The 57,671-nt window shown below is 61.0% G+C and carries 51 protein-coding genes (1 of these 51 only partly in view); 3 read left to right on the forward strand and 48 right to left on the reverse strand.

Going from position 1 to position 57,671, the window contains the following annotated elements; genetic code table 11:
* The 30 genes from AAAX35_RS04155 to pyrR all read right to left on the reverse strand — a co-directional run.
* Positions 1–571: the 5' end (the start) of a RodZ domain-containing protein gene (locus tag AAAX35_RS04155; RefSeq protein ID WP_349116844.1), read on the reverse strand. 941 nt of this gene lie to the left of the window's left edge; only the first 571 of its 1,512 coding nucleotides appear in the window; the start codon lies at positions 569–571; its stop codon lies beyond the left edge, outside the window.
* The gene (locus AAAX35_RS04160; RefSeq protein WP_349116845.1) at positions 571–3,351 is read right to left on the reverse strand and encodes a DNA translocase FtsK 4TM domain-containing protein; all 2,781 of its coding nucleotides are present in this window, start codon (positions 3,349–3,351) and stop codon (positions 571–573) included. The genes AAAX35_RS04155 and AAAX35_RS04160 overlap by 1 nt, the downstream gene beginning before the upstream one ends.
* A 1-nt stretch (position 3,352) precedes the next feature.
* Positions 3,353–5,023 carry a ribonuclease J gene (locus tag AAAX35_RS04165; RefSeq protein WP_006235967.1) on the reverse strand — a complete coding sequence of 557 codons (1,671 nt, stop codon included), beginning with the start codon at positions 5,021–5,023 and terminating at the stop codon, positions 3,353–3,355.
* A gap of 640 nt (positions 5,024–5,663) precedes the next feature.
* Complete coding sequence (locus AAAX35_RS04170; RefSeq protein ID WP_349116846.1) at positions 5,664–7,910, reverse strand: polyribonucleotide nucleotidyltransferase; 2,247 nt, start codon at positions 7,908–7,910, stop codon at positions 5,664–5,666.
* A gap of 149 nt (positions 7,911–8,059) precedes the next feature.
* Positions 8,060–8,338, reverse strand: coding sequence for a 30S ribosomal protein S15 (rpsO, locus tag AAAX35_RS04175; RefSeq protein WP_035138510.1), 279 nt, complete (start codon positions 8,336–8,338; stop codon positions 8,060–8,062).
* Between the two features lie 138 nt (positions 8,339–8,476).
* On the reverse strand, positions 8,477–9,226 hold the full coding sequence (gene recO, locus AAAX35_RS04180) for a DNA repair protein RecO (RefSeq protein ID WP_349116847.1): 750 nt from the start codon (positions 9,224–9,226) through the stop codon (positions 8,477–8,479).
* Between the two features lie 15 nt (positions 9,227–9,241).
* On the reverse strand, positions 9,242–10,309 hold the full coding sequence (era, locus tag AAAX35_RS04185) for a GTPase Era (RefSeq protein WP_349116848.1): 1,068 nt from the start codon (positions 10,307–10,309) through the stop codon (positions 9,242–9,244).
* Between the two features lie 12 nt (positions 10,310–10,321).
* Complete coding sequence (locus AAAX35_RS04190) at positions 10,322–10,699, reverse strand: diacylglycerol kinase family protein (RefSeq protein WP_035138512.1); 378 nt, start codon at positions 10,697–10,699, stop codon at positions 10,322–10,324.
* Positions 10,700–10,708: 9 nt separating this feature from the next.
* On the reverse strand, positions 10,709–11,218 hold the full coding sequence (ybeY, locus tag AAAX35_RS04195) for an rRNA maturation RNase YbeY (protein ID WP_035138513.1): 510 nt from the start codon (positions 11,216–11,218) through the stop codon (positions 10,709–10,711).
* A complete protein-coding gene (locus tag AAAX35_RS04200) occupies positions 11,215–12,201 on the reverse strand; it encodes a PhoH family protein (protein WP_035138514.1) in 987 nt (328 codons plus the stop codon). Before AAAX35_RS04200 ends, ybeY begins: the two co-directional genes overlap by 4 nt.
* Complete coding sequence (locus tag AAAX35_RS04205) at positions 12,182–13,474, reverse strand: MiaB/RimO family radical SAM methylthiotransferase (RefSeq protein WP_349116849.1); 1,293 nt, start codon at positions 13,472–13,474, stop codon at positions 12,182–12,184. Before AAAX35_RS04205 ends, AAAX35_RS04200 begins: the two co-directional genes overlap by 20 nt.
* 9 nt (positions 13,475–13,483) lie before the next feature.
* Positions 13,484–14,632, reverse strand: coding sequence for a molecular chaperone DnaJ (gene dnaJ, locus AAAX35_RS04210; protein WP_138374184.1), 1,149 nt, complete (start codon positions 14,630–14,632; stop codon positions 13,484–13,486).
* 81 nt (positions 14,633–14,713) lie between these two features.
* Entirely contained in the window at positions 14,714–15,817 is a 1,104-nt protein-coding gene (locus AAAX35_RS04215) for a DnaJ domain-containing protein (protein ID WP_171021457.1), read from the reverse strand.
* 58 nt (positions 15,818–15,875) lie between these two features.
* Entirely contained in the window at positions 15,876–17,108 is a 1,233-nt protein-coding gene (gene hemW / locus AAAX35_RS04220; RefSeq protein ID WP_195211969.1) for a radical SAM family heme chaperone HemW, read from the reverse strand.
* Between the two features lie 2 nt (positions 17,109–17,110).
* The gene (gene dusB / locus AAAX35_RS04225; protein WP_138374182.1) at positions 17,111–18,154 is read right to left on the reverse strand and encodes a tRNA dihydrouridine synthase DusB; all 1,044 of its coding nucleotides are present in this window, start codon (positions 18,152–18,154) and stop codon (positions 17,111–17,113) included.
* A gap of 4 nt (positions 18,155–18,158) precedes the next feature.
* On the reverse strand, positions 18,159–19,970 hold the full coding sequence (lepA, locus tag AAAX35_RS04230; protein WP_117770326.1) for a translation elongation factor 4: 1,812 nt from the start codon (positions 19,968–19,970) through the stop codon (positions 18,159–18,161).
* Between the two features lie 96 nt (positions 19,971–20,066).
* Entirely contained in the window at positions 20,067–20,333 is a 267-nt protein-coding gene (gene rpsT / locus AAAX35_RS04235) for a 30S ribosomal protein S20 (protein WP_022094714.1), read from the reverse strand.
* A gap of 133 nt (positions 20,334–20,466) precedes the next feature.
* Positions 20,467–21,429 (reverse strand): DNA polymerase III subunit delta, encoded by a 963-nt coding sequence (gene holA, locus AAAX35_RS04240; protein WP_349116850.1) that lies wholly within the window; start codon positions 21,427–21,429, stop codon positions 20,467–20,469.
* 78 nt (positions 21,430–21,507) lie between these two features.
* A complete protein-coding gene (locus AAAX35_RS04245; protein WP_349116851.1) occupies positions 21,508–23,811 on the reverse strand; it encodes a DNA internalization-related competence protein ComEC/Rec2 in 2,304 nt (767 codons plus the stop codon).
* Positions 23,808–24,521 carry a ComEA family DNA-binding protein gene (locus AAAX35_RS04250; RefSeq protein WP_349116852.1) on the reverse strand — a complete coding sequence of 238 codons (714 nt, stop codon included), beginning with the start codon at positions 24,519–24,521 and terminating at the stop codon, positions 23,808–23,810. Before AAAX35_RS04250 ends, AAAX35_RS04245 begins: the two co-directional genes overlap by 4 nt.
* Before the next feature lie 213 nt (positions 24,522–24,734).
* Positions 24,735–25,979, reverse strand: a complete 1,245-nt coding sequence (gene thiI, locus AAAX35_RS04255; protein WP_349116853.1) for a tRNA uracil 4-sulfurtransferase ThiI — start codon at positions 25,977–25,979, stop codon at positions 24,735–24,737.
* Positions 25,980–26,261, reverse strand: a complete 282-nt coding sequence (locus AAAX35_RS04260) for a DNA-directed RNA polymerase subunit omega (protein WP_035138532.1) — start codon at positions 26,259–26,261, stop codon at positions 25,980–25,982.
* A gap of 5 nt (positions 26,262–26,266) precedes the next feature.
* The gene (gene gmk, locus AAAX35_RS04265) at positions 26,267–26,836 is read right to left on the reverse strand and encodes a guanylate kinase (RefSeq protein WP_006236131.1); all 570 of its coding nucleotides are present in this window, start codon (positions 26,834–26,836) and stop codon (positions 26,267–26,269) included.
* Positions 26,837–27,145, reverse strand: a complete 309-nt coding sequence (mihF, locus tag AAAX35_RS04270; RefSeq protein WP_006236130.1) for an integration host factor, actinobacterial type — start codon at positions 27,143–27,145, stop codon at positions 26,837–26,839.
* A gap of 239 nt (positions 27,146–27,384) precedes the next feature.
* Positions 27,385–28,101: an orotidine-5'-phosphate decarboxylase gene (gene pyrF / locus AAAX35_RS04275; RefSeq protein WP_035138533.1), complete on the reverse strand. Its 717-nt coding sequence runs from the start codon at positions 28,099–28,101 to the stop codon at positions 27,385–27,387.
* Positions 28,095–29,018 carry a dihydroorotate dehydrogenase gene (locus tag AAAX35_RS04280; protein WP_022094721.1) on the reverse strand — a complete coding sequence of 308 codons (924 nt, stop codon included), beginning with the start codon at positions 29,016–29,018 and terminating at the stop codon, positions 28,095–28,097. The genes pyrF and AAAX35_RS04280 overlap by 7 nt, the downstream gene beginning before the upstream one ends.
* A complete protein-coding gene (locus AAAX35_RS04285) occupies positions 29,018–29,785 on the reverse strand; it encodes a dihydroorotate dehydrogenase electron transfer subunit (protein WP_349116923.1) in 768 nt (255 codons plus the stop codon). Before AAAX35_RS04285 ends, AAAX35_RS04280 begins: the two co-directional genes overlap by 1 nt.
* Positions 29,786–29,901: 116 nt before the next feature.
* The gene (locus AAAX35_RS04290) at positions 29,902–31,191 is read right to left on the reverse strand and encodes a dihydroorotase (RefSeq protein ID WP_349116854.1); all 1,290 of its coding nucleotides are present in this window, start codon (positions 31,189–31,191) and stop codon (positions 29,902–29,904) included.
* Positions 31,175–32,119, reverse strand: a complete 945-nt coding sequence (locus AAAX35_RS04295; protein WP_055285144.1) for an aspartate carbamoyltransferase catalytic subunit — start codon at positions 32,117–32,119, stop codon at positions 31,175–31,177. Before AAAX35_RS04295 ends, AAAX35_RS04290 begins: the two co-directional genes overlap by 17 nt.
* A 4-nt stretch (positions 32,120–32,123) precedes the next feature.
* Positions 32,124–32,708, reverse strand: a complete 585-nt coding sequence (pyrR, locus tag AAAX35_RS04300) for a bifunctional pyr operon transcriptional regulator/uracil phosphoribosyltransferase PyrR (protein ID WP_117770320.1) — start codon at positions 32,706–32,708, stop codon at positions 32,124–32,126.
* A gap of 451 nt (positions 32,709–33,159) precedes the next feature.
* Between pyrR and rpmB the strand changes: the two genes are divergently transcribed.
* The 3 genes from rpmB (at position 33,160) to AAAX35_RS04315 (ending at position 37,352) form a co-directional block, all read left to right on the forward strand.
* On the forward strand, positions 33,160–33,348 hold the full coding sequence (gene rpmB, locus AAAX35_RS04305; protein ID WP_022094725.1) for a 50S ribosomal protein L28: 189 nt from the start codon (positions 33,160–33,162) through the stop codon (positions 33,346–33,348).
* 502 nt (positions 33,349–33,850) lie between these two features.
* Positions 33,851–36,499 carry a bifunctional acetaldehyde-CoA/alcohol dehydrogenase gene (gene adhE, locus AAAX35_RS04310; RefSeq protein ID WP_349116855.1) on the forward strand — a complete coding sequence of 883 codons (2,649 nt, stop codon included), beginning with the start codon at positions 33,851–33,853 and terminating at the stop codon, positions 36,497–36,499.
* A gap of 88 nt (positions 36,500–36,587) precedes the next feature.
* Entirely contained in the window at positions 36,588–37,352 is a 765-nt protein-coding gene (locus tag AAAX35_RS04315) for an aminoglycoside phosphotransferase family protein (protein ID WP_035138543.1), read from the forward strand.
* 178 nt (positions 37,353–37,530) lie between these two features.
* Here the strand turns inward: AAAX35_RS04315 and AAAX35_RS04320 are convergent, their stop codons facing one another.
* The 18 genes from AAAX35_RS04320 to ppdK all read right to left on the reverse strand — a co-directional run bounded on the left by AAAX35_RS04320 (position 37,531) and on the right by ppdK (position 57,446).
* Complete coding sequence (locus AAAX35_RS04320; RefSeq protein WP_349116856.1) at positions 37,531–39,252, reverse strand: proline--tRNA ligase; 1,722 nt, start codon at positions 39,250–39,252, stop codon at positions 37,531–37,533.
* A complete protein-coding gene (gene ispG / locus AAAX35_RS04325; RefSeq protein ID WP_349116858.1) occupies positions 39,253–40,335 on the reverse strand; it encodes a flavodoxin-dependent (E)-4-hydroxy-3-methylbut-2-enyl-diphosphate synthase in 1,083 nt (360 codons plus the stop codon).
* A 13-nt stretch (positions 40,336–40,348) separates the two neighbouring features.
* The gene (locus tag AAAX35_RS04330; RefSeq protein ID WP_349116859.1) at positions 40,349–41,710 is read right to left on the reverse strand and encodes a M50 family metallopeptidase; all 1,362 of its coding nucleotides are present in this window, start codon (positions 41,708–41,710) and stop codon (positions 40,349–40,351) included.
* Between the two features lie 25 nt (positions 41,711–41,735).
* Positions 41,736–42,923 carry a 1-deoxy-D-xylulose-5-phosphate reductoisomerase gene (gene dxr, locus AAAX35_RS04335; protein WP_349116860.1) on the reverse strand — a complete coding sequence of 396 codons (1,188 nt, stop codon included), beginning with the start codon at positions 42,921–42,923 and terminating at the stop codon, positions 41,736–41,738.
* A complete protein-coding gene (locus tag AAAX35_RS04340) occupies positions 42,923–43,822 on the reverse strand; it encodes a phosphatidate cytidylyltransferase (protein ID WP_233504656.1) in 900 nt (299 codons plus the stop codon). Before AAAX35_RS04340 ends, dxr begins: the two co-directional genes overlap by 1 nt.
* A gap of 2 nt (positions 43,823–43,824) precedes the next feature.
* The gene (locus AAAX35_RS04345) at positions 43,825–44,619 is read right to left on the reverse strand and encodes an isoprenyl transferase (RefSeq protein WP_349116861.1); all 795 of its coding nucleotides are present in this window, start codon (positions 44,617–44,619) and stop codon (positions 43,825–43,827) included.
* 1 nt (position 44,620) lies between these two features.
* Complete coding sequence (frr, locus tag AAAX35_RS04350; RefSeq protein ID WP_006236112.1) at positions 44,621–45,157, reverse strand: ribosome recycling factor; 537 nt, start codon at positions 45,155–45,157, stop codon at positions 44,621–44,623.
* Positions 45,158–45,159: 2 nt separating this feature from the next.
* On the reverse strand, positions 45,160–45,882 hold the full coding sequence (pyrH, locus tag AAAX35_RS04355) for a UMP kinase (protein WP_349104543.1): 723 nt from the start codon (positions 45,880–45,882) through the stop codon (positions 45,160–45,162).
* 117 nt (positions 45,883–45,999) lie between these two features.
* Positions 46,000–46,869 (reverse strand): translation elongation factor Ts, encoded by an 870-nt coding sequence (gene tsf, locus AAAX35_RS04360; RefSeq protein WP_022094736.1) that lies wholly within the window; start codon positions 46,867–46,869, stop codon positions 46,000–46,002.
* A gap of 45 nt (positions 46,870–46,914) precedes the next feature.
* Positions 46,915–47,643, reverse strand: coding sequence for a 30S ribosomal protein S2 (gene rpsB, locus AAAX35_RS04365; protein WP_006236109.1), 729 nt, complete (start codon positions 47,641–47,643; stop codon positions 46,915–46,917).
* Positions 47,644–47,862: 219 nt separating this feature from the next.
* Entirely contained in the window at positions 47,863–48,783 is a 921-nt protein-coding gene (locus AAAX35_RS04370; protein WP_349116924.1) for a tyrosine recombinase, read from the reverse strand.
* Complete coding sequence (trmFO, locus tag AAAX35_RS04375; protein ID WP_260698842.1) at positions 48,780–50,117, reverse strand: methylenetetrahydrofolate--tRNA-(uracil(54)-C(5))-methyltransferase (FADH(2)-oxidizing) TrmFO; 1,338 nt, start codon at positions 50,115–50,117, stop codon at positions 48,780–48,782. The genes AAAX35_RS04370 and trmFO overlap by 4 nt, the downstream gene beginning before the upstream one ends.
* A gap of 14 nt (positions 50,118–50,131) precedes the next feature.
* Positions 50,132–51,064: a DNA-processing protein DprA gene (locus AAAX35_RS04380; protein WP_148331238.1), complete on the reverse strand. Its 933-nt coding sequence runs from the start codon at positions 51,062–51,064 to the stop codon at positions 50,132–50,134.
* A complete protein-coding gene (locus tag AAAX35_RS04385; RefSeq protein WP_035138568.1) occupies positions 51,064–52,587 on the reverse strand; it encodes a YifB family Mg chelatase-like AAA ATPase in 1,524 nt (507 codons plus the stop codon). Before AAAX35_RS04385 ends, AAAX35_RS04380 begins: the two co-directional genes overlap by 1 nt.
* Positions 52,587–53,072 carry a YraN family protein gene (locus AAAX35_RS04390; RefSeq protein ID WP_349116863.1) on the reverse strand — a complete coding sequence of 162 codons (486 nt, stop codon included), beginning with the start codon at positions 53,070–53,072 and terminating at the stop codon, positions 52,587–52,589. The genes AAAX35_RS04385 and AAAX35_RS04390 overlap by 1 nt, the downstream gene beginning before the upstream one ends.
* A gap of 189 nt (positions 53,073–53,261) precedes the next feature.
* On the reverse strand, positions 53,262–54,050 hold the full coding sequence (locus tag AAAX35_RS04395; RefSeq protein ID WP_055250018.1) for a ribonuclease HII: 789 nt from the start codon (positions 54,048–54,050) through the stop codon (positions 53,262–53,264).
* A 93-nt stretch (positions 54,051–54,143) separates the two neighbouring features.
* Positions 54,144–54,485 carry a 50S ribosomal protein L19 gene (rplS, locus tag AAAX35_RS04400; protein ID WP_006236098.1) on the reverse strand — a complete coding sequence of 114 codons (342 nt, stop codon included), beginning with the start codon at positions 54,483–54,485 and terminating at the stop codon, positions 54,144–54,146.
* Between the two features lie 210 nt (positions 54,486–54,695).
* Positions 54,696–57,446: a pyruvate, phosphate dikinase gene (ppdK, locus tag AAAX35_RS04405; RefSeq protein ID WP_349116864.1), complete on the reverse strand. Its 2,751-nt coding sequence runs from the start codon at positions 57,444–57,446 to the stop codon at positions 54,696–54,698.
* Positions 57,447–57,671: the final 225 nt, after the last annotated feature.

Here is a 57,671-nt window from a genome sequence, read left to right on the forward strand (position 1 = left end):
CGCGAGAGCGTCCCGTAGAGGCACCACGGTAACCGCGATCGGAATAGCCACCGTCGCCGTAGCCGGCACGAGGGTCACGCGCCACGCCGCGGGCAGCGGGAAGCGCACGGTCCTCGGGCATCGGCGTACTGCGGAACCGGTCACGCTGTGAACGAATCTCCTCGCCTGAACCCGTCTCGGTAATATAACCGGCCTGCTGAGGACGCTGTCCATAGCGGGTCGAACGACCGCCCTGAACCATCAGGAAGCGCCCGTTGTCGACCGAGGAAAGCGAATTGACGTAGCCCGCGGCGTCCTGAAAACGACCGCCCTGCTGGGACGTCTCGCGTTCGTATGCCATCAGGTCGTCAAAGTAGGCATTGACGACCTCGCGCGGATTGAGGCCCAAAAAGCGTGCATAGCTCGAAATCATGCCCTGCGCATAGCCGCGCGGCGGCATCGAAGCAAAGTTACCGGTCTCGAAAAACTCGATGATCTGCGGCCTGATTTTGATGGTGTTGGCGACCTGCTGAATGGAAAGGCCCATCCGGCGACGCTGCTCGAGCAGCATGTCACCAAAGCGTGCAGCCATCAGAATCCTCCAAACTCACGATCTTCACGTGCCATCTCGGCGTCGACAGATTCCAGCGCGGCAAGCCCCTCCTCGTCCAACAGGACCTCACGCGGCTTGGAACCGTCGGGCGGTCCGACGACACCCTTTTCTTCCAGCATGTCCATAATACGCCCGGCACGCGCATAGCCAACCTTCAGACGACGTTGCAGGCCAGATGTGGAGCCAAGCTGCGATTCCACCACAATATGGGCGGCTTCCCAAATGAGCGGATCATCGTCTTGCGGCTCGGCGACTCCGGTGCGGACAATGCCGCCGCCACCCGCCATGGACATGGAAGCGGGCGCCACGGCAGACAGGATCTCCTCGTGGTAATCGGGCTCGCTCTGCGACTTGACGAACTCGACAATCTCATTGATTTCATCATCCGAGACAAAGCAGCCCTGGATACGGCGGGGCTTGCCCCAGTCGACCTTGGAGAACAGCATGTCGCCCAAACCGGTGAGCTTTTCGGCACCCATCTGGTCGATGATGACGCGCGAGTCGATGCCCGTGGCGACGTTAAAGGCGATGCGGTTGGTGATGTTGGCCTTGATGAGGCCCGTCACCACGTTGGAGCTCGGGCGCTGCGTGGCCACGATAAGGTGGATACCGGCGGCACGGCCCAGCTGAGCAATACGCACGATCGAGGCCTCGACATCCTTACCGGCGACCATCATCAGGTCCGAGAGCTCGTCAATGATGATGACCAAGTAGGGCATCTTTAGCGGCGGGTTGTCGTAATGCTCAAACTCGCCGGCGGCCTGCTTTTCGTTATAGGTCGAAATCTTACGAACGTTAAGGCGCTCGAAGACCTTCAGGCGACGCTCCATCTCGGACACGGCCCATTGCAGAGCGCTCGCGGCCTGCTTGGGCTCGGTCACCACGGGGACATAGAGATGCGGGAGACCGTTATAGCCCGCAAGCTCGACGCGCTTGGGGTCGACCATGATCAGGCGAACGTCCTCGGGAAGGGCGCGCATGAGCAGGGTCGTGATGATGGAATTGATCATCACCGACTTACCAGAACCGGTCGTACCGGCAATAAGCAGGTGGGGCATCTTGGCGAGGTCAGCTACAACCGGCGTGCCCTCGGCATCGCGACCAATGGCCAGCTCGAGCGGACCGCCCTTAACATAGGGCAGCACGTCGCCCAGATTGACGTTTTGGCGCTTGCGATTGGGAATCTCGATGCCCACGAGCGAGGTGCCGGGGATCGGGGCAAAGATACGTACCGACTGGGCAGCGAGCGAAAGCGCGATATCGTCCTCGAGGCTCGAAATCTTGCTCACGCGCTCGCCCTCACCAGGCTGCAGCTTAAAGGTCGTCACCGTGGGGCCGGCGATCCAGCCGACCACGCGGGCACTGCGGCCAAACTCAAGCAAGGTGGATTGCAGTGACTCAGCGGTCTGCTCCAGCTCCTTGTCCGAAGACGCGGCGGAAGCCGACTGCGGGTTGGCATGCAGGATTTCGAGCGGCGGGAGCTTGAGGCCGTCCTCTTCTTCGCCCTCGTTATCTGCGGCGCCACCGTCCGCTCCCCCATCGCTAGCCGCAGCCGATTCGACAGCACTCGAGGCAGGCGCATCGGCAACCTTGGGATGCTTCAAGAAGTCGGGAATCTGAGGTGCTGCCGAGACAGGATTCACGGCAAACGGCGGCTCGGACTCGTCGATCTTATCAGGGTCGTCTTCCATCGAAAGCTGACCGGTTACCTGGTCGCGCTTGGCATGACGACGCGGCAGCAAAGTTGTCTTTGCGGTCTCAATCGGAGCCTCGTCGTCCTCGTCATCACCCTCAGTGAGCTCAATCTCGCTATCGGACCAAGACGGGTCGGGCTCGCTCGTGTTGAGTTTGGGCGTGGCCTTGCCCTTCTTAACATGACGACGCGGCAGCAGCGTCGTCTTAGCGCGCTCGGCCTCCACGGCATCGGACACGTCGACAAACGGATCCTCGTCCTCGTCGTCATCGTCCAAAACCGGGTCCACATCGTTGCCCATGACCGTGGTCACGGCAGCATCGGAGCCCTTTTGACGAAGAATGCTCAGGTGCGGACGGGCAACGCCGGGCACCGACAGGGCTTCGTCGTCACCCCACGGGCTCGCGTTGACATAGGCACGACGGCGCTCGGCAAAATCGGCCGCACGGTCGCGAGCAGAGCGCAGCACGCCACCCACCGAAAAGCCGATGATGACCAAGCCCACGACGACAAGGCCCAACAGGACTACCATCGCGATAGGCTTACCCAGGGCATTCTGCAGCGCACTCGCAATAAACGCACCGATGTAGCCACCCGAGGCGGACAAATTTTGCGGCGTGAACATAAGGTCACACGAGTCGCTCGTACCCGGCACCATCAGAGAAAGAATGGAGACAACGGCGATAAAGACCACGGCTCCGCCCGCGACCGAGCGCGCGTTGAGCGGCGAGTCCTCGCCTAAAAAGAGCGTGGCGGCAAACAGCAAAATGACGATCGGCAGCACGTAGGCGCCCAGACCAAAGCCCAGGTGGTAGAAACCGGCAACCGCAGCCGTAACGGGTGCGGTCGCCGGCGAAATCACGGCAATGAAGGACGCAATCGCCAAAACGGCGATGACCACGCCGGCGATATCGCGGTTGGCCGAGGGCTCGACCAAGGGCTCAAAATCGTCGAAGTCGGCCTCGTGGCCCTTATTGGCACGCAGATGGGAACCGGCACCCTTAGCAGATGCCGGTTGGTTATTGGCCTTATTGCCTTTGGCGTTTTGTGCAGATCCGCGCGCCAAACTAAACCTCCATGACGACCGGGATGATCATCGGACGGGTGCGCGTACGGCTCCAAATAAAGTTGGAGAGCGAATCGCGCACGGCCTTGCGAATGGCATCGGAACCGCTGCTCGTAAAGCTAAACTTGCCCTTCTCGATCGTCTTCATAATGGACGCGGAGGCATCCTCGGAGAACTGGTCGTCGATGGCAAACGAGACGCCGCGGCCCGAGAACTCGATGGCCTCGATCTTCTTGTGCTTGAGCGAGACGATAGCAACGGCCGTGACCATACCGTCGTTGGCGAGCTTCTGGCGATCGCGCAGGACGATGGGGTCGGTATCGCCGATACGCAGGCCGTCGACGTAGACGACACCGGACTCGACGGGCGTACCGCGCTTGACGATACCGCCGCGCATCTCGAGCGTATCGCCGTTATCGAGGATAAAGATGTGATCGTCCTTGATGCCCATCTTGCGGGCCAGCTGGGCATGGGCGCGCAGATGCACGGCCTCACCGTGAACCGGCATAAAGTACGTGGGCTTGGCCATGGCCATCAGGAGCTTGAGTTCCTCCTGGCTACCGTGACCGGAGACGTGGACGAGAGCGCGGTTCTTATCCCACACGTCGCAGCCGAGCTTGGCCAGGCTGTTGACGACCTGCTGGACGGCCTTCTCGTTGCCAGGAACGGGAGTTGCCGAGAGGATGACGGTATCGCCCTCGTGAATAGAGAGCGTCTTGTGCTCACCGTTGGCCATGCGGGACAAGGCCGACAGCGGCTCGCCCTGCGAACCGGTGCACATGACGACGATCTTGTCGTCGGGCAGGTTATCGATATCGAAGGCATCGATGATATCGGCATCGTCGATGTTGAGGTAGCCCAGCTCGCGCGCGACGCGGGTGTTCGTGAGCATGGAGCGACCGGTCACAACGACCTTACGGCCGCACTTGCGGGCGGCATCGCAGATCTGCTGCAGGCGATGGATATGGCTCGAGAACGACGCGACGAACACGCGACCCGGGGCGTTCTTGATGGCGTGCAGCAAGTTGGGACCAACCTCGGCCTCGGACTTGGTAAAGCCGGGAACCGTAGCATTGGTGGAGTCGGAAAGCAGCAGATCGATGCCCTGCTTGGCAAAGCGGCTGATAGCGGCATAGTCGGGCGTGACGCCGTCGATGGGCGTCTGGTCGAGCTTAAAGTCGCCGGTGTGCATAACGGTGCCCTGATTGGTGCGGATGAACACGCCCAGAGCGCCGGGGATGGAGTGCGTCATCGAGAAGAAGTCGAGCGAAATGCCGCCGAGGTTGACATGGCTGCCGCCCTTGACCTCGCGGAACTTGGGTGCGCGGATGCGGAACTCGGAAAGCTTGCCCTCGATAAAGCCAAGCGTCAGCTTGCTCGAGAAGATGGGCACCTTGTTGTTGAGGTCCTGCAGCAGGTACGGAAGCGAACCGGTGTGGTCCTCGTGGCCGTGGGTGACGACGATACCGCGGAGCTTCTCCTCGTTCTCCAGAACATAGGTGTAGTCGGGAAGCACCAGATCGATACCAGGCTGGGAGTCATCCGGGAACATGAGACCGGCGTCGACGAGCACCATGTCGTCGCCACACTCGAAGACCGTCATGTTCTTGCCGATGCCGTCAAGACCGCCGAGCGGAATGATCTTCAAGGGAGATGATTTTTTAGCTGCCATAGGTTAGTGTGGTTTCCTTTCTTCGAAACGGGTCTGGAACAACCGACGGGGCGCTTCTGGCAAACCGACCGCCGGGAACGTACAAACATGCATCACAGAGTCGACGCAGTAACCACAGTATGATACCCATTTGCCCACCAACAGACCACCCATGCATCAAAGCCCCATCTGAACTGGTCCATCCCGCCGGTTTCCCGTGGGGCGGGCACTGATGAAGTTTCCTGCTCTACAGTCCTGCTCACGACGGAGGCCACATTAAGTGGCCTCCTGTTCGTGCGGAACTCGCGATAAACTTCATCAGTGCCCGCCCCACGGGAAACCGGCCAAATAGAGACAGATTTATTTTGGTCGGTTTTATCTGGGAAGATGCTGCTGCGGCTATCTACAGATCTGTAATCTGACTACTGAATAGACTGTCTAACTAAATAGCGAGCGGCATTAACCAGCCCTTTTGCTTGCGCCCGGGAGGGACGCATATGAAGTTTATCGCGAGTTCCGCACGCAAAGGAAAGCACTTAATGTGCTTTCCGTCTTGCGCAGGACTGTAGAGCAGGAAACTTCATATGCGTCCCTCCCGGGCGCAAGCAAAAGGGCGACCCCATTGCGGAGTCGCCCTTGTTGAACTGCTTATGTGGAGCTGCTACTCGGCGTCGTGGTGACGGCGGGGCTTGCGGCCTCCGTTGTCGCCGGGACGACGCGGACGGTCGCTGCGCTCGGAGCGCTCGCGACGCGGACGCTCACGGCGCTGGAAGTGCTCGCCGTCGCCCTCGGAGGCACCCTCGGCGCGAGCAGGGGCCTCGGGCTTGTCAAGACGATCGAGCGAGATCTTGCCACGATCGTCGACCTCGATGACGACGACCTTGACCTCGTCGCCAACGTTGAGGACGTCCTCGACCTTCTCCACACGGCCCTTGGCGACGCGGGAGATGTGCAGCAGGCCATCCTTGCCGGGCAGCAGGTTGACGAAGGCGCCGAAGGGCTGGATGGAGACCACGCGACCGGTGTACTCCTCGCCCGGCTCGGGAACCTTGATGATGAGCTTGATACGCTCGACGGCCTGGTCGACGGACTCGCCGGTGCCGCCGACAAAGACGGTGCCGTCCTCCTGGATGTCGACCGAGGCGCCGGTCTCGTCCTGGATACCGCGGATGACCTTACCGCCGGAACCGATGACGTCGCGGATCTTGTCGGTCGGAACCTGGATGGAGACGATGCGCGGGGCGGTGCTGCGCGTGGTGTGGCGCGGCTCGGGGATCACATCGAGCATCTTCTGCAGGATGAAGGCGCGACCCTCCTTGGCCTGCTGCAGGGCGCGGGCCAGGATGTCGAAGGTGAGGCCGGTAGCCTTGTTGTCCATCTGCAGGGCGGTGATGCCCTCGGTGGTGCCGGTGACCTTAAAGTCCATGTCGCCCAGGAAGTCCTCGAGACCCTGGATGTCGGACAGGACCACGGTCTTGCCCTCCTCCTGGATCAGGCCCATGGCGATACCGGAGACCGGGCGCTTAATGGGCACGCCGCCGTCCATAAGGGCGAGCGTGGAGCCGCAGGTCGAAGCCATCGAAGAGGAGCCGTTGGACTCCATGACCTCGGAGACGACGCGGATGGCGTAGGGGAACTCGTTCTCGTCGGGAAGCACCGGAAGCAGAGCGCGCTCTGCCAGGTTACCGTGACCGATCTCGCGGCGCTTGGGGCTGCCCATGCGGCCGGTCTCGCCGGTGCAGAACGGCGGGAAGTTGTAGTGGTGCATGTAGCGTTTGCCCTCGGTGGGCTCGATGGTATCCAGACGCTGGCCCTCGTTGAGCATGCCGAGCGAAAGAACCGAGAGCACCTGGGTCTGGCCGCGCTGGAACAGGCCGGAGCCGTGAACGAGCGGCAGGTAGTTGTCCTTCACCATGATGGGACGGATCTCATCGGCGGCACGACCGTCGACGCGCTCACCGGTCTCGACGACCATGGTGCGCATGGCCTTCTTCTCGAGCTTCTTGAGCGCCACGGGGATCTCGCGCTCCCAAGCGGCCTGCTCCTCCTCGGTGAACTCGGCACGGATGGACTCCTTCAGAGCCTCGACCTTGCCGATACGGGAGAGCTTGTCGGCGTCACGAAGGGCGGCTGCCATCTCGTCGTAGTGGGCGAAGATGCGCTCCTGGACCTCCTCGACGGGCTGGTCGAGCGGGTACTCCTTCTTGACGATGGGGCCGTTGACCTGCTCCCACTCGGCAACGAACTCGTCCTGAGCCTGGCAGAAAGCAGCAAGGGCCTCCTGGCCAAACTTCATGGCGGCGAGCATGTCGTCCTCGGAGATCTCCTCGGCGCCGGCCTCGACCATCGAGATGAAGTCGGCAGAGCCGCCCAGCTCCAGGTCCAGATCGGAGTTCTCGCGCTCCTCGTAGGTGGGGTTGAGGATAAACTCGCCGGTCTCCACGTTACGGCCGATGCGCACGCAGGCAAGCGGACCCTCGAAGGGCACGCCGCCGAGCGTCATGGCCAGAGAAGCACCCATGACGTTGATGACGTCGAAGGGGTTGACCTGGTCGGCGACGAGCGAGGTGGCGACGATGTGCACCTCGTTGCGGAAGCCATCCGGGAAGCTCGGGCGAATCGGACGGTCGATCATGCGCGCGGTGAGCGTAGCCTTCTCACTGGGACGGCCCTCACGCTTGAGGTAGCCACCCGGGATGCGGCCGGCGGCGTACATCTTCTCGTTGAAGTCGACGGTCAGCGGGAAGAAGTCGTAGTTCTTACGCTCCTTGGAGACGACCACGGTGTCGAGCATCGTGGTGTCACCCTGCTTGACCAGGCAGGCGCCGGTGGCCTGCTTGGCAAGCTCGCCCGACTCAAAGGTGTAGGTCTTGCCGTACAGCTCAAAGGTCTTGGATACGAGTGTCATTGTTCTCCTTTACCCCGCAGACCCCTTGCCTGCGGGCTTCTCATGTGACGCGGGCCCCCTGCCCCCGCCACGCTTCAGAGCGTGATTGTTCGCGCCCTTACACAAAAAGAGCGCCCCGCTGCGCAGGACGCTCTTAGCATGTACAAATCCTACTGGATGTTGTCGCGGATGCCCAGAGCCTTGATGAGCTCACGGTACTCGACGATGTCGTTCTTCTTGATGTAGGAGAGAAGACGACGACGACGGCCGACGAGCATGAGCAGGCCACGACGGGTGTGGAAGTCCTTCTGGTGGGACTTCATGTGCTCGGTCAGCTCCTTGATGCGCTCGGACAGAATGGCGACCTGAACCTTGGGGTTGCCGGTGTCGACCGGGGTGTTACCGAACTGTGCAGTCAGCTCCGCCTTGCGCTCTTTGGAAACAGTCATTGTTTCACCTTTCGTTTTACGTCGCCCACGGGCGACTCGATTCGCCTCGGACTGGGAAGCCGCCGGTGGAGCGAGCAACCAAGGTCGAGGTACCAACAGGCCGATATGTTACCACAAGCAGCCCGCCCCTGTGCATCATCACCGACCCAACATGAATTCCATCGCACGGAGGCGCTGATCGGTGTGCGTCGCAGCCCAAACATGCGAAAGCCCCAACAAAAAGGCTGCGGTATGGGGGTCGACGCTCTCGGCCATGAGCGCATCGAAGGTCATGGACATGAGGGCGCGCAGCCACGCGACCTCACCGGTCGACACCAGCTCGGCACCCGGAACGCTCGAAGCGCACGACCCGCACATGAGACCGCCCGCCTGGGGCGAAAAATACGACAACATGGGGTCTCCGCACAGCACGCAGGCCGAAAAATCGGGACGATACCCGATATGCGACAGCAGCTTAAAGACATATGCCGCCACAAGTAGATCCATATGTGCCGAGTCGAGCCCGCTGCCGACAAGCTTGAGCGCCCGCTGCGTGATGGCAAAGGTAAACGGGTCCTCGGCGTCCTCGAATGAGCACACGCGCGCGACCTCGGCAATCGCGCTTGCGGCGCAAGTCGTCTCGTAATCGGGTGCAACGCCGAGCGGCGCCTCCATAAGCTCGGCCTGGGAAACCACGTCGAGCGACCGTCCATGCGCAAGCAGCATATCGACGGTGCAGAACAGCTCGCAGCGCGCAGCCAGACGCCCACCGGGTTTGCGGGCACCCTTTGCCACGGCACGAACCTGCCGACCCCGTTCGTCAAGCATCGTCAGGATCAGGTCCGTCTCTTTGAGCTTCGTCTTATCGAGGACGAGCACCTTCGTACGATATGTCCGGGAACCTGCCATGCGCGCCGCGTGTCCTTAGTCCTCGGCGTTGTAGCCAAAGCGACGAATCTGGGCCTCGTCGTCACGCCAGCCGGCCTTGACCTTCACGTCCAGCTCCAAAAAGACCTGCGTGCCAAAAATGCGCTCAAGATCGCGACGGGCGTCGATACCGATATGCTTGATCATCTCGCCGCCCTTACCGATGATGATCCCCTTTTGCCCCTCACGCTCGACGTAAATGGTGGCGTGCACGTGCAGTACCTTCTTGGTCTGCTCGAGCGCATCGCAGATCACGCCAACGGAGTGCGGGATCTCATCACGGGTGCGGCGCAAGACCTTCTCGCGCACAAACTCGGCAACGAGCGTCTCATCGGAAGCGTCGGTACCCATGTCCTCGGGGAACCAACGCGGACCCTCGGGCAAAAAGTGCGCAACGGTCTCGATAAAGGCATCGACGTTGAAGTTCTTGACCGACGACGTCACGATCTCGTCGTCATATTCCATGAGCTCGTGGGCAGCCTTAAGCTGTTCCATGACCTGTGCGGGGTCGGCCTCATCGGCCTTGGTGAGCACCAGGACCTTCTTGCAACGGGCGCATCTGACGCGCTCGGCAACCCAAGCGTCTCCCCTGCCGATCGGCTTGGTGGCATCAATCAAAAACGCGACGACATCGACATCGTTCAGCTCGAACAACGCGCTCTTGTTGAGCTCGGATCCCAGACCGTCCTTGGGCTTATGAATACCCGGGGTATCGACAAAGACTAGCTGGTAGCCGGGACGGTTGACGACGGCGCGCATGCGGCGACGGGTCGTCTGAGCCACCGGCGAGGTGATGGCGACCTTTTTGCCATAGCAGGCATTAAGCAGCGTGGACTTGCCGGCGTTGGGGCGTCCGACCAGGGCCACAAAGCCGCTGCGGAAACCGGGCTCCACGTCACCAAAGCCCGCGAGGCTGTCGCCCTCGTCGCACAGGGCGTCGAGCTCCTCGTCGCTCATGCCCTCAAACGGGTCGAACTCCTCGACATCCTCGAGCTCCTCGGTATCCACCGCGTCCAGGGACTCGTCGTCCAAAATCTCATCGGTAGGCTGCATATTGTCGGACATGGGAATCCCTTTCTAAATAAAGCCGAGCGCGTGGGCAAATACCAGCACGCCCACAATCGCGGCGGTGATGGAAAGAATGTAAACAGAGGCAGCGGCGATATCCTTCGCGCGCTTGGCCAGTGGATGCAGCTCCTGGGTCGCGAGGTCGACAATCGCCTCCATGGCGGTATTGCACAGCTCGCCGTGAATCACCAGGCCACAACAGATGATAATCGTGGCCCACTCGGCAATGTCGAGGCCCACGATACAGCCGGCAATGACGGTGCACACGCCCGCCACGAGCATGACCTTAATGTTGCGCTCGGTCTTGACGGCGGTAACGAAGCCCTCCATGGCATAGGAGAACGACTTTAAGAAGGACGGATGGTCCTTGTTAGATCCGGGAATCATAGACGGCTCCTAGTCGTGGGCGTGGTTGGTGATGGGGCCGACATGGACTAGCTTGGGGTCCTCGCCGCGCTCGAGCGCCAGATCGCGCAGGGTGGCGTCCTCGCGGGCCTCCATGACCTCGGCCTCGTCGTCATCAATATGGTCATAGCCCAGCAGGTGCAGCATGCCGTGAACGAGCATCAGACGGCACTCGTCAGCGGGGCTATTGCCAAAACCGGGGGCCTGACGGGCAATGACCTCCGGGGCCAAGATGATATCGCCGAGCTCGAGCGTCTCATCGGCGGGAATGTCATCGTCAAAGGCCGAGTCGCATTCAAACGAGAGCACATCGGTGGTGCGGTCGATGCCGCGCCACTCGTGGTTGAGCTCGTGCATCTCGTCCTCGTCGACATACGAAAGGGAAATCTCGACTTCACGCTCAACGCTCTCGGCGGCAAGCACAACCTCGCAGATGTGCTCCACCTCCTGCGCGTCGAGCAGCGTATCGAGCTCGGCATCGTTGCTGATCAATACACTCAACGGGACTCCTTCCGGTCACGTGCGCGTTTCTCGCGCACATCATCATAAGTATCGTATGCCTCGACGATACGTCCCACCAAGGCATGGCGCACCACGTCGGCACGCTCGAGGTGCGAAAATGCGACATCGTCGACACGGCCCAAAATCTGCTCAACGTCAGCAAGACCGCCGCGACGACCAACCAGGTCGCGCTGACTCAGGTCGCCGGTAATCACAAACTTGGAGTTGAAGCCCAGGCGCGTCAGGAACATCTTCATCTGCTCGGGCGTGGTATTTTGCGCCTCGTCGAGCACCACGAAGGCATCACTCAGCGTGCGGCCGCGCATGTAGGCAAGCGGGGCGATCTCGATCACGCCGCGCTCCATAAGCTCATCGGTTCGCTCGCGATCCATCATGTCAAAAAGGGCGTCGTAGAGCGGACGCATGTAGGGATCGATCTTTTCCTCAAGGGTACCGGGCAAAAAGCCCAGATTCTCCCCCGCCTCGACAACCGGACGCGTCAAGATCAGACGACCCACCTCGTGACGCTTGAGCGCGGCAACGGCGAGCGCCATAGCCAGATAGGTCTTACCGGTACCGGCAGGACCCAAGCCAAACGTGATGGTATGCGAGCGGATGGCATCCACATAGCGCTTTTGCCCGAGCGTCTTGGGGCGAATGACGCGGCCGCGATACGAAAGCAGCACGTCATCGCGAAGCGACGTAGTCTCGTGCTCACCGTCGCGCAAGACGGCCAGACAGCGAGAAACATCGTCGGCAGACAGCGTGCGCCCGGCGGCCGCCTCGCGAAAAGCATGCTCGAAAAAGCGCGCCACGAGTTCGACCTCGTTCGGGTCGCCGCTCACGGAGATGCTATCGCCACGGGCGACCACATGAGCGCGAACCAAGCTCTCGAGCGCACGAAGGACGCCGTCGCCGGCGCCCAAAACGCGCGAGGGATCAATCCCCTCGGGAACGGTAAGTCTAATCTTCGAGGCTTCCATGAACCTCCCTGCGTGCATGGACCAAGCCGGAATCATCGACTCCGATGATAGCAACATCGAGCAGGCACGGGGCTGTAAGTCCACAGGTATCGTCAAGACGGGCATGATGGAACGAGCCGAGCGTCAGGTTGTCACCATACTCGAGCACGGCACGCTCGACCGTGCCCACGCGACGACGAGCGTCGGCAATAGCGAGCTCCTGTGCGGCGGCCCGCATACGGCGGCTGCGCTCAGCCATAACCTCGGGTGGCACCTGGTCGGGCATGTCGGCAGCAAGGGTACCGGGACGCTTGCTGTAGCGGAACACGTGCATACGCGAGAAACCCACACGGCGGCACAGCGCCAGCGATTCCTCGAACTCCTCGTCCGTCTCACCAGGAAAACCGACGATGACATCGCACGAAAGGGACGCCTGGGGCAAGATGGCACGAATCATACGCACCGTGTCCTCAAAGGCCTCGGCGCTATAGGGACGGCCCATGCGATGCAGGGTCGCCGTGCAGCCGGACTGCACGGGCAGGTGCAAAAACGGGGCGATACGCTGCGGGTAGCGCGCCATAACCTTAAGCAGGCGCTCGGAGATATCCATGGGCTCGACCGAGGAAATGCGCACATGCGGAATAGACGTGCGCTCCATGATGGCCTCGAGCAGCTCATCGATTTCGACGTGCTCGTCGGTCGCGCTCTTGCCATCGTAGGCACCCAGGTTCACACCGGTCAGCACCACCTCGGGCACGCCGGCCTCCTGGGCCTCGCGAACTTGCTCGAGCACGGACTCGACGGGCACGGAGCGCTCGGGGCCGCGCGCCTTCCACACAATGCAATAGGTGCAGCGATGGTTGCAGCCATCCTGAATCTTCACGCCCAGGCGAGAGCGACCGAGCGCATCGACCACCTCGCCATCGCTGCAGGCGGGAACGCTATCGGACTCAACACCCAGCACCTCGCAAACACGTTCGGCGACATCTATCTTGGACGGCTCGGCAATCACGCGATCCGAAAGCTCCGACAGCTCCTCGGGATGCAAATTGACCACGCATCCGGTCACGACCACATAGGGCTCGTTTGGATGGGCCAGCGCATGACGGACGGCCTTACGGGTCTTAGCCTCGGCCTCGCCCGTAACGGCACAAGTGTTAATGACGATCAGATCGGCATCCTGGGGCTCCACAATAGCAAAGCCCAAGCGCATAAGATCGGCAGTGATACGGTCAGACTCAACCCGGTTGACACGGCAGCCGAGGTTGACGACGGAAATATGGGGTGCGAGCACGCGGGCTCCTTAATCGAGGATATCGTCGAGGGCACTCTTGATACGGTCGGTCACCGACTTCTTACCAGAAGCGACGTCATCGCCCATCTCATCGGCAAAAGCACGGAGCAGCTCGCGCTGCTTATTGGAAAGATTGGTGGGAACGACCACGCGCAGTTGCACGATCAGGCGGCCACGCGAACCGCCACCGCCAATGCGCGGCATGCCGTAATTATTGACGCTCACGGTGTCGCCGTACTGGGCGCCGGCGGGAACCGTCACCTTAACGACCTCGTCGGGCATAATGCCCTCGACCTCAATCTCGCAGCCGAGCGCAGCCTGCGCAATCGAGATATCGCTCACCAGGTACAGGTCATCACCGTTGCGCTTAAAGCGCTCATGGTCGGCGACGCGCACGTTGACAATCAGGTCGCCCGAAGGCTCGCCGCGAAGGCCGGCCTCGCCAAAGCCGCTCACACGAAGCTGGCGACCGGTCGAAACGCCGGCGGGAATATCGATGTCGATCTTTTCGTGCGAAGGCGTGCGGCCTTGACCGTCGCAGGTCTCGCAGGGATGATCGATAACCGTGCCCTCGCCATGGCAGTCGGGGCAAGGCGAGGAAGACTGAACCTGGCCCAAAAACGATCGCTGAACCGTTGTGACGTAGCCCGTACCGTGGCAGCGGCCGCACTGCTTTTCCTGTGCGCCCTCTGCCCTACCGGTGCCATTGCAGTCCTCGCAAGGAGCAAGGCGGTCATAGCTGATTGTCTTTTTGCAGCCGAGCGCCGCCTCCTCGAGCGTCACCGAAAGCGAGATGGCCATATCACGTCCGCGACGACGCTCACGACGGCTGCGGGCGCCACCGCCGGCACCGCCGCCAAAGAACGACGAGAACAAGTCGTCCATGCCCATGCCACCAAAGATATCGTTGATATCGACGTAGCCGGAGCCACCGGGGCCGTCGGCAGTGCCGTAACGGTCGTAGTTAGCACGCTTCTGCTCATCGGAAAGAACGGAATATGCCTCGTTGAGCTCTTTGAACTTAGCCTCGGCCTCGGGGTCGTCCGAAACGTCCGGGTGTACGGTACGGGCCTTCTTTAGAAACGCGCGCTTAATCGTCCGCGCGTCGGCATCCTTGTCGACGCCAAGCACCTCGTAGTAATCCCTATTTTCCGACACGACCGAATCCTTCCGACTTTCATTATTGTCACAGTGCGTCCTATACCCAAGCTGGGCCGGCCGCAAACAGAGGGTTTGATGTTATTGCATTGCGTAGGGCGAAAGCATGGCACGTTGCGAGCAGCTCGCAAACCAAACCGACACGAGCGCAAACATAAATCCGTTGGCAAAACCGTTGGCAAACTGCATCGCGCCGCGCTTCCACCACAGCAGGCTGCGGTGCAGCACGCCGTCCGAGAGCACCATGAACAGGCCCATGGCAAACGGAATAAAGCACATCACGGCAAAGGCCGAGAACACGCCCGAGATGGCCGATAGCACCAAAAACGGCGCCACGATGCCCATCAGGTAAAAACCGGTACGGGCCTTGCCTTCCAGGCGCTCGGCCTCAACATGGGCCCGACCGACCAGATCACCGCCAGAGGCGCCGTTGGTGCCGGCGTGACCCATGCCGCCAATACGGACCTCGTCGCCATCGTGCGTGCCGGCGGGAAACTCAATCGTCTGCTCGGAGGTCACACGGGTTCGCCCGCTGCCGCCGCAATCGGGACAGGGGTCGGCGACGACCTTACCGGAGCCACCGCACTCAGGGCAGACAGACTGGAACGTGCCGGCACCAAACAGAAAGGACAGGTCGACATCGATGTGGCCGCGACCGCCGCAGCTCGGACAGGTATGTGCATGCTCGGACGAAACAGAGCCCGAACCGCCGCAGTGACCACAGGTATCGAAGCGCGTATAGCGGACGGTCTTGCGGGCACCGCCCTTGGCCTCCTTGGCGTCGAGCTTAATATCGACGACCACGTTGGCGCCGTTCTCGGGATTATAGGCAGCCTGCCCGCGACGCGGCTGACCCCAGGCGCCACCAAAGGGAAAGCCGCCCTCAAAGGGATTGCCGTAGCCCGCGCTGCCGGCGTAACCGCCGCCATAGGGCGAAGCCGTGGGAGCGCCGGCAAAGGGATTGCCCGAGCGCATGGCGTCGTAGCGCGCACGCTTCTGCTCGTCCGAAAGCACAGCATAGGCCTCGGAAACCTCTTTGAACTTTTCCTCGGCATCCGGTTCTTTGTTGACGTCCGGATGGAGCTTGCGGGCCTTTTGCTGGAAGGCTTTCTGTATATCACGCGAGGTGGCGTCCTTGGAGACACCCAAAATCTCGTAGTAATCTTTTTCGTTCATCGTCGCCATGCGCGGCAACCTCCTGCTCACAGCAGCGTATATATTGCGGTAATTCTACCCGAGCGGCCTAGGCTAGACCCCAAAACAGCTCGAACAGCACATTTCCATCGAGCCAGCCCAAGTGAGTGGGCGCTAAACGAGCACGGACGCGACCTGCGATAACGTCTTTCGAGGTGACGCGCCCCGCATGTCCTTCAATATGATCGGGCACCCAGGTGGCAAGGCCCAACTCGACCGCACGGTCGCAGGCCGCCGCCAACTCATCTGCAGCGATCACGCTTGCCGAGCGAACCAACAGATCGGGCCCAATGCCACGCGTCATGCGACAGGCAAGCATCAAATCCTCGGCCGCCGCCTCGCGCTGCGACAGATACTCGGCATCAAACGTCGTCGCGGCATCGTCGCGTTGCACCAAGCGCACGCGATACGCATCGCCGCGAGCAAGCACGTCGGGAAACAGCCCGGCCAAGCGATCGAAATCCTCGGCGTCGAGCATACCGGCGGCAGAGCGGCCCAAACCCAGATAGCCCTGTCCGGTCCAATAGGCAATGTTGTGGGCGCACTCATGGCCGTCGAGCGCGTAGCTTGCCACCTCATACGGGTGATAGCCGGCCGCACTCAGGCGCTCACGCGCCGCATCCATGCATGCAGCCTGAAAATCCTCGTCGGGCTCGAGCGACTCGTCGCGACACGCCATGCGATAGAGCGGCGTGCCCTCCTCGAGCGTGAGCGGGTACACCGACACATGATGCGGCGCCGCCGCCAACACGCCATCGAGTGTGCGCTGCCAGCTTAGGTCGGTCTGCCCGGGAAGGCCGCACATCAGGTCGCACGACACGACAAGCCCAGCGTCCTTGACCGTCGTGATGGCAGCGAGCGCCCGATCGGCATCGTGAATGCGGCCGATGGCGGTAAGTTCGGCGTTATCGAGCGTTTGCACGCCCAGAGAGACGCGCGTGACACCCACCCCGGCAAGCGCAGTGGCAAGCTCTGCGGTCAGCGATTCGGGATTGGCCTCGCAGGTAAACTCAACAGGCTTACACCACGCAGAGATACGCCGGGCAAATTCTACCAAACGCTCCCCCGCCAGCGACGGCGTGCCGCCGCCAACATAGACGGTGCGGATCTGTGCAAGCGCGCCTGCGTCGCCAAAAGCATCGAGGCGCGCATACAACTGCTCAAAATAGGTATCGAGCGCAACGCTCATGTTGCACGGAGCAAAACTGCGTGAGTCAAAGTCACAGTACCGGCATTTTTGGGCGCAAAACGGCACATGCACGTACAGCGCGGTAACGGCCACCGTTAGGCCTCCAACGGATGAGCGGGCACCGACTCGCCGGCGGCAAGTGCGGCCTCACAGGCCACCACATCGTGCTCGATATCATCGACCAGTGCCATGAACTCCTCGTATGTGGAGCAACGCACCACCTGAGCGCGCCAGGCGGCAGCATGGGGCATGCCCTTTAGATACCAGCTTGCGTACGTGCGGGCACGCGACATGAGCGGCAACAGCTCGTGCGTGAGCGTCAGGTGCTCGCGCAGGGCATCCAGGCGCTCAACCGAGGAGCGAGAAGGAACCGGCGTGCCATCGAGTGCAAGGGCTCGGGCATCGCCGAACACCCATGGATTGCCGTAGATGCCGCGCGCGATAAACACCGCGCTGGCACCCGAGCTTTGCAGATGCTCAGCAGCGTCCTCTGCCGAGAACACATCGCCCGAACCGATAACGGGAATCTCGACGGCGTCGGCCACCTCATCGACGACCGACCAATCGGCCTGGCCCGTATAGAGCTGCGTGGCGCAGCGACCATGTACCGCCACCGCGGCGGCCCCTGCTCCCTCAAGCATCTGGGCAAACGTCGCGGCGTTGCGGTCTTCGGCGTAAAAGCCCTTACGGATTTTTACGGTCACGGGCACATGCGCCGCGCCCACCGCCGCCTCGACGATCTGCTCGGCCAGATCGGGAGTGCGCATAAGCGCCGAGCCCTCGCCCTTGGTGACGACCTTGCGAGCCGGGCAGGCCATGTTGATATCGATCAGCGACAGGCGATCGCCCACACGCTCCTCGACGGCAGCAACAGCGCTCGCAAACTGATCGGGCTTGGAGCCAAAGAGCTGCACGCAGATCTGCTGCTCCTCATCGGCCGGCAGTACCAGGCGCCACGTCTTATTGCTGGCATAGGCAAGGCCCGCCACGCTCACCATCTCGCTATAGGCAAGATGGGCACCGCGACGGCGGCACATGATGCGATAGGCGGGATCGGTCACGCCCGCCATGGGAGCCATAAGGAACGGCTGCTCGGCATAGGCGCCAAGCAACCGCTTGCTGTATTCAGAAAGTGCCATGGACCTACTCGTCCACCTTGAGAATCGCCATAAAGGCCTCCTGCGGAACCTCGACCGAGCCGATGGCCTTCATGCGCTTTTTGCCCTCTTTCTGCTTCTCGAGCAGCTTGCGCTTTCGCGAGATATCGCCGCCATAACACTTGGCCAGCACGTCCTTGCGGCGCGCTTTGACGGTAGAGCGGGCAATGATCTTGTTGCCGATGGCGCCCTGGATAGGCACCTCGAACAGCTGGCGCGGAATGATTTCCTTGAGCTTGTCGCACAGACCGCGGGCCAGGCCATAAGCCTTATCCTTGTGCACGATAAACGACAGCGCGTCCACCTCGTCGCCCGAAAGCAGGATGTCGAGCTTGACGAGCTCGGAGGGGCGATATTCGTTGAACTCGTAGTCGAGCGAGGCGTAACCCTTGGTGCGGCTCTTGAGCTGGTCAAAAAAGTCCAGAATGAGCTCGGCAAGCGGCATGTCGAAACGCATCTCGACCGATTTGCTCGTGAGATGGATCATGTCGGTTGTAATGCCGCGATGCTCGATAGCGAGCTGCATGACGGCACCCGTATACTCGGGCGGACAGATAATCTTGGCCTTGAGGTAGGGCTCCTCGATGCGCTCGATGCGCGTAGCCTCGGGCAGATCCTGCGGGCTGCGAACATCAATCATCTCGCCATCGGTCTTGTAGACGTGATAGTCCACCGAAGGGCTCGTGGCAATCAGGTCCAGGTTGAACTCGCGCTCCAGGCGCTCCTTGACGACCTCCATATGCAGCAGGCCCAAGAAGCCAACGCGGAAACCAAAGCCGAGCGCCACCGAAGTCTCGGGCTCCCACACCAACGACGGGTCGTTGACATGCAGCTTATCGAGCGCGTCACGCAGGTTCTCGTAGTCCTTGTTATCGATCGGGAACAGGCCCGTATAGACCATGGGCTTAGCCTCGCGGTAACCGGGAAGCGGCTCGGGGCAGGGGTTCGACGCCCAGGTAAGGGTGTCGCCCACGCGAACGGCCTCGGGGTCCTTCAGGCCCGTGACCACGTATCCGACCTCGCCGACCGTCAGCGCGTCGACCGGCGTCTCGGCGGGACGCTTGACGCCCACGCCATCGACCAAAAAGTCGCCCTTTGCCTGCATCATGCGCAAGGTATCGCCCTTTTTGATGGAGCCGTCAAAGATGCGCACCGTGGCGACGACGCCACGATACTCGTCGAAGTATGAATCCAGAATGAGTGCCTTGAGCGGCGCATTCGCATCGCCCTTGGGCGGAGAGATCAGAAAGACAATGGACTCCAGCAGATCGTGGATGCCCTCGCCGGTCTTGCCCGAGACACACACGGCATCATCGGCAGGGATCGCCAGGTCATCCTCGATCTCGGTCTTAACCTCGTCGGGATGAGCCGAGGGCAGGTCGATCTTGTTGATGGCCGGCACAATGTCCAGATTGGCGTTCATGGCAAGCGTCGCGTTGGAGACGGTCTGTGCCTCGACGCCCTGTGTGGCGTCGACAACGAGCACCGCGCCCTCACAGGCTGCCAGCGAGCGCGAGACCTCATAGGTAAAGTCCACGTGGCCCGGCGTATCGATCAGATTGAACTGATACGTCTCGCCATCGTCGGCGTCATAGGACACGCGAACGGCATTGGACTTGATCGTGATGCCGCGCTCGCGCTCGATATCCATGGTGTCGAGCAGCTGCGACTCCATGTCGCGCTCGTCGACGGTATGGGTGAGCTCGAGAATGCGGTCACTGATCGTGGACTTGCCATGGTCGATGTGCGCAACAATCGAGAAGTTGCGGATGTGGGAAATGTCAATTGAAGTATTCATGCGGACTATCTTACCCGAGCGGTACAAAAAATGGAGCCTGTTCCATAAAACAGGCTCCATTTATGCGCGTAATCTGTGTGGTGTGAAATTTACAACTTAAGCGTTGATGCTGTTCACGAGCTTGGCAAGACCGGACTTGCGGTTGGAAGCCTGGTTCTTGTGGATAACATGCTTGGCGGCAGCCATGTCGAGACGCTTGGTGACGGTCTTGAGGGCAGCCTGGGCCTTCTCGGCGTCGCCCTCGGCGACGGCGGACTGGACGTGCTTGGTCAGCGTCTTGAGCTCGGACTTGACAGCCTTGTTACGCATGCGAGCTGCCTCATTGGTGCGGATACGCTTCTTCTGAGACTTGATGTTTGCCACTTCTGGAGTTCCTTTCGAGTTCCTTGCAAAAAATGTATGACACCTCTGAGACACGGTGAGGTCATGCAAGCGCCTACTATAGCACGCTCCCCCTCAAAGGGATAGAACGAATTTGTCAAATAGGCAGGTATCATCACGATTTTCTCAAGATGTTCGTAATCCAGAGCAAAAGCGCGGCCTCAGAATCGGCCGAACCCTTGAGCGCGAGCTCTACATCGACCGCCCCCTCGAGCGCCGCGACGAGCTCTGCCATCGAAAAGCGACGTGCCCAGGTCAAGTGATTCTTGACCTGCCAGGACTGGAGCTTGAGCGTTGCGGCCAGCTCACGACCCTGTCCGCGCGCATCGAGCGCCTTGGCGACGATAAGCTCGCGGATGCGGCCGCACAGCAACGTGTAAGTCCACACGTAGCTCTTGGCGGGCAATAGATTGAAAAGCTCGAGCGAGCGTCGCATGTCACGTGCCGAGACCGCATTGAGAAAGTCCCAGGGTTGAACCTCGGCCGTACGTACAATCCAGCGCTCAACGTCGGCAAGCTCAATCTGGGGCGCCTCGACCATCTGGGCAAGCTTAGCCAAGTCGTTATCGAGCATGCGAGTGTTCTCGCCCGAACGCGAGACGAGCTCCTCGGCGGCCGCCGTCGAGATCGACTTGCCGCGCTGCGTCGCCATCTGCTGCACGCGACGCGGTAGCTCCCAGCGCTTGGTGCCGGAGCAATCGATCACGGCCTTCTTATCGATCTTGGCGATCGCCTTATACAGGCGTGTGTTCTTGGCAAGCGAGTCGGCAATGATGAGGCAGACCGTCGTGGGGCTGGGACTCGCCAGATAGTCGACAAGCGGCTCCGAGACCGCCTTAGTAAGCTTTGAGCAGCCATCAAGGATTACCAAGCGAAACTCGCTGCCCATCGGAAAGGTGTTAAGCGATCCGATAATGGACTCGATATCGGGGTCCTTGGTCATGTCGCGCTCGTCGAGGTTGAACTCGACCATTCCCGACTTTTCCAGACGCGCCTTCATACGCGAGACGGCGTGATCGCGCTTGACGCCGTCGGTACCGACGATCAGATATGCCGGCAGCAGACCGGTTTCGGACATTACGCTCCCCTCCCGCAGGCCTTCGTATTCGTTCCGTGCCATTCTAGCCCAGGGGCCCACCACACGCCAACGACGTCGTCACGGTCGCTGGCATCGCATCGCAAAGCCCTTTGCGGTCGGGCTGATGGTGATATCACCGTGTTCGATGGTGCATGCGAACGCACCGCCCGCTTCCTGAACGGTATCGATGCAGGCATCCGACGGATGACCGTATCGATTCCCCTTGCCGGCGCTCGCGAGGGAAAGCTCGGGTCTCAGGACGTCCAGCAACTCACCATCGACTGAAACCTTGGAGCCGTGATGCCCAAGTTTAAGGACATCGATATCCCCCACCTCCTGCACGAATTCCCGTTCTTGGTCGAGCTCGGCATCACCAGTGAGGAGCATACGCAGGCTCTTGCCTTCCTGAACATAAGAGAGTAGCAGGACAAGCGAGTCCTCATTTCCCTCGCCATCTACGGACTCGAACGGCCACATCACGCGGGCACAAAATGAGCCGATGTCGACCGTATCCCCACGGCGCACCTGCCGATACTCAACGCCAGGTCGATTCAATACCTCGGCAGGAGCATCCTCCAACGCATCCGCCGCCACGGCAATCGTTCCGACCGAAAACTGTTCGAGCACGGCAGGTAGACCACCCCAGTGATCCTCATCCCAATGCGTCACAAAGACGGCATCGATATGGTGCACGTTATTGCGAACCAACGCCGCTACCACGCGCCCATCGAGCCCGCAGTCGACGAGTGCTAATGCGTCGCCCTGGCGGATAAGAATCGCATCCGCCTGGCCCACATCGAGCACCGTCACCGAAGGCGGAGCGAATCGATCCCAGTAGACGTACGGAATCGCAGCCAAGAGCACCAGGCATGCAAGCCCCACCGCCATAGGACGTGCACGGGGACGCGGCCACCAGACCAACAGAACCGCCAGCAAACACGGCACTAGGTAAATCCACATGCTTTCGGGCGGCACACTCACAGATGCACCAGGCACGGCGGCAAACAGCTGCTCGAAGAACAGCGCGCAACGGGCGGCAATCATGGGCACAACGAGCGCCCAAGTCCGCAACGGTCCCACGAGCGAAAAGGGAACCAGCACGATGGACACAGCAAGCAGTACGCTCACCACCGGACCGATGACCGCATTTGCCAACGGAGCAATGAGCGAGAACGTACCGAAGGCGGGAATGGTAATGGGAAGAGTCGCCAGTTGCGAGCACAGCGTGACGGAAAGCATGCTGGCAACGCCCGATGGCACACCCAGCTCACCCAAAGCGTAGGTCGCATAGGGGCAAAAGCACAGAATGGCAAAGACGCTGGCACATGAAAGCTGAAAGCCCATATCGAACAGCACCGTCGGTCGCAGTAGCACAAAGATGGACATGGTTACGAAGAGTGCCGATGCGCCGTGCCGGCGACGCTCCGCGCCGTTTACGACAAGCGTCGCGAACACCATGCAGCACGCGCGCACGGCCGAGGGAGACGCGCCCGTAAAGGCAGCGTAGCCCATAAGCGTTATCGCCAATATCGCCCGGTGAAGACCACGTGAGCACCGAGTCTTTTGCAATACACCCTCGATTACAAACCCCACGATAGCCAAATGGCTGCCCGAGACGGCGATAAGATGCGCCGTTCCCGTCACCGAAAACCAGTCGCCCGCCGGCTGGGCGCGCAGCTCGGCCGAACGACCGCAGATGACACCGGCTATGAGCGCACGCGCCGGGTCGGTCGCAGGCGCGATGGACGCAAGCAGCCCATTTCGCAGCCGAAGCAGCGGCCCCGGAGAGCACTCGTCGACCGACACAATCCGAACGGCTTGAACCTTGCGCACCTCGCCTCGGAGCACGCGCGATCGTCCATATGCATCGTTCTCAAAACGTGAAACGCGACCGATAACACGCGCGTGCGCCCCGACCTTGAGCTCGAGGTCGCACGATAGGCGAACCGTTGCCAAGTTCTTACCGTCCGCACGTGCCTCGCAGGTATAGGAATACACGTCGTCGTTTATGGATGGATCGCCCTGCACGACAAACTCGAGGCCGCTTGCCGCTCGAGCGTCGAGCGCCTTCGAGGCGTTGAGCGCGCCCGCAGCCCACCACGCCGAGACGACCGCTCCCGCCACGAGACCGACGGACGCGGCATACAGCCACCGCTTCCAAGGAGCAAGCGGTGCACAAAATTGAGCCAGCACAACGAATACCGCCGCCGCAACGGGAATGGCCCATAGCAGCCCGACCGCCGGCGCCTGCTCCCTCAGCAGCACATCAGCGGCCACGTTGAGCACCAAGGCGCAGCTCATGCACACGCCGGCACACAGGGCCATCGTCCACGGCATCAGGGGCCGCGGAGGCATCACATGCTCGCGCTCGGTCGCACTCATACGCAGATGCAATCTTTGATTTTGGCAAGCTTCTTCTCGCCGATTCCCGACACACGCATCAGATCGTCAACCGAGGCAAAAGCACCGTTCTTTGTCCGCTCATCGATAATCGACTGCGCCATGGAGGGACCGATGCCCGAGAGCGTCTGCAGCTCTGCCGCGCTTGCCGTATTGATGTTGACTAGGCCCGTTGCGCCACTCACGCCCAATGATGCGGAAGCCCCACCATCAACACCGGCTTCCGCAATGGACGCCTGCTGCTCCCCCACCGTTGGAACGTGGATTTTTTGTCCATCAGTGACCTTGGATGCCCGGTTAAGCCCCGTAACGTCTGCCTCGGGCGTAAGCCCGCCGGCGGCATCAATCGCCTGAGCCACCCGCGCGCCGTCCTTGAGACGATATACACCGGGCGACACAACGGCGCCGTCGACATCGACATAGACCTCTGCCGCGGCAGAAGCCTTAGCCGAAGAACCTTCGGATGTCTTTCCGCTCGAGGCATCACCGGATCCCGGCTCCACCAACGAGCCTGAACCGTCAGTGCGCTCAAACGACACGCCACCGGCACCGCCGCCAAGGTTCGCCATCGCCAGTCCACTCGCCATCGCAATGACGACCAGTATCGCCATCACCACTGCCTTATGACCGAACAGCTTGTCCGCCAAGCGGTCCATCCGTTTGACTCGTTCGTGTTGTTCGCGCTGCGCCATAGCAAAACCTCCCAACACCATCGTGTCAGGAAAGGAGCTCCACAACAGCCACGCTCCAAAACCGGTTTTAACGGTCAAACCAAAAACCGACCAAAACCTTGCACAAATCTGTCCATTTATTCAGGCACACGTCAGCAAATGAACACTTAGCCGCAAAATGCCCAGATAGCAAAAGGCCGACGATGCAGGCGCATCGTCGGTCTATGCACAAATTTACTCGTGATCTTGGTAAATCTCACGCGGAGCAAGCTCCGAATGTTTGCGTTTTAAGGTCTTAGGGGCCTTATACGTGTTGCTGGAGAAGTCAATGTACTCGGTCTGCTTAAGCAGACGCTCGATCATCTCCTCGTGGTCGAACAGCTCCCAGGCCTCGTGCACGGCATCGAGTTTGGCGTGCGTCTCGGGACGACGCGGCATAAACAGCGTGCAGCAGTCGGGCGCCGCCTCGGTGGAAATATCGAACGTGCCGATCTCCTGAGCGCGCGCAATGATCTCCTGCTTGTCGGACCCGATGAGCGGACGGAACACGGGAATCTTCACGGCCTCGTTGACGGCCATGATATTCTCGAGCGTCTGGGAGGCAACCTGACCGAGCGACTCGCCGGTCACGATGGCCTTGGCGCCCTCGATATGCGCGATACGCTCGGCAACCGAATACATGATGAGGCGATACATGATCACGCGCAGGTTGCTGGGACAGGTGACCGAAATCTCACGCTGGCAGTCGCCAAACGGCACCACGTATAGGCGGCCGATCTGGACACCCGGCTCAAGCGCACGAATGATGTCCTGCACCAAATACTCGCTCGTGTCGGGCGTCTGCGGACGACCTGAGAAATGTACCGGCACGCACACCGCGCCGCGACGCGCGAGCATCCAGGTTGCCACCGGAGAATCAATACCCGACGACAGCAGCGTCACGACCTTGCCGGCAGAACCCACCGGCAGACCGCCCACGCCGCGCTCGGAGCGCGCGTACACATAAACGCTACCCTGGACCACCAGTACGTGCACCATCGCATCGGGGTCGTGCATTTGAACCTTTTTATCGGGGAAGGCCTCGCACAGCACCTCGCCCACCTGACGATTGATGTCAATCGAGGTGAGCTCATAATCGGTATTGGAGCGCTTGGCGTGCACCTTAAACGAATCGAAGGAACCAAACTCGCGCAGCGCCTTCACGGCGGCGGCACAGTACTCCTGAGGGTCGCGATTGGTGTGATACGCCAAAGACACACGAGCAACGCCGGGAACGGTGCGAATGACACGCGCCGCCTCGTCGGCCTGATGCTCGTTAAAGGTCACGAGGATATAACCGGAAATTCGAGACACGGCATTCACGGAAAAGGCGGCCAAGGCCGCCTTGATGTTATCCATGAGGATATGCTCAAAATGTGCGCGGTTCTTACCCTTCAGTCCAACCTCGTGATAGTGGACCAGGCAGACGCGAGCCGCCATTTAGGCTTCAGCAACCTTGTGGCCGAGCGCCTTCTCGTAACGGGCCTCGTCGTAAGAGATGTCGCCGTCGACAATCTCGTCCATAGCCATCGAAATGGTATCGGCACCGGAAAGCCCGATGGTGATGTCATCGACATCCTGGACGGCAAGCACGCGGTTGTGCTGGCCACGCAGCATGCTGTTAATATCGCAGGCGCGCTTGGAGGCAAGCGAAGCGAGCAGGAAGCGGTTGTGATCGGTCTTCTCCAGAAGATCGTCAATGCAAGGCTTTACAACGGACACGGACCTCAGATCCTTTCATGCATATCGAGAACGCGAACGAGCTCATCGGTCGCGCGGTCGAGATCGTCATTAACCACGACGTCGTCGTAGCGGTCGGCAAGGGCAAGCTCATCGGCGGCGTTTGCCATACGCAGCTCAATCGTCTCGGGCGTCTCGGTACCGCGACCGACTAGACGCTCGCGGAGTACCTCAAGCGAAGGCGGCTTGATAAAGATCAGCACGGCCTCGGGAAAACGTTCCTTCACCTGCAGGGCGCCCTGGACATCGATCTCCAAAATCAGAGACGCGCCCGAGGCGAGCTTGGATGTGACCTCGCTCACCAACGTGCCGTAGCAGTTACCGTGGACCTCGGCCCACTCAACAAACTCACCGTTTGCCACGCGGCGGTCGAACTCCTCGCGCGTCAGAAAAAAGTAGTTGACGCCGTCGACCTCACCTTTTCGTGGTGCTCGCGTGGTAGCCGAAACCGTCAGGCCCAGGTTCGAGCGGCGCTCGCGCACACGAGTGACGAGCGTACCCTTGCCTGCGCCTGACGGTCCAGAAATCACAAAGAGCTTGGAATCCTGAGCGCTCACTTATTTGGTCAGCTGCTCGAGGAGCTGCTCGCGCTGACGGACGCCGAGGCCCTGGACGCGACGGGTAGCGGAGATACCGAGCTCCTCCATGATCTTGGCGGCCTTGGCCTTGCCATAACCAGGGAGAGACTCGATGAGAGTGGAAACCTTCATGCGGGAAGCGATGGGATCATCGGAGTTGAGCACGGACTCGAGGGACTTCTCGCCCTTCTTGATCTGCTCGCGAAGCTCAGCGCGGGCGTGACGTGCGGCAGCAGCCTTCTCAAGAGCCTGCTTGCGCTGCTCATCGGTAAGCTGAGGGAGTGCCATTCGTACCTCCAAATAGTTGGGTTATATCTGATTCAATAATTGGCATTTTAGCACGTAGAACGTACAAAATGCCCAATCGCGGCTCCATAGGTTAGACGATACCCGCAAAAAGTGCAATATACTGCGCCCAAAGTTAAGCCCCTGACCTGCGATTCCACACAAAGGATGGGAAAGTTTTCGCAGGCACAGGGGCTATTTTGTGCTAATGAGACCCAAAAGTGGTGACTTAGGGGAATCTTTTACGCGACGTTTTCGACCAGCTCGGCGACGATGGCGTCAAAGGCGGCAACCGGATCGTCGGCGCCGGTGATGGGACGGCCCACCACAATGTGACTTGCGCCGCGCTCGATAGCCTGGGAAGGCGTCGCCACGCGGGACTGGTCACCAAGAGCGGCGCCCACCGGACGCACACCCGGAGTCACGATCAGGGCATCAGGACCCAGCAGCTCACGCATGTCGTGAGCCTCCATCGGCGAGCACACGATGCCATCGATGCCGTTGGCCTGAGCGAGCTTTGCCAGGCGGGCGGCCTCCTCGGCCACAGGCGACTCGACGCCGATCTCGCTCAAGGCATCCTGATTCATGCTCGTGAGCACGGTGATGGCGACGAGCTTGGCGCGGTCCTCGCGCGCCTCCTCGGCACCCTCGCGGCAGGCAGCGAGCATGGCGCCCGAACCCAAGCCGTGAACCGAGAGCAGGTCGGCACCGGCAAGCGAGGCCGAACGGGCGGCACCGCGAACCTGATGTGGAATGTCATGGAACTTAAGGTCAAGGAAGACCTTAAAGCCCAGGTCCTTAAAGGTCTTGACGATCTCGGGGCCCTCAGCGTAATAGAGCGTCATACCAACCTTGAGCCAGGCGGCATGGCCCGAAAGCTCGTGGGCGAGCTCGAGCGCACGCTCACGATCGCAGTCGAGGGCGACGATTACGCGGTCGCGGGCATCGGTCTCTAGCATTCGAAAGCACCTACCAGCTCGTTGATGTCCTTTACGCCCTGGGACTCGGCCCAGGCCTCGAGCTCATGCGCGATCTTGAGCGAAGCGCACGGATCGACGAAGTTGGCCATACCGACCGACACGCAGGTGGCGCCGGCCAGGATAAACTCAGCCGCATCCTCACCGGTCATGACACCGCCGACACCGTTGATGGGGATATCGACGGCCTGGGCAACCTCCCAGACCATGCGCACGGCGATGTGGTGGCACAGCGGGCCCGAAAGGCCGCCCTTGGGCTTGGCTACGCGGGACTTGCGGGTATGGACGTCGATGGCCATGCCCTGAATGGAGTTGATGACCGAAAGGCCGTCGGCGCCGGCGGCCTCGAGGGCCTTGGCGATCTCGGCGACGTTGACCGGTGCCATCTTCACGAACAGCGGCTTATCGGTCACCTTGCGGCAGGCAGCCATAACGGAAGAGGCGCCCTCGGGCGTGGAGCCCATGGCGGCACCGCCGGCGGCAATATTGGGGCAGCTCACGTTGATCTCGTAGCCGGCAGCCCAGGGGCACAGCTCGACATACATCTCGAGCGCGCGGACAAACTCGTCAACGGAGTGGCCGGCAACCTGACAGATGACCTGGCAGCCGTCCTTGGACAGCTGTTCGAGCCACGGACCGGACTCGCGGGCAAAGGCAGCCACGCCGGGGTTCTGAAGGCCCACGGAGTTGATCATACCGCCGGGAATCTCTGCCATGCGGGGCGCGGGATTGCCGGGCCAGGGCTCGGCTGCGCAACCCTTGGTGGTGATGGCGCCCAGCTGGGAAACATCAAAGAAGTTCTGGAACTGCCAACCGTAGCCAAAGGTACCGGCTGCGGTGTTGATGGGGTTCTGCATCTTGACGCCGCCGAAATCGACGGCCATGTTCACGGTACCCACTAGAAGACCACCACCTTGGAAGCATCGAACACGGGGCCGCACATGCAAGCACCCTTCATACCGTCGACCGTCTCGACATTGCAGGTGTTGCAGGCGCCAAAGCCACAGCTCATCATGCGCTCAAGCGACACCTCGCAGTACGCACCGGCCTCGGCGGCAGCGGCGGCGACTTTCTTCATCATGACAGCGGGGCCGCAGCTGGCGACGTAGTCGTAGCCGCCCTCGCCGAGCAGCTCGGCGGCAGGATCGGTGCAAAAACCGTGCGTGCCGAGCGAGCCGTCGTCGGTGCAAACGTTGACCGTGGCGCCCAGCGCGCGGAACTCATCGACACCCACGGCCTTGGAAGCGGTGCCAAAGCCCAGGCACACGTCAACATCCACGCCCTGCTCGGCAAGCATACCGGCAAGACACAGCACGGGCGGAACACCGATGCCGCCAGCAACGAGCAGCGCCTTCCTGGTGCCCTCGGGCACAAGCCAGCCGCGGCCGCCAGGGCCCAGCAGATTAGAGGTGGAACCGGGGGCCATCTGCGACAGACGACGGGTGTCGTCGCCCACGACGGCGTACCACAGCTCGACGGTGCCGGCCTGGGCGTCGGCGCGATAGAAGCTCAGGGGCACGCGAAGCAGCGAGGACGCATCGCCGGGCACGGCAATGTTCACAAACTGACCGGGCTTGAGCGCACTTGCAAGCTTGGGGGCCGAGATGACGAGCGAGAAGATGCCGTCGGCGATCTCCTGGTTCGAGACGACCTCGAAGTCGTGCATGCGTGCAGTGGAAGGTGTGGGCATAGACGCTCCAATCCCCCATGCGGTTGCATGGTCAAAACGAACAGAAAGCGCGGCACCGCAAGGGCACCGCGCACAAAAGCGATAAGGCTATGCTAGCAGATGCAGCCGTCGGCGAGCGTCTGCTTACCGCCGACAAACACATCGGTGGCACGGCCGGTAAGCGTGCGGCCGGCGAAACCGGAGTTTTCGGCGCGCGACTCGTAACCGTCCTCGCCAACCGTCCAGGTGGCGGACGCGTCGAACACGGTCAGGTCGGCAACGGAGCCCGCCTTGACCTGAACCTGGTCGAGACCCAGGATCTCACGCGGTTTGATGGCCATGAGCTCGACCATGCGGCCCATGCTCATCTTGCCCGTGTTGACCAGCTCGGTGAGTACGAGCGACAGCGAGGTCTCGAGGCCGATCATACCAAAGGGCGCAAGCTCGAACTCGCGGGCCTTCTCCCACGGGGTGTGGGGAGCGTGATCGGTGACGATAGCGTCGACGGTGCCGTCGATGACGCCCTGACGGATGGCCTCGGCATCCTCCTCGGTACGCAGCGGCGGGTTGACCTTGAGCGAGGTGTTGTAGGTCTCGTCCAGGTCGTTCTCGGTCAGGAACATGTGGTGCGGGGTGGCCTCGCAGGTAACCTGAACGCCGGCGGCCTTACCGGCACGCACGAGCTCGAGACCGTGAGCGGTGGAGATGTGCTGGATGTGCAGCTTGGCACCGGTCAGCTTGGCGATCTCAATGTCACGGGCGATCTGGAGCTCCTCGCCGGCAGCCGGCCAACCCTCGAGGGCCAGACGGGTCGAGACCTTGCCCTCGTTGATCTGGCCGTGGCCGACCAGGTCCTCGTCCTGGCAGTGGCTCATAAAGACCTTGCCGAACATCTTGCCGTAGTCCATGCAGCGACGGAGCATGCCCGCGCCCTGCACGCCGCGACCGTCGTCGGTGAAGGCGACGGCACCATGGGCGACCATATCACCCATCTCGGACATGGCCTCGCCCTTAAGACCGCGGGTCATGGCGCCCGACGGATAGACGCGGCAGTGACCGACCTCGGCAGCACGGGACTTGACGAACTCCACGACGGTGCCGTTATCGGTGACGGGATCGGTGTTGGGCATGGCGCACACGCCGGTAAAGCCGCCCTTGGCAGCTGCGCGGGTACCGCTCTCGATGTCCTCTTTGACCTCGTAGCCGGGCTCGCGAAGGTGAACATGCATATCCACCAGGCCGGGGACGAGGTACTTGCCGGAAAGGTCGCGGACCTCGGCTCCCTCGACGGCGAGATTCTCGCCGACCTCGGCGATCTTGTCGCCGTCAATCAGGACGTCAACGACACCGTCAAGCTCGACGGACGGGTCGACGACGTGGGCATTCTTAAGAAGCAAGGCCATTATCGGCACCTCCAAGCAGCAGATACAGGATAGCCATACGCACGCAGATACCGGCGTAGACCTGTTCCAGGATGACGGAGCGTTGCGGGTGGTCGGCCATATAGGAGTCGAACTCGACGCCGCGGTTGATGGGGCCCGGGTGACAGATGATCGCGTCGGGCTTCATGAGCTTCTCGCGGTCCTTGGTCAGGCCGAAGAGCTTGTGGTACTCGCGAATCGTGGGGAACGGGGCACCCTCGAGGCGCTCCTGCTGCACGCGCAGCATGTAGACGACGTCCAGCTCGGGCAGGACGGAATCGAGGTCGCTCGTCACGTGGTCGCAGCCCAGAACCTCGGGCGCCGGCGGCAGCAGCGTGCCGGGGGCGACGGCGTAGGTCTCGCAGCCCATGATCTTAAGGGCGGGAATCAGCGAGCCGCAGACACGAGAGTGTGAGATATCGCCGACGACGGCGACCTTCAGACCGTGGAAGTCACCCTTGTGCTCCCAGATGGTGTACAGGTCGAGAAGGGCCTGCGTGGGATGGTTGTGCTTGCCGTCGCCGGCGCAGATGACGCTCGCGGGCGAGTTCTGCGTGACGATGTAGGGAGCACCGGCGTGCTTATCGCGCACGACGATGCAGTCGATCTTGTAGGCGTTGAGGGTCTCGACGGTGTCGACGAGGCTCTCACCCTTGACCGTGGAGGTCGAGGAGCCGCCAAAGTTAAGGCTATCGGCCGAAAGACGCTTCTCGGCGAGCTCGAAGGAGCTGCGGGTGCGCGTCGAGGGCTCGTTGAACATGTTGACGATGGTCTTGCCCTTGAGCGTGGGGACCTTCTTGATCGCACGCTCGTTGACCTCGGAGAACGCCTTGGCGGTCTCGAGGATGAGCTTGATGTCCTCTTCGGAGTACTCGGTAATGTCGATCAGGTGCTTATGGTTGAACGCCACGGTACTACTCACCTCCCAGCGGCGCGGAGCCCACGTGGGAACCCGGCGCGACGTCGTTAATCTCGACGGCGGTGTGGCCGTCGACTTCCTTCATATATAGATGCACGTTCTCCTCATGCGACGAGGGAACGTTCTTGCCGACAAAGTCCGGCGAGATGGGGAGCTCGCGGTGGCCGCGGTCAACGAGGACTGCCAACTCAATGCGACTCGGACGGCCCAGGTCCATGACGGCGTCGAGAGCGGCGCGGATGGTACGGCCCGTATACAGGATGTCGTCCACCAGCACGACGCGCTTGCCGTCGACGCTAAAGGGAATGTTGGTGGCGTGGATCGCGGGAGCGAAATTGGTCGCATAGTCATCGCGGTAGAAGCTGATGTCCAGGCTGCCGAGCGGAACTTCGACGCCCTCGATCTCCTTGATCTCCTCGGCGAGCTTCTTTGCCAGAAGGTCGCCGCGCGTGACGATGCCGACCAGAGCGAGGTCTTCACAGCCCTCGTTGCGCTCGAGAATCTCGTGCGCGATGCGGGTCATCGCTCGATTGACGGCGGTCTCGTCCATGATGACCGCCTTGGGGGAAGTCGTGCCCATCGATCTCCTTCCTCACATGTCTTGACTGCTGACACAGTCAAAAAAATAGATGCCCGACCGCTTAAAGCGGACCAGACACCCACAGGAAGGGCTGCTCTTTGGCAGCTATGTAATTCCATGTGGGTATCTCGTACCCCTTTAATGGTCAAGGGATAGTGTAGCCAACCTCGAGCTTAATTGCGAGCATAAATACAGAGCAATCCGCAAACGGAGCCCAAAGCCCAATAAACCTATATATATTTGTGGGACGAGCTTGAAAACGCACGCACGAGCTGGCATAATCCCCTCTGCTGCACGCAAATCGGATCTACGTCCAGGGCCGTGGCGTGGGCACTATCGCCAAAAGAGGAATATCTCTGTGTAGATTGCGCACAGGGAGCGACTTCTGTGCTATAGTTCAGGCTTGTTTGTTAACGCGACATGTTCGTTTGTCGCCCAAGGAGGGTCAGTTATGTCCAAAGTTTGCGAAGTTTGCGGTAAGCACCCCGTTGCCGGTCGCTCCATCAGCCACTCTCACCGCGTCACCAACCGTAAGTTCCGCCCCAACATCCAGCGCGTCTACGTCGTCGTCGATGGTCACCGTCGCAAGATGAACGTTTGCTCCACCTGCCTCAAGTCCGGCAAGGTTGCGCGCTCCTAAATAAGGTCTTACCAACAAGTACCTCGGACTCTCCGGGTCAAAGACCTCGCGTTCATATAGAACTTACCAAAGGCGTCCTCCCCTACGGAGGGCGCCTTTTTGCACTCATTGGGGACAGACTTACATGAGGGTTTGCAGATGTCAAAGGGATCATAGCCCAGCTGATATGCCTTGTAACTAACGGTACGCCTCGAGCGAGTCGAACGCACCTTACACGGGATTGAGATGGATGTAATCGAGTAGCTGCACCGCCTGTATGTCCGACTCAACCGCGACCCGCGAATAGCGATTATCAAACAGATGTCCCGTTTTCCCATTGAAATACTCATGAGAGTCTGTCCCCAATGAGCGGGGCGATGCAGCAGGCAGATAGTTTTAGTTAAAGCGTTTCAGTTTATTGAAGCGTTTTAGTGTGCCTTTTACGGGAATCTTACCGTTCACCGAATAATTTCTTGCTATCATGCAAGGCGTAGGGTAAATCTCCGATCGCAAGGAGACACAAATGGTGAAAAAGTCACCGGAAAACACTACTCCCGCAATTGTGGACAACGTAGAGGCGCTTGAGGCCAAGCTCGCTCAGATGCGAGAGGCCCAGGCGCTTTTTGCTACGTACACGCAGGAGCAGGTCGACAAGATCTTCTATGAGGCCGCCATGGCCGCCAACAAGGCTCGTATCCCGTTGGCGAAGATGGCCATCGAGGAGACCGGCCGCGGCGTTCTTGAGGACAAGGTCATCAAGAACCACTACGCCGCAGAGTACATCTACAACGCTTACAAGAACACCAAGACCTGTGGTGTCCTGGAGCGCGACGAGGCTTACGGCATCACCAAGATCGCCGAGCCCATCGGCATCGTGGGCGCCGTCATCCCGACGACCAACCCCACCTCCACCGCGATCTTCAAGACGCTGATCTGCCTGAAGACCCGCAACGCCATCATCATCTCCCCGCACCCGGCTGCCGCCAAGTGCACCATCGCCGCCGCCAAGCTCGTGCTTGACGCCGCCGTCAAGGCCGGCGCCCCCGAGGGCATCATCGGCTGGGTCGATGTCCCCTCCATCGAGCTGACTAACATGGTCATGCGCGACGTCGACATCATCCTCGCCACCGGTGGCCCGGGCATGGTCAAGGCCGCTTACTCCTCGGGCAAGCCCGCCCTGGGCGTTGGCGCCGGTAACACCCCGGTCGTCATCGACGACACCGCCGACGTGCTGCTCGCCGTCAACTCCATCATCCACTCAAAGACCTTCGACAACGGCATGATCTGCGCTTCCGAGCAGTCCGTGACCGTCATCGACAGCATCTATGACCAGGTTAAGGCCGAGTTCCAGAAGCGCGGCTGCTACTTCGTCAAGCAGGGTGCCGAGATGGAGGCCCTGCGTGCCGCCATGTTCAAGAACGGCGCTCTCGATCACCGCATCCCCGGCATGGCCGCTGCCAAGATCGCCGAGCTCGCCGGCATCGAGGTTCCCGCCAAGACCAAGATCCTGATCGCCGAGGTCACCTCCACCGACCCCGCCAAGGAGGAGTTCTCCCACGAGAAGCTCTCCCCGGTCCTGGCCATGTACCACGCCAAGGACTTCCAGGAGGCAGTCGACAAGGCCGAGCACCTGGTACTCGCCGGTGGCCCGGGCCACACCGCCTCTCTGTACGTGCACCCCGCCCAGGCCGAGAAGATCAGCCTGTTCGAGCACGTCATGAAGGCCTGCCGTATCGTCATCAACACCCCGTCCTCGCACGGCGGCATCGGTGACCTGTACAACTTTGGCATGAAGCCGTCTCTGACCCTGGGCTGCGGCTCCTGGGGCGGCAACTCCGTCTCCGAGAACGTTGGGGTGAAGCACTTGATCAACGTTAAGACTGTGGCCGAGCGCCGTGAGAACATGCTGTGGTTCCGCGCTCCCGAGAAGGTCTACTTCAAGAAGGGTTCCACGCCCGTCGCCCTCGACGAGCTGGGCAACGTCATGGGCAAGAAGCGCGCCTTCATCGTCACCGATCAGTTCCTCTTCAAGAATGGCAACACCCGCGCCATCGAGGCCAAGCTCGACGAGATGGGCATCGCCCACGACTGCTTCTACGACGTCGAGCCCGATCCGTCGCTGCAGTGCGCACGTCGCGGCGCCAAGCAGATGGCTCTCTTTGAGCCGGACGTCATCATCGCCGTCGGCGGTGGCTCCGCTATGGACGCCGGCAAGATCATGTGGATGATGTACGAGCACCCCGAGTGCAAGTTTGAGGACATGGCCATGGACTTCATGGACATCCGCAAGCGTATCTTCACCTTCCCCGAGATGGGCAAGAAGGCCTACTTCGTCGCCGTCCCGACCTCTTCGGGTACCGGCTCCGAGTGCACGCCGTTCGCCATCATCACCGACAAGGAGACCGGCATCAAGTGGCCGCTCGCCGACTACGCGCTGCTCCCCAACATGGCTATCGTCGACGCCGACAACTGCATGACCGCCCCGCGCGGCCTGACCGCTGCCTCCGGCATCGACGTCATGACCCACGCCATCGAGTCCTACGTCTCCATCATGGCTTCCGACTACACCAAGGGCCTCTCCGAGCGCGCTGCCAAGCTCGTCTTCGAGAACCTGCCCTCCAGCTTCACGAACGGCGCCAAGGACCCGCACGCCCGCGAGGAGATGCACAACGCCTCCTGCATGGCCGGTATGGCCTTCGCCAACGCCTTCCTGGGCCTCAACCACTCCATGGCCCACAAGCTCGGCGCTTTCCATCACCTGCCCCACGGCCTCGCAAACGCTGTCATCCTGACCCGCGTCATGCGCTACAACGCCGCCGAGGCTCCCGTCAAGATGGGTACCTTCTCCCAGTATCCTTACCCCAACGCGCTGCACAACTACGCCGAGATGGCCAAGTACTGCGGCATCGAGGGCAAGGACGACAAGGAGCTCTTCGAGAACTTCATCACGAAGCTCGAAGAGCTCAAGGACTTCATCGGCGTCAAGAAGACCATCGCCGACTACGGTGTTGACGAGCAGTACTTCCTCGACACCCTCGACGAAATGACCGAGCAGGCATTCAACGACCAGTGCACCGGCGCCAACCCGCGCTACCCGCTCATGAGCGAGATCAAGGAGCTCTACCTGGACGCCTACTACGGCCGCGAGCCCCAGGATTACGCCGTCTGCTAGTTTTAGCACGGTTTTTAACGGCGGGGGTGCACGGGTGTTTCACACACCCCCGCCGTCGCTTCTATCGCATCGTTGAAAGGATGCAACCATGCTGCTACCCGATTCCAAGACCGAGCTCGTCCGCCGTGGCAACAAGGTCGTTTACGACCTGGGCGACAAGATTGTCAAGGTCTTTAACGAGACCAAGCCTGTCTCCGACGTGTTCAACGAGGCTTTGAATCTTGCCCGCATCAATGAGTGCGGCATCCGCAGCCCCAAGGCGCTCGAGGTTTCCCAGCTCGAGAACGCCAACGGCTGGGCGCTCGTGACCGAGAAGGTTCCGGGCACTACCCTTGCCGAGAAGATGACTGCCGAGCCCCAGCGCTTTGGTGAGTACCTCGAGATGTTCGTCGACCTCCAGATCGAGATCCACGGCTACACCTCCCCGCTGCTCAACCGTCAGCGCGACAAGTACGCCCGCATGATCGACAGCCTTGATCAGCTCAATGCCACCACGCGCTACAACCTTCAGGAGCGTCTGGACGGCATGACCAAGGAGTTCAAGGTCTGCCACGGCGACTTCAACCCCTCCAACGTCATCGTCGGCGACGACGGCCAGCTCTATGTGTGCGACTGGGCACACGCCACCCAGGGCTCCCCTGCTGCCGACGTTGCCACCACCTACCTGCTCTTTGCCCTCAACAGCAAGGATCAGGCCGAGGCCTACCTGGAGCTCTACTGCGACCGCGCCGACATGCCCATGCAGGTCGTGCGTCAGTGGACGAGCATCGTCGCCGCTTCCGAGCTCGCTCGTAAGCGCAACGTGAACGATGAGTTCCTGAAGAACTGGATCGACGTCGTCGATTATCAGTAATATCTGAGCGATTTATTTCGCATCGGAGGCACAAGGAAAACCCCGAAGCTCATATGGGCTGCGGGGTTTTCCTTTTTAGATATCGAGGATGCCACAAGATAAAAGGACGGCCCGCATCTCCCCGATCTGGAGATATGCGGGGCCGCCCCACATATCGAACTACAAGCGAAATCGTCGATTAACGACGGGCAGCCTTCACAAGCTCGGCGACCTTGGCGACGACCTCGTCGATCGCCACGTCCTCGCGCTCGCCCGTAGCACGGTCCTTGAGCTCCACAGTACCATTCTTGAGGCCACGCTTACCCAGAACGACCTGATACGGGAAACCCATAAGGTCGTTATCGGCAAACTTAAAGCCGGGACGCTCGTCGCGGTCGTCGACGACGACCTCGATGCCCTCGGCACACAGGCCATCAACGATCTGCTCGCAGACGGTAGCGCACTCCTCCTTCTTGGGATCGAGCGGAATCACCGCGACCTCGTACGGGGCAACGGAGACCGGCCAGACGATGCCGTGCTCGTCGTTGTGCTGCTCCACGACGGCAGCAAGCGAGCGGGACACGCCCACGCCGTAGCAACCCATGATGAGCGGCTTCTCTTTGCCGTCCTCGTCCATAAAGGTGGCACCCATGGCCTCGGAATACTTGGTGCCCAGCTGGAAGACCTGGGAGACCTCGATGCCGCGAGCAGCAGAGAGCGGCTTGCCGCAGTGCGGGCAGGGATCGCCGGCAACGACGGTGACCAGGTCGGCCCACTCGTCGACGGTAAAGTCGCGTTCGGGACAGGCCCCGGTAAAGTGATAATCGACCTCGTTGGCACCGCAGGCCCACTGCTTGGACTCGCGCAGGCTCTCGTCGCACACCAGACGAATGCCATCGGGCAGGTTAACCGGTCCGATAAAGCCCTTGTGCAGACCGTTCGCCTGAAGCTCCTCGTCGGTCATCATGCGATAGCCCTTGCCAAAGACGTGCTCGGCCTTGCAATCGTTGAGCTCGTGATCGCCCGGAACAATGGCCACGACCGGCTTGCCCTCGGCGTCGATGAGTGCCAGCGACTTGCGCGTGCCGTTCTCGGGGAACCCAAAGAACTTAGCAACTGCCTCAATGGTGCCCATGCCCGGAGTCTCAACCTTGGTGAGCGTACCGTCACCAGGACCCTCGGTCACGACGACCTCGGTGCTTGCCGCCTCGTCATCGGCAGCAAAGCCGCAATCGTCGCAGTAGACGAGCGAAGCCTCGCCGGCGTCGGCCAAAGCCATGTACTCGACGGAGGTATCGCCACCGATCTCGCCGGAGTCGGCGACAACGGGCAGAGCCTTGATGTAGCAGCGCTCGCAGATGTTAGCGTAGGCCTGCTTCATCTTGTCATACTCCTCCTGCAGGCTCTCCTGCGTGGCGGAGAAGCTGTAGGCGTCCTTCATGATGAACTCGCGGCCGCGCATCAGGCCAAAGCGGGGGCGGAACTCGTCGCGGAACTTATCCTGGATGTGGTAGAGGTTAACGGGTAGCTGCTTGTAGGAGCGCAGCTCATTGCGCACCAGGGCCGTGACGGTCTCCTCGTGCGTGGGGCCCAGGACGAACTCGCGACCGTGACGGTCGTCAAAGCGCACAAGCTCCTTGCCATAGGCGTCGATGCGGCCGGACTCACGCCACAACTCGGCATCGACCATGATAGGCATCATAAGCTCCTGGGCGCCGGCGGCGTCCATCTCGTCGCGCACGATGTTCTCGATCTTGCGGATCGAGCGCCATGCGAGCGGCAGATAAGAATACAGACCGGCGGCCTCCTTGCGGATCATGCCGGCACGGAGCAGCAGGCGGTGGCTGGCGAGCTCAGCGTCCGCCGGATCCTCTTTAAGCGTCGGCGCATAGAGCTTAGACATATACATTGCTCGAGTCATTTACTTCTCCTCAATAAGTTTGTCGACCTCGGCCATAAGCGCGTCGACAATTTGATCCTCAGCTACTTTACCAATGATCTGGCCATGCGAAAAGAGCAGGCCCTGACCTCGTCCGCAGGCAACGCCCAAGTCGGCGTCAGAGGCCTCGCCGGGGCCATTGACCGCGCATCCCATAACGGCGATCGAAAGCGGCGCGGAGTAGTTCTTAAGCCGCTCGGTGACCTCCTCGGCGATGGGAATGAGGTTAACCTGGCAGCGGGCGCACGTGGGGCACGAGACAATCTCGGGACCACGGCGACGCAGGCCCAGCGACTGCAAAATTCCCCAGGCGACCGGCGGCTCCTCAACCGGATCGGCCGTGAGAGAGACGCGCATGGTGTCACCGATACCCTCAGACAGCAGAATACCAAGGCCCACCGAGCTCTTAATGGTGCCCTGAAGCTTGGTACCGGCCTCCGTCACGCCCAGGTGAAGCGGAACGTGGGGAATCTCACGCGACAGGGCTCGATAGGTATCGAGCGTCGTTTGCACGCTATGGGCCTTGGCCGAAAGCACAATGTTCGTAAAGCCGCGGTCCTCAAAGTGCTTGACGAAGCGCTCGCTCGACATCACGAGCTTTTCGGGCTGCGTGAGGTCTTCGTGCTCGGCGATATCCTGCTCAAGCGAACCGGCATTGACGCCGATACGAATCGCACAGCCCGCAGCACCCGCAGCATCAATCACCGCGTCGACCTTAGCCCAATCGCCGATATTGCCGGGATTGATGCGAAGCTTGGCGGCACCAGCCTCGACGGCGCCGATGGCGAGCTTATGGTTAAAGTGAATATCGGCGACGATCGGCACCGGAGACTCGGCACAGATGATGCGGAAACCCTCAAGCGCGGCCTCGGTGGGCACGCTCACACGCACGATATCGCAGCCAGCCTGCGCCAACGCGCACACTTGCGCAAGCGTTGCCTGGGCGTCAGCGGTATCGGTGCAGGTCATGGATTGGACCACCACCGGCGCGCCGCCACCGATCTGCACACCGCCCACATGCACGGGGCGCGTCAACTCGCGAGGCAAAGGATGGGATAAAGACAATCCAAACACTCCCCTACAGGATAAATCGAAGGACGTCGGAACGAAGCATATAGACAAACAGCAGCGCAAAGAGCGCGATGCCCACATAGCTCACAATCGTCTGGACCTTGAGCGGAAGCTCGCGGCCAGCAATCTTTTGAATGATCTCGATGACCAGCTTGCCGCCATCGAGTGGTGGGATGGGCAGCAGGTTCATAAAGCCAAGCGAGAACGAAATGAGGGCGGCAAACGAAAGGAACGTGGCAGGGCCGGCAGCAGCAGCCTGTGAGGACATAACGCTAATGCCCACGATCGAAGAAGACTGATCGAGAATCTCCATCGTATGCTGCGGCTGGAGCAGGCGCATCACGCCCTCCGCTGTCTGCACGACATAGGAGAACGAAAGGCGAGCCGACGTGATGGGGTCTAAACGGACCACCTGCGTAGAGGCATACACACCTAGGCGCTCGTCCTCTTTGAGCGCAACCGAGGTCGAATGCTGCTTGCCGTCGCGCTCATACTCAATGGCGATATCGTCCTTACCGGCGGCCTTGCCGATGGCATCGTAAACGTCCATCCAGGTAGAGCACGATACTCCGTCAACCGAAAGGATCGCGTCGCCGCCCTCGATACCCGCCTTGGCGGCAATAGACCCCTCGTCAACCTGACCGATCACGTTGGTATCCATCGGCACGGTGACACCCGCAATAGAGTAGATGCTCATAAGCAGCAAAAAGCCCGTCAGGATATTGACGAGAATGCCCGCGAGCAGCATAAAGGCGCGCTTGAGAAAACCCTGGCCCAGATAGGTATGCGAACGCTCTTGCGCAAGGAACTCGGCTTCGCCGCACGGCAGCTCCCACACATCGCCCTCGGTAGTCGCATGCTCTCGATCGAAACGGCGGCCGTCAAAGGTGGTGTAACCCGCCGCATCTCGTGGCAGCGTCTGATACTTGGCGGGATAGTAGCTCGGCGAGGGCTTCTCCCCTTCCTCATACCAAGGCGCGATAGAGCCCCAACCCAAGAGCAAGGCGCATGCCTCGAGCACAACCTCCTCGGATAGCTCGAGCTCGGCGGCAAGGTCGGCCACGGTCACGCGACCATGACGATAGATAGCCGCGAGCACGCGATCGGCGCACGAGACGTCGGTCGGATCCATACCGCAGATGGCAGCGTAGCCACCCAGCAGCAGCGGGGTCACGCCAAACTTGGTTCCAATGCGACGTGACGTGTAATGGATGTCAAAGCGACACGGCAGGCCCAAAAAGAACTCGGTCACGCGGACGCCGCAGGCACGCGCCGCCAAAAAGTGGCCGCCCTCGTGCAAAAACACAAGGACGGAAAGCATCAGCAGGCCCCAAAAGACCGATGAGAGAACGCTCAGAACAGTATCCATAAAACGAAAAAGCAATCCTTATGGGTTAGGAACGGGTTGCGGCGAGCACCTGCGCAGCCTTTTCACGCGCCCATGCATCGATGTCGCGAAGCTGCTCAAACGAATCGACCGCCTGCATATCGTGGGAATCCATGCAGGATTCCACAATGCGATCGATATCGGTAAAGCTGCAGCCATCGTTCAGGAAGGCATCGACGGCGACCTCGTTGGCGGCATTGAGCACGCACGGCATGGTGCCACCCGTCATGCCGGCACGTTCGGCCAGTGCCAGACAGCGGAAGGTATCCATGTCGGCAGCATCAAACGTGAGCTGCCCCAGCTCGCGGAAATCGATACGAGGCGCCGGGGTATCCCAACGCTCGGGATACGAGAACGCGAACTGGATGGGAATACGCATGTCGGAAGCACCGAGATGCGCCATCACGGAGCCGTCGGCGAACTCGACCATAGAGTGAATCTTGGACTGACGCTGCACGACCACGTTAATGAAATCGAGGTCGCATTTAAACAGATGCATGGCCTCAATGCGCTCCAGGCCCTTGTTCATGAGGGTGGCGGAGTCGATGGTGATCTTGGCACCCATGGCCCACGTGGGATGTGCGAGGGCATCGGCACGCGTCACGCGGTCGAGCTCGTCGCGGGTGCGGCCAAAGAACGGACCGCCCGAGCAGGTGAGCCAAATACAATGAGCCTCGCGTGGGTTCTCCCCCAGATAGCACTGGTAGATGGCGGAGTGCTCAGAGTCGACTGGAATAAGCTGGCCCGGTTGCGCCAACGGCATAAGCAAGTCGCCGCCGACGACGAGGGACTCCTTGTTGGCAAGGGCAAGACGCTTATTCGAGGTCAAGGCCGCATGGCTCGCCTCGAGACCGGCGGCGCCCACAATAGCGACGAGCACGCAGTCGACATCGTCGCGACGCGCGAGCTCGCAAACCGCCTGCGCGCCAACGCCGAGCTTCGTTCCCTCGGGCAACTCCTGCAGCACGGCGTCATCGCCATGAGCGACATCGGCCACGGCAACCGCCGGAACCGAGAACTCGCGGGCAGCGGCAACGAGCTCGGAGGTACTGGAGTTAACGGACAGCGCCGTCACCTGCAGGCGATCGGCATGCTGGCGGCACACATCGAGCGCCTGGGTGCCGATAGAGCCCGTACAACCCAGGATGGCAACACGGAGACGTCCATCGGGGCCATACGTCGTCTGGAAGGACATTACAGCACGCCTCCGATCATCAAAAGCAGCTGCGCGGTAATGCAGCCAAAGATAAGCGAATCGCTACGATCGAGCATGCCGCCGTGGCCCGGGATAAGGTTACCGGAATCCTTAACGCCCACACCGCGCTTGATGCGCGACTCGATGAGGTCTCCGATAACGCCCAGGACGGACACGACCACGCCGCACAGCAGCGCATAGGGCAGGCTGAGCTTGTAGAAGTGCGTCGCCCACAGGATGAGCCAAATCAAAACCGAGCCCAGGATGCCGCCGACAAACCCCTCCCAGCTCTTTTTGGGAGAGATCTTGGGAACCATCTTGTGCTTGCCGATACGGCTACCCACGATGTAGGCAAACGAATCGGAGACCCAAAGGGACGCGCAAACGCCCACCGAAAGCAGGGCGCCGGCAAAACCGGGCACGGCATCGCGCAGCAGCACGATAGCCGACAGCATAAAGCCAGTGTAGATGGGACCCATGAGCGTCACGGCCACATCAGAGATGCGGGTACGCGGCGACCAAACATACCAAATGCCCACAGCGAGCATCAGGGCAAAAAGCAGGGCATTCAGCAACATCGAATCGCCCAACGCCGACAGCGGAAAGAGTACGGCGGCAGCGATACCCATGCGCTCGTTAGCCATCTTGCCATCGAGCCTCGTCATACGGAAAAACTCATAGCAGCACAGGCCGCTCATGACAGAAACAAAGATGGCCGTGGGCACAATACCCAAAACCAGGCACAGGATAAAGACAACGGCATAGACGATACCGGCGGCGGCACGGGTGATAAAGCCGGCAAGCCACGAACCGGTGCCATTCTTCGCTGCGGGCGCTCCCGCAGCGACAGCCTTGCGCTCAGATGTCTTGGGGGCAATTGCCTTGGGACGATCGGACACGATTAAGCCTCCTCGGACTTGCTCAGACCACCAAACCTACGGTCACGGCCCTGATAGGCCAAAATGGCGTCGACAAGGCCCCAACGATCAAAGTCGGGCCAATAGGTATCGGTGACGTAGAACTCGGAATAAGCCACCTGCCACAGCAGATAGTTCGAAAGGCGCAGCTCACCAGAGGTGCGAATCACAAGCTCAGGATCGGGAAGACCGGCGGTATAAAGGTGAGAAGCCACCATGTCGTCATCAATTGCGGCAGGATCAATCTTACCGGCGGCAACGTCGAGCGCGATCTGACGGACAGCGCGGGTAATCTCGGCACGCGCGCCGTAGTTGACAGCAAGCGCCAGCGTCATACCGGTGTGATCGGCGCACTCGGCAAGACCGCGTTCAAAAACGTCGCGGGTCTTCTTGGGCAGCGCGGAAATATCACCCAAAAAGACAACGCGCACGTTTTCGCGCTTCAGAAGCGGCAACTCGTCGATGAACGTCTTGGCAAACAGGTGCATCAAGACGTTGACCTCATGCTGCGGGCGGTTCCAGTTTTCGGTAGAAAACGCATAGGCCGAAAGCACGTCGACGCCCAGGCGCACGCAGGCGGTAATGATCTCGCGCAGCGAGACGATACCCGCCTTGTGGCCCTCGGTGCGTGCAAGACCGCGCGACGTGGCCCAACGACCGTTGCCGTCCATGATGCACGAGATATGGTGCGGAATGTTATTGAGGTCAAGGTCGGAAAAACCGACGCCCGCAGGGGCGTCGGCAAAGTACTCGACCAGTTTATGCTCGTCGTATTGCACCTTAGATCTCCATGACCTCGGCTTCTTTTTCCTTCAGAAGCTCCTCGACCTTGGCGACATACTCATCGGTGTGCTTCTGGACCTTAGCCTGCTCGCGACGGACATCGTCCTCGGTGAGCTCCTCATCGCGCTCGAGCTTGTTGTTGAAGTCGCGACGGATGTTACGGATAGACACCTTGGCCTGCTCGGCGTACTCGCGGCACTCCTTGACGAGCTCGCGACGGCGCTCCTCGGTGGGAGCCGGGAACGGCAGACGAACGACGGTGCCATCGGAGTTGGGGGTAATACCCAGATCGGAAGCGCCGATGGCCTTGACGATAGCATTGATGAGTGCCTTGTCCCACGGCTCGATGAGCAGCATGTGGGCCTCGGGGGTCTTGACGGCGGCAACCTGCGTGACCGGCGTGGGAACACCGTAATAATCGACAGTGATGTCGGACAGAATGTTGGCATTGGCGCGGCCGGTACGGACCTTGGAGAAGTTATGCTTGAGGGACTCGAGCGACTTGTCCATATGGGCGGTGATGTTCTCTGCCATGCTTAATCCTCCTGATAGACGAGCGTGCCGACGGGCTCACCCGAAAGCGCGCGCTTGACGGTGTCCTCGCCATCGATGTTGAGGACCAAAATCGGCATACGGTTGTCCTGGCACAGTGCCGTAGCCGTGGAATCCATAACCTGCAGACCGCGGACGAGAACCTCGTGATAGGTAATCTTGTCAAAACGGACGGCATCGGCGCACTTGACGGGATCCTTATCGTAGATGCCGTCAACCTTGGTTGCTTTAATCAGAATCTCGGCGCCGATCTCACACGCGCGAAGAGCCGCGGCGGTGTCGGTCGTAAAGTACGGATTGCCCGAACCGGCGGCAAAAATAACGACGTTGCCCTTGGAAAGGTGGTTGATGGCGCGACGGCGAATATAGGGCTCGCAGATCTCGTTCATCTGGATAGCGCTCATAACGCGGCAGGGAACATCGTTATGCTCGAAGGCATCCTGCAGGGCGAGCGCGTTCATAACGGTTGCCAGCATGCCCATGTAGTCGGCCTGAGCACGCTCCATGCCACCGGCAGCGCCTGCCATGCCGCGGAAAATATTGCCGCCGCCGACAACGACGCCGACCTCATGGCCAGCGGCGAGCAGCTCCTTGACCTGCTTGGCAAGATGGTCGGTAACCTTGGGGTCGATGCCATATTGGCCGTCGCCCATCAGTGCTTCGCCGGAAAGCTTAAGAAGCACGCGTTTATATCGGATGTCGGACAAAGCGATCCTCCTTTAATTAGACTCTCAATATGATATCAAAGGCTCTGATAAGAGCCATGAAAAAGCAGGCTGTGAGTAAAACCCACAGCCTGCTCATTACCAGCTACAAGAGCTTATTTACTCGCCACGGACCAGACGGTCAAAGGCAACGACGGTAATGGTGTCGCCGAGCTCCTTGGAGACCTGCTCAGCGTACTTCTTGATGGTGAGGGAGCTGTCCTTGATGAACTCCTGCTCGGTGAGCACGGACTGCTTGTAGAACTTCTCCAGACGGCCGACAGCCATCTTCTCCTGGATAGCCTCGGGCTTACCGGACTCGGCAGCCTGAGCCATGTAGATCTGCTTCTCGTGCTCGACGGTCTCGGCCGGAACCTGATCGCGGGTAGCGCAGATCGGGGCGACGGCGGCAACCTGAAGGGCAACGTCGTGAGCGAAGGTCTTGAAGGATTCAGCCTGAGCGGTCTCAGCCTTCTCGAAGGCGAACTCGACGAGGACGCCGATCTTACCACCCATGTGGATGTAAGAAGCGAGCGCGCCGTTCTCAGCCTTGCGGGCAGCGAAGCGGGAGATCTTCATGTTCTCGCCCATGATGTGAATCATCTCGGTGAGCTCGGAGGAAACGGTCTCCTCGCCCATCGGCTTCTCGAGCAGAGCGTCGACGTCAGCAGGCTCGGTGGTAGCGACAACCTCAGCGACCTTGGAAGCAAAGCCGGTGAACTTGGCGTTGGAGCCAACGAAGTCGGTCTCGCAGGAGAGCTCGAGCAGAGCGCCGGTCTTGCCATCCTCGGAGACGAACGCGGCGACAGCGCCCTCGTTGGTCTCACGGCCAGCCTTCTTGGCAGCCTTGGCAAGGCCGTTCTTACGCAGAACGTCGACAGCGGCGTCCATGTCGCCGTCAGCCTCGACGAGAGCCTTCTTGCACTCCATCATCGGGGAGTCGGTCATCTCGCGGAGCTGCTTGACCATAGCGGCGGTAATCTGGGCCATTGTGGTTCCTTTCAAAGAGATGAAAAAGAATTAACTAAGACTGATTTACTCGGCCTTGGGCTCAGCGGCCATCTCGGCCTCGGAGACCTGCTCCTTGCCGGAGCCAGCGAGGCAGGCGTCAGCCATGAGCTCGCACATAAGGGTGACAGCGGAGATAGCGTCATCGTTGCAGGGGATGCCGTACTCGACCTCGTCGGGATCGGAGTTGGTGTCGATCAGGGCGACGACGGGGATGTTCAGGCGCTGGGCCTCCTTGATGGCGTTCTCCTCGCGCTTGGTGTCGATGACGAAGAGAGCCTGGGGCAGACCCTTCATGTCGCGGGCGCCACCGAGGTTGGTCTGGAGCTTAGTGAGCTCCTTGCCGAGAACAGCCTGCTCCTTCTTGGGCAGAACAGCCATGCGGCCGTCCTCGACCATGGCCTCGAGCTCCTCCATGCGGTTGATGCGGGAGCGGATGGTGACGAAGTTGGTCAGCATACCGCCGAGCCAACGCTGGTTAATGTAAGGCATGTTGGCGCGCTCAGCAGCGTTCTTGACGGCCTCCTGAGCCTGCTTCTTGGTGCCGACGAACAGCACGTTGCCACCCTTGGCGACGTTCTTGACGAAGGTGTAGGCCTGGTCGGCGTCGAGGATGGTCTGCTTGAGGTCGAGGATGTAGATGCCGTTACGCTCACCGAAGATGAACGGCTTCATCTTGGGGTTCCAGCGACGGGTCTGGTGACCGAAGTGGCAGCCGGCCTCGAGCAGGGTGCGGATATTAATCTTGGTAGCCATGTTAAACCTCCTGTGGTTTGCCTCCGCGCGGGGTCATCCTCCAAAACCAACCCGGACATGTGCTACCAAAGCCCGGGCACCACGGTATGAAGTAGCCGCGCGTGCGTGATAAAAACATGTTGCCGTGAAGCAACCCGATGAATGATAGCAGGAATGCCTCTTCCTGCCAACCCGCAATCAAAACCACACACCTGAGTGCGGCGCGGGACGTCCCAGCCACTATTCGCCGCGGGGATGGGCTTGAGCCACAGCCCGCTTAAGCCGATCGGGTGTGAGATGCGTGTAGATCTGCGTCGTGGACAGGCTCGCATGACCTAGCAGCTCTTGAACCGAGCGCAGGTCCGCACCGCCCTCGAGCAAGTCGGTCGCAAAGGTATGGCGCATCGCATGCGGGGCGATGTCAGCCGGAATGCCGGCGAGCGTCGCCAGCGTATGGAACCGCCGCCGGAGCATCGCGGCGCTCATGCGATTGCCGCGCGCCGATATAAGCAGCGGATGCGGCCCGGTAGCGAGGTCGCGGCGCTTTGACCGAGCGAGCAACTCCGGCCTCCCCTCTTCAATATAGAGACGCGTCACATCGAGCGCACGACGATACAGAGGAACGATGCGCTCCTTGCTTCCCTTGCCCCACAGGCGCAGCGTGCGCTCGGACCATGAGATGGATTCCACATTGAGCGCCGCAAGCTCTGAGATGCGGGCACCCGAGGCATAGAGCAACTCGAGCATCGCCGCATCGCGCAGTCCCGCGGGTGTTGAGGTATCAGGCGTCTTGAGCAGCGCCTCGACCTGCTGGGTCGTAAGGACGCCCGGCAGGTCACGCGGCAGCTTGGGCGACGCGATCGCCGAGACCGCATCGCCCTCGACAATCCCCTCGGCAGCCATCCAGCGATAGAGAGATCGAATAGCCGACAGGTGCGCCGCAAGCGTTCGGGGAGCCACCTGCTCACGCGAAAGCTCGGCAAGATAGCGACGAATGGTGCGCACGTCGGCAGCGAAAGCATCAATATCCTCGCGCTCGCACCAGGCAGCAAAGCGCTCCAGTCTCGAGCCATAGGCCGTCACCGTGTTGGGAGAAAGCCCCTCAACGCGTGCGATATAGGCGATAAACGAGTCGACGGTGTCGTACAGGTCAAAGGCTATGACCGGTCGCCTCCAAACAAGTCGGAACGCGTGGCCAAGTAGGCATCGAGGGCCTCGAGCGCACGGTCCGCATAGGCCTGATAGCGGTCGCGCTTGCTGCGGCGCTTACCATCCTCGAGTGGCGGCACCAGGCCAAAGTTGACATGCATAGGCTGATAGCCCACGGTGGCAGGATCGGTCGCATAGCCCACGAGCGCACCCAGGGCACCCACACGCGGCAACTCGACGCCCGCGGCACCGATAGCCTCGGCATAGGTGTTGAGCGCCGCGAGCAGACCTGTCGCCACGGCTTCCATGTACCCCTCGGTGCCGGTGATCTGACCGGCCAGGCGCACGCCGGTACCGGGCACGGCAAAGGTGCCATCGAGCACGTGCGGAGCGTCGACAAAGGTATTGCGATGCATGACACCGTAGCGGAAGAACTCAGCGTTCTCCAGGCCCGGCACCATATGGAAGACGCGCTTCTGCTCGCCAAAGGTCAAGTTGGTCTGGAAGCCCACCAGGTTATAGGCGGTCTTCTCCTTGTTCTCGGCACGCAGCTGTATCGCCGCCCAGGGGCGACGTCCGGTACGCGGGTCGGTGAGGCCAACGGGCTTCATGGCGCCAAAGCGAATGGCGTCCTTGCCGGTGCGCGCAACTTCCTCGGCAGGCTGGCAGGCCTGGAACAAATCGCCGCCCTCAAAGTCTTTGAGCACCACGCGGTCGGCCGTGGTAAGCGCCTCAATAAAGGCCTCGTACTCCTCCTTATTGAGCGGAGCGTTGAGATAGTCGCCGCTCCCCTGCTCCTCATAGCGCGACTGCGAGAACAGCACGTCCATATCGAGCGTGGAGGCATCGACGATCGGCGCCGCCGCATCAAAGAATGCCAGGGCATCGCCACCGACGAGCTTCATAACCTCTTCGCTCAGCGCCGGTGAACACAGCGGGCCCGCGGCAATGACCACGTGACCCTCGGGAATCTGCGTGACCTCGCCGTGCACGACCTCGATATTGGGACGGGCGGCAACCTCGGCCTCGACAAGCTCGGAAAACTTGACGCGGTCGACCGCCAAGGCGCCACCGGCGGGAACAGCCGCGCGATGGGCGCAATCGAGCAGGACTGAACCCATGCGCTCAAGCTCGGCTTTCAGCAAACCAGCCGCGGAATCCGGACGGGTCGACTTAAACGAATTGGAGCAGACGAGCTCTGCCAGGTGATCGGTATGGTGGGCCGGGGAGCTCACCTGGGGGCGCATCTCGCACAGCTTTACGGCAAACCCGCGGTCTGCCAGCTGGATCGCGCACTCCGAACCCGCCAGACCGCCACCGATAACCGTCACCTGATCGAACTGCATCTGCAAACACCTTTCTAATTGACACGTTTTCCATTGTGACCGAAGGGTGTCTGGGCGTGAAGGGCAAACTTGGAGGGCGCATACCTTCCATCCATCATGCGCTCGATAAGGCCCTCGAGTTCAAGCGAACCCAAGAGTTTGAGTACGCCGACAGCATCGAGCGAGACGAGCGCCGCGATGTCGTCGACCTTGAGCGGAGAGGCGATGAGCGCATGCATCACGGTCTGCTGCGTTGGATCCAGGTCGGCAATGCCGGGAGCATCGGGGCGCGAGTAGCGCAGGGTTCCGTAGATGCGTGAGATAGCCATCTCGATAGATTCCTCGTCGACGATGCAGCAGGCACCGTTCGCAATGAGGTAATTCGTGCCACGCGACTCGGGCGATAGGATCGACCCCGGCACGGCAAGAAGTTCGCGCCCCAAATCCATAGCAGCCTCGGCTGTAGAAAACGTCCCAGAAGGCATACCCGCCTCGGATACAAAGAGGGCTTGCGACAGGGCCGCGATTACGCGATTGCGGCGCGGAAAGGCGAACTTGCGCGGACCCATGCCCCACGGAGAGATCGACACGACCGCGCCACCCGTATCAAGCGTGCGCGTAATCAGCCCCGCGCTCGAACGCGGGTAGACCACGTCGGCGCCCGTCCCCAGCACCACAACGTGTTTGCCGCCGGCGTTGACCGCAGCCCAACCCGAGGCCTGGTCACAACCGACCGCACCGCCCGAAACTACCGTCACTCCCGCCTCAACCGCCACCTTCGCCGCAAGCTCTGCCACGGCAAGACCATACGGCGAGGCCTTTCGCGCACCGATGATGGAGAGCGCGGGCGTCGAAAGCGCCTCGGGGTTGCCGCGCACATAGAGCGTCTGAGGTACATCAGAAAGCTCCAAAACGGTCTCGGGATACAACGCGTCACCTGGATGCAGCTCGAAGGTCCCCTCAGCCATCATTGGTCCCTCCTTCCCTGGTACATCGCCGCCTCGAGCACGTGGTCCTGCGTAACTTGCTCGCTCTCGGCGACATCGGCGATCGTGCGCGCAATGCGAACCAGGCGCACGATGCCACGCCCTGTGAGATGCGTGCGTTTGGATAGGCCGAGTACGCATTTCTCGGCAGCATCATCGAGCTCAAAGGTCGAAACGACGCCGTCAATGGACCGTGTCTCGTCATCCTCGGCCTCGGCATCCGCATCGTCCATACGGGATTCGCGCCAGGCGCGAAAGGCGCGACCGCGCACAACGTAGTCACGTAACTCGGCCGACGACATACCCTCCGCACCCTCGATAATCACTTGGGGGTCGGGACGGGTCACATCGATCATCATGTCGATACGGTCGGCCAAAGGACCGCGCAGTTTAGACCGATAGCGCTCGACCATCGCCGCCGAGCAGCGACACGGCACCTCGCGATCGCCCAAAAAGCCGCAGGGGCAGGGATTGCTCGCAGCCAGCAGCTGAAAACGCGACGGAAAGGTAAAGGCCCCGTCGACGCGTACGATCCTGACGTAGCCGCGTTCGATAGGCTGTCTGAGCGTCTGCAGTACGCCCGTGGGAAACTCGGCAAGCTCGTCCAAAAATAGCACGCCGCCATGAGCTAGGCTGATCTCACCCGGGTGCACCGGGCGCCCACCGCCGATAAGGCCTGCGGTCGAAATACTGTGATGGGGACTGCGGAAGGGCCGGTGCCCCGCCAACAAGCCATCAATGTTCTCGCCCAAGACCGAATGGATGCACAGCGCCTCCTGTTGATCCTCAACGGAAAGCTCGGGCAGGATGCCGGTCATACGACGCGCGAGCATCGTCTTGCCCGATCCCGGGGACCCGATCATGAGCAAGCCGAGTTCTCCTGCCGCCGCAAGCGCCATGCCGCGTTTAGCGACTTCCTGCCCCAGTACGTCGGCATAGTCGAGCTCAGGCTCAAAGGTCGCCTCGACACCCTCGGAATCCAGGTAGTGCCGCGCGGCATCGCCCATACCATGAGCAAGCTGAGACAAATGATCGATAAATCCGCAGTCAACGCCAGCAAGCGGCACATGCTGGTCGGACCTGCCGGCGATAAAAGACAGCCCCATGTCGCGAGCCAGCAGCTGAAACGCCACCTCGCCCTTGACGGGAAGCACCGTACCGTCCAGACCAAGCTCACCTGCGATAAGGCAGCGATCGAGGTTGTCACGGGGAATCTGCCCATCGGCCGCTAGAACCGCGATGGCGATGGGCAGGTCAAAGCCGCTACCGGTCTTGCGGATATCGCCGGGTGCCAGGTTAACGGTAATGCCCGAGCGCGGGATCTCGAACCCGGCGGAGCGCATCGCGCAGCGAATACGACCGCGTGACTCCATCACCTCCATACTCGGAATGCCGAGCATCTGGATGCCCGGAACGCCACCGGCAAGCGAGACCTCGACCGTGACGTGAATCGCCTCGACGCCGCGGATGCAGGCCGCGTGAACGGCAAACGTCTCGAACGCCATCACGACACCTGCCAATCGAACGCGTTGTACTGGTGCTCGATCTCGGCGATATGTCCGCCGCGAATGGTGACGCCCACGGCATCGAAGCGAATCGCCTTGAGCGGATAATGCTCCATGAGATAGCAGCTTGCGATGCGGCGGTAGCGGCGTTGCTTTTGGGCGTCCACGGCCTCCTCGGGAAAGACCCGCGTGCCGCAATCCAGTGCGACGCGTCTGGTCTTGACCTCGGCCATCACCACGACATCGTCGAGCTCATCGAGCAGCACCAGATCGGCCTCGCCCTCGGTGCAACGATAACCCTGCTCCAGCAAGGTGTAGCCGCGCTCGTTAAAGTAGTCGATGGTGATCAGCTCGCCCAGCATGCCCAGCTCGCGCGGACTGAGCCCCTTGATAAACTCGGGCGTCATCGCCCCGCAGTCGAGCTCGCCGTTTTCCCAACGCTCCTTGAGCTGCTGCGTCTTGCTCTTTTTGCTTGCGGCACTCATGGGGTCTCCTTTCCCGCACACTGCATTGCCCCGATGATGAGGGCACCTTTCATGCGGGTAAGTACCGGAAGCAAACCAAAAGCTGACCAAATGCCGTCAAAAAACGGGCCGTACGCAACAATGGTGTTGCATACGGCCCGCTACCAGCAGGTTTATAAAACCCCAGAGGTCTCTGTCTCCACAATTGACCTAGAAAAGGCGCTCAGTCTGCAGAAAGTTTCCGCAAAAGCTCACACGATGCAGTGGACAAAGTCCATGTTTTCGAATGGCCTCGATGTGCTCGGGGCTCGCATAGCCCTTCGACTCGGCCAGATGGTACTCGGGATACTCGGCGTCGTACTCGACCATCATCTCGTCACGCGTGACCTTAGCCATGATGGACGCCGCGGCGATGCAGGCGATCTTGGCATCGCCCTTCACCACATCGCGCTCGTTAGGAACGGCGCCCAAGGGGTTGCCATCCATAAGCACGCAATCGGGCTCGAGCCCCGTATCGGCCACGGCGCCCGCAACGGCGGTACGGATAGCACGGGCCATGCCCATCTCATCGATATCCTTAGGCGCGATATGGCAAAAACCGATCGCCGTCGCCACCTCGGCAATCTTCACTGAGAGCAACTCGCGGCGCGCCGGCGTGAGCTTTTTGGAATCGTTGATGCCCCAGACGCGCGGCTCCATAGGAAGGCAGACAGCGCATACCGTCAAAGGACCGGCCACCGATCCGCGACCCACCTCGTCGACACCAACGACCACCCCATCGCCGCCAAGCTCATGCATAAGCTCGTACATGTCATTGACGCGCTCGCGCTCGGCAAGTTCCTTGGCATGGCGCTTAAGAGCACGCTCGCAAGCCTTGATCACCTGCTGGCGCGGGTCCTCGCGATAATGCTCCACGAGGGCGGGGATCTCCTCAAACGTTGCGCTCGCCAGCTCTCCGGCAACCTGCGATGCCGAAACCGAGCTCGTCATATTGGCCATACCAGGCCCTCCTTGCATGCAAATCAGATAAAAAGAAGGGCCACCCGAAGGTGACCCTTGTGTCCAAACGAGTGGACAGACGCTGCGATCTTCTTAGCGCTTCTCGGGGATGCGAGCAGCCTTGCCCACCTTGTCGCGGAGGTAGTACAGCTTGGCGCGACGGACGCGACCATGACGAACGACCTCGAGCTTGGCGATCTTGGGGCTGTGAAGCGGGAAGGTACGCTCAACACCGACACCGAAGGACATCTTGCGGACGGTGAAGGTCTCGCGGGCACCGGCGCCGGCCATGCGGATGACGTCGCCCTGGAAGACCTGGATGCGCTCGCGGTCGCCTTCCTTAATGCGGTAGTGAACCTTGACGTTGTCGGCGACGCGAACCTGAGGAATGTCCTCGCGGATCTGCTGACGCTCGATTGCGCGGATGTAATCCATGTGCAATTCCTTACTCTTCTAGAGGTGCCGTACCACCTTGGCCGGCACGTAGTTGAACAAACGTATTCGAGTATACACGCGCGGGTTTCTGCTGCAAGAACTATTTTTTACGCAGACAAAAAGACAAAACCCGCACATGATAACCGCCCGCCTCACGAATGAGACGGGCGGCATGAAGGGGGGCTACGCTAGGCGTCTAAACCCAAAACGTTAGGCGGAACGCTTGGCCTCGAGCTTGGCTTGAGCGGCAGCCAGGCGTGCGAGGGGCACGCGGTAGGGCGAGCAGGACACGTAGTCCACGTCGGTCACGTTAAACAGGCCCTTGATGGACTTGGGGTCGCCGCCGTGCTCGCCGCACACGCCAAAGTGCATGTCGGGGTTGGTGGCGCGGCCCTTCTCGACAGCCATGCGCACCAGTTCGAGTACTGCCGTGTCGATGGTCTCGAAGGGATTGTCCTTCAAGATCTTCTTGTGCATGTACAGCGGGATGAACTTGGCCTCGGCATCGTCGCGGGAGAAGCCGAAGGTCGTCTGGGTGAGGTCGTTGGTGCCAAAGCAGAAGAAGTCTGCGTGATGGGCGATCTCGTCAGCGACCATGCAGGCGCGCGGCAGCTCGAGCATCGTGCCCACGGGAATATTGAGCTCGACGTCCTCTTCGTCGGAAACCTCGGCGATTACGCGCTCGATAACCTCGCGGGTCTGGACATGCTCGGCCGTGATGGAAACGAGCGGAACCATGATTTCGGGGCGCGGGTCGACGCCTTCCTTGATAAGACGGGCAGCAGCCGTAGCCACAGCGCGGACCTGCATGAGCGGCAGATCGCCAAAGACGACGGACAGGCGCACGCCGCGCAGGCCGAGCATGGGGTTCGACTCGACCATGCCGTCGATACGACGCAGGCGGGCGCGCAGGACGGCAAGCTCTTTCTCGCTGGCGCCAGCGGCTTCCTTCTTGGTGATGGCGACCTCGAGCTCTCGAGGATTATCCAAGAACTCATGAAGCGGCGGATCGAGCAGGCGGACGACCACATCGCGACCGGACATGGTCTTGAACATCGCCAGGAAATCCTCGGTCTGAACCTTGAGCAGGTCGGCCAGGGTCTGCTGCTTCACGGCTTCATCATCGGACAGGATAAAGCTCTGGATGATGTTCTTGCGATCGCCCAGGAACATGTGCTCGGTGCGGCACAGGCCGATGGCCTCGGCGCCAAACTCGAGCGCGAGCGCGGCATCCTCGGGGTTGTCGGCATTAACGCGCACATGGTTGGCATGGCCACCGGTCTCGTCCAGGCGAATCTCGTCGGCCCAGGATAGGATGGTGTCCAGATCGCCGGTGAGCTCGGCGGAGACCAGGTCAACGGCGCCGTCGACGACGATACCCTGGGTGCCGTCGATGGAGATGACATCGCCCTCGCGCAGCACGCGGTCACTGCCCTCGATACGCACGACCTTCTCAGCAGCGTCGATATGGAAGCGCTCAACGCCGCAGACGCAGGGCGTACCCATGCCGCGAGCGATAACGGCGGCATGACTCGTCTTTCCACCGTGGCTGGTCAGAATGCCCTCGGCGGCAACCATACCCTTCAGGTCGTCGGGGTTGGTCTCCCAACGAACCAGAATGACCTTGTGGCCCTCGTTGGTGCGCGCGACGGCGTCATCACTCGAGAACACAACCTCACCCACGGCGGCACCGGGGCTGGCGTTCAGACCGCTGGCCAGCGCCTCGTACCTCTTGGAAGCGTCAAACTGCGGGTGCAGGAGCTGGTCGAGTTGCGCGGGATCGATACGGCTCACGGCCTCTTCGCGGGTGATCAGGCCTTCCTCGACCATTTCGATGGCGATGCGCAGGGCGGCGGTGGCGGTGCGCTTGCCCACGCGTGTCTGGAGCATCCAGAGCTTGCCCTGCTCGATGGTGAACTCGATATCGCACATATCGCGGTAATGATCCTCGAGCGTCAGGAACACGCGCTCGAGCTCCTCACCTGCGGACTCGAGGCCCGGGGTGGTCTTGAGGTCAGCGATAGGCTCGGTGTTGCGGATGCCAGCGACAACGTCCTCGCCCTGGGCGTTAACCAAAAAGTCACCGTAGAACTCCTTGGTGCCATCGGCCGGGTTGCGCGTGAAGGCAACGCCCGTCGCAGAGGTCTCGCCCTTGTTACCAAAGGCCATGGCCTGAACGTTGACGGCGGTACCGAGTTCGTCGGAAATGCCATGCTGCTTGCGGTAGATGCACGCACGCTCGTTCATCCAGCTGCCAAAGACAGCCTGGATGGCAAGGCGCAACTGAAGCTCAGGATCGTGCGGGAAGATGGGCTTGCCGTCGGCGACTTCGAGCTCGGGATACAGGGCGGCCTCGACGTTCTCGGAGGAGATGCCCTTGAAGGTCTCGACGAGTTCTTGCAGGTCCTCGGCCGAAAGCTCGGAGTCGACGCGAACGCCGGCGACCAGACGGGCCTGGGTCAGGGCGTTCTCGAACAGGTCGGCGTCAACGCCCATGACGACATTGGAAAACATCTGGATAAAGCGGCGGTAGCTATCCCAGGCAAAACGCGGGTTCTGCGTCTGCGCGATGAGGCCCTGGACGGAATCGTCATTGAGGCCCAAGTTGAGGACCGTGTCCATCATACCGGGCATGGAGAACGGAGCGCCCGAACGAACCGACACAAGCAGCGGATCGGAGGCGTCGCCGAGCTTCTTGCCGCAGCGGGCCTCGAGGTCCGCCTCGGCGGCAACGATCTCATCGAGTGCGCCCTCGGGCCACACGTTGCCGGCACCGGAGTACTCGACGCAAGTCTGGCAGGTAATGGTAAAGCCACCGGGAACCGGCAGGCCGATACGGCTCATCTCGGCAAGGTTAGCGCCTTTGCCGCCAAGCACGAAGTTCATGGACTTGTCGCCCTCGGTGACACAGGTGCCCTGGGCGTCGGTTCCAAAACGGTAAACCCTCTTGCAATCGCTCACGATACTTCCCCTTCCATGCGCTTACGCGCACGACCGTGGTAACGAATCGACCCGTCAGATGCGGGCCGTGAGGGAACTATACGGCGGGTTTTGAGCGGGCTTAAGCAGAGGATGCGCGGTTTGGTAAACGTGCTAAAACTGGCGGTAAACGGTAGGTAAAGGTGGTTACCTTATGAAGAGACCACTTCAATAAACTTGCAGGTCAAATGCAAGTAATTTGCTAAA

It is taken from the genome of Collinsella sp. CLA-ER-H11, assembly GCF_040092445.1.
GTDB lineage: Bacteria > Actinomycetota > Coriobacteriia > Coriobacteriales > Coriobacteriaceae > Collinsella.

Coding starts and splice junctions, on each gene's coding strand:
- AAAX35_RS04165 (WP_006235967.1), bottom strand. CDS start 5,023: ATGGCAGCTAAAAAATCATCTCCCTTGAAGATCATTCCGCTCGGCGGT.
- AAAX35_RS04170 (WP_349116846.1), bottom strand. CDS start 7,910: ATGACACTCGTATCCAAGACCTTTGAGCTGTACGGCAAGACCTACACC.
- rpsO (WP_035138510.1), bottom strand. CDS start 8,338: ATGACTGTTTCCAAAGAGCGCAAGGCGGAGCTGACTGCACAGTTCGGT.
- recO (WP_349116847.1), bottom strand. CDS start 9,226: ATGGCAGGTTCCCGGACATATCGTACGAAGGTGCTCGTCCTCGATAAG.
- era (WP_349116848.1), bottom strand. CDS start 10,309: ATGTCCGACAATATGCAGCCTACCGATGAGATTTTGGACGACGAGTCC.
- AAAX35_RS04190 (WP_035138512.1), bottom strand. CDS start 10,699: ATGATTCCCGGATCTAACAAGGACCATCCGTCCTTCTTAAAGTCGTTC.
- AAAX35_RS04200 (WP_035138514.1), bottom strand. CDS start 12,201: ATGGAAGCCTCGAAGATTAGACTTACCGTTCCCGAGGGGATTGATCCC.
- AAAX35_RS04215 (WP_171021457.1), bottom strand. CDS start 15,817: ATGGCGACGATGAACGAAAAAGATTACTACGAGATTTTGGGTGTCTCC.
- dusB (WP_138374182.1), bottom strand. CDS start 18,154: ATGGCACTTTCTGAATACAGCAAGCGGTTGCTTGGCGCCTATGCCGAG.
- lepA (WP_117770326.1), bottom strand. CDS start 19,970: ATGAATACTTCAATTGACATTTCCCACATCCGCAACTTCTCGATTGTT.
- holA (WP_349116850.1), bottom strand. CDS start 21,429: ATGTCCGAAACCGGTCTGCTGCCGGCATATCTGATCGTCGGTACCGAC.
- AAAX35_RS04245 (WP_349116851.1), bottom strand. CDS start 23,811: ATGAGTGCGACCGAGCGCGAGCATGTGATGCCTCCGCGGCCCCTGATG.
- AAAX35_RS04250 (WP_349116852.1), bottom strand. CDS start 24,521: ATGGCGCAGCGCGAACAACACGAACGAGTCAAACGGATGGACCGCTTG.
- thiI (WP_349116853.1), bottom strand. CDS start 25,979: ATGGCGGCTCGCGTCTGCCTGGTCCACTATCACGAGGTTGGACTGAAG.
- mihF (WP_006236130.1), bottom strand. CDS start 27,145: ATGGCACTCCCTCAGCTTACCGATGAGCAGCGCAAGCAGGCTCTTGAG.
- pyrF (WP_035138533.1), bottom strand. CDS start 28,101: ATGCTAGAGACCGATGCCCGCGACCGCGTAATCGTCGCCCTCGACTGC.
- AAAX35_RS04285 (WP_349116923.1), bottom strand. CDS start 29,785: ATGCACGACTTCGAGGTCGTCTCGAACCAGGAGATCGCCGACGGCATC.
- AAAX35_RS04290 (WP_349116854.1), bottom strand. CDS start 31,191: ATGGCCTTGCTTCTTAAGAATGCCCACGTCGTCGACCCGTCCGTCGAG.
- pyrR (WP_117770320.1), bottom strand. CDS start 32,708: ATGGGCACGACTTCCCCCAAGGCGGTCATCATGGACGAGACCGCCGTC.
- rpmB (WP_022094725.1), top strand. CDS start 33,160: ATGTCCAAAGTTTGCGAAGTTTGCGGTAAGCACCCCGTTGCCGGTCGC.
- adhE (WP_349116855.1), top strand. CDS start 33,851: ATGGTGAAAAAGTCACCGGAAAACACTACTCCCGCAATTGTGGACAAC.
- AAAX35_RS04315 (WP_035138543.1), top strand. CDS start 36,588: ATGCTGCTACCCGATTCCAAGACCGAGCTCGTCCGCCGTGGCAACAAG.
- AAAX35_RS04320 (WP_349116856.1), bottom strand. CDS start 39,252: ATGACTCGAGCAATGTATATGTCTAAGCTCTATGCGCCGACGCTTAAA.
- AAAX35_RS04330 (WP_349116859.1), bottom strand. CDS start 41,710: ATGGATACTGTTCTGAGCGTTCTCTCATCGGTCTTTTGGGGCCTGCTG.
- dxr (WP_349116860.1), bottom strand. CDS start 42,923: ATGTCCTTCCAGACGACGTATGGCCCCGATGGACGTCTCCGTGTTGCC.
- frr (WP_006236112.1), bottom strand. CDS start 45,157: ATGGCAGAGAACATCACCGCCCATATGGACAAGTCGCTCGAGTCCCTC.
- tsf (WP_022094736.1), bottom strand. CDS start 46,869: ATGGCCCAGATTACCGCCGCTATGGTCAAGCAGCTCCGCGAGATGACC.
- rpsB (WP_006236109.1), bottom strand. CDS start 47,643: ATGGCTACCAAGATTAATATCCGCACCCTGCTCGAGGCCGGCTGCCAC.
- trmFO (WP_260698842.1), bottom strand. CDS start 50,117: ATGCAGTTCGATCAGGTGACGGTTATCGGTGGCGGTCTGGCGGGTTCG.
- AAAX35_RS04380 (WP_148331238.1), bottom strand. CDS start 51,064: ATGGCTGAGGGGACCTTCGAGCTGCATCCAGGTGACGCGTTGTATCCC.
- AAAX35_RS04385 (WP_035138568.1), bottom strand. CDS start 52,587: ATGGCGTTCGAGACGTTTGCCGTTCACGCGGCCTGCATCCGCGGCGTC.
- AAAX35_RS04390 (WP_349116863.1), bottom strand. CDS start 53,072: ATGAGTGCCGCAAGCAAAAAGAGCAAGACGCAGCAGCTCAAGGAGCGT.
- AAAX35_RS04395 (WP_055250018.1), bottom strand. CDS start 54,050: ATGGCCAATATGACGAGCTCGGTTTCGGCATCGCAGGTTGCCGGAGAG.
- rplS (WP_006236098.1), bottom strand. CDS start 54,485: ATGGATTACATCCGCGCAATCGAGCGTCAGCAGATCCGCGAGGACATT.